Source organism: Cobetia sp. 10Alg 146 (genome assembly GCF_029846385.1).
Taxonomy (GTDB): domain Bacteria; phylum Pseudomonadota; class Gammaproteobacteria; order Pseudomonadales; family Halomonadaceae; genus Cobetia; species Cobetia marina.
Map to the genome: position 1 here is coordinate 57,546 of NZ_JARWKT010000012.1, position 52,017 is coordinate 109,562.

The window sequence follows — 52,017 nt, forward strand, 5'->3', positions numbered from 1 at the left end:
CCTGCCGAGCGTCAGGCGCCGGCCTTGGTGATGTGCGCCAGATAGAAGCCATCGTGGCCATTGACCTGCGGCAGCATCTGACGACCGGCACCGGAGACACGGCCCCAGTCGGCCTTGATGGTCTCGGCCTTGGCATCCGGCGTGGCGGCCAGGAAGCGATCCATCACCCGGGCGTTTTCCTGGGTGATGATGGAGCAGGTGCCGTAGACCAGGGTGCCGCCGGGCTTGAGCATGCCCCACAGGTTCTCCAGCAGCTTGCCCTGCAGGCGCGCCAGGTCCCCGATGTCGTTCGGGCGACGCAGCAGCTTGATGTCCGGGTGACGGCGGATGACGCCACTGCCGGAGCAGGGCGCGTCGAGCAGGATGACATCGAAGGCTTCGCCGTCCCACCAGTCGCGCTCGCTGGCATCGGCGCACACGACGCCGGCGCCCAGTTCCAGACGCTCCAGCGTCTCTTCCACGCGTTCGAGACGCTCGCCGTCGATGTCGATGGCAGTGGCGTCCAGCGCGGGGAAGCGCTCCAGCATGTCCGCCAGCTTGCCACCCGGCGCGGTGCAGGCATCCAGCAGGCGCACGCCTTCCCCTTCGGGGTTGATGGCCGTCACGGCGGGGGCCAGCAGCTGACCGGCCAGCTGGGCGGCCTCATCCTGCACGCTGACCAGGCCTTCCTCGAAGCCCGGCAGGGCGCTGACGTCGCAGGCGCTGGCCAGGGTGATGCCGTGCTCGGCGAAGGGGCAGGCCACGGCGTCGATCTCGGCGTCGGCCAGCTGGGCGAGGTAGTCCTCGCGGCTGATGGCGGCGATATTGACGCGCAATGTCATCGGGGCCTGGGCGTTGTTGGCGGCGGCGATGGCCTCCCAGTCGTCCGGCCAGTTGCGCTGGAAGGTGTCCAGCAGCCACTGCGGGTGGGAAAGCGCCACGGCGGGGTCCTTGTCGACCTCGGCTTCCAGTGCTTCCTGCTCACGCTGGAAACGACGCAGGCAGGCATTGAGCACGCCCGTCGCCCAGCCCTTGCCCAGGCCGCGTGCGGCGCCAGCGGTCTCACCGACGGCCGCATGTGGCGCGATGCGCATGTACAGCAGCTGATAGAGGCCGAGCAGCAGCAGGGCGTGGATATCCTGGTCCTGCGCCTTGAAGGACGATTTCAAAAGCTTGCCCGCGAGTGCGTCCAGACGCGGCAGCTGACGGCAGACACCGAAGCACAGTGCCTTGTAGAGGCCCTGGTCACGCCCGGCGACGCCAGACGGCAGGCCGTCCAGATTCAGAGAGGTCTTTGCCGCCAGTACCGGCGCCAGGGTGCGCGCAGCGGCAACCCGGACGGCAGCGCCCGGTGAGGCCGGGGCATTGTCAGGCTTGCGGCGTGCACCACCGTGCTTCGAACCACCGCCCTTGCTGCGGGCCGGCGGCAGGGAGTTGCGCTTCTTGCCGTTGCCCTTGGAGGACGGGTTGTCTGACTGGCTCATGCGGAAGTCTCGGTCTGTGAATCGGAATCAGGGGCGTGGTCGGCGCCGAGGACAAGGCCCTCGGGGAAGCGCGCGGCACGTGAGTTGAGCAGGTCCTTGACGGACAGCGGCTTGGCACCGGGCAGCTGGGCACGGGTGATCTCCAGCACCTGATGGCCATCACCGCAGGCGATGCGCAGGCAATCATTGCCGGGCGCCAGCAGAGTGCCGGGTGGTACGAAGTCTGCGAGGCGCTGCTCGCCCGTGCGCGACATCCACAGGCGTAGCGGCTCGCCGTCCAGGCGTGTCCAGGCCACCGGCCACGGGTTGAAGGCGCGAATGCGCGCGTCCAGCTCGGCGGCGGGACGGGTGAAGTCGAGTTCCGCCTCGGCCTTGGAGAGCTTGGCGGCGTAGGTGACACCTTCCTCGGGCTGTCGGGTCGCCGGAAGATCGCCATCGGCGATGGCGTCGAGGGCCGTGACGATGGCCTCGCCGCCCTGTGCCGCCAGGGCATCATGCAGCTCGCCGCCAGTGGTGCTGGCGGTGATCGGGGTGCGACGGATCAGCAGCATGTCGCCGGTGTCCAGGCCGGCATCCATCTGCATGATGGTGACACCGGATTCGCTGTCGCCGGCCTCGATGGCGCGCTGGATCGGCGCGGCACCGCGCCAGCGTGGCAGCAGGGAGGCATGGATGTTCAGGCAACCGAGGCGCGGGATGTCGAGCACGGCCTGCGGCAGGATCAGCCCGTAGGCCACCACCACCATGATGTCGGCCTCGAGATCGCGCAGGATCTGGCGATCGGCCTCGTCCTTGAAGTTGAGCGGCTGATGGACGGGAAGGTCGTGCTGGAGTGCCAGCTGCTTGACGGGGCCGGGGGTCAGCTTGCGGCCGCGCCCGGAAGGGCGGTCAGGCTGGGTATGGACACTGACGATCTCATGGCGGCTTTCGAGCAGCGCGGCGAGACATTCGGCGGCGAAATCGGGGGTGCCGGCAAAGGCGATGCGCAGGGCTTTCGACATGCAAGAGCTCTCATATGGGGAGCGCGGCCGAGGGCCAGGCTCAAGGTGCTGACGGTAAAGGAGGGATTCAGGCGGTGCCGGTGAATCACTCATCAACAAGCAGGGAGGCCAGAGGAAATCCTCCGGCCTCCCTGCGATGTGACATGGCGCACCGGAGTCCCCTCCGGCGCGCGGATCACGCTTCCTGCAGCTTGTGGCGCTTCTGCATCTTCTTCATCACCCGATCACGCTTGAGCGGGGAGAGGTAGTCGACGAACAGCTTGCCTTCGAGGTGGTCGTTCTCGTGCTGGATGCAATGTGCCAGCAGGCCTTCGGCCTCGAGTTCGTAGGCCTCACCGTTGCGATCCTGAGCGTTGAGCCGTACTTTCAGATAGCGCGGCACTTCGGCGTAGTATTCCGGGATCGACAGGCAGCCTTCCTGCATCGGCTCCTGCGCTTCGCCGATGGGCGTGTATTCGGGATTGACCAATACCAAGGGCTGGGATTGATCTTCGCTGACGTCGATGACGATCAGACGACGATGCACGTCGACCTGGGTAGCGGCGAGGCCAATGCCACGCGCGTCATACATGGTCTCGATCATGTCGTCGATCAGGGTCTGCAGTTCCGCGTCGAAGGTGTCGATCGGGGCGGCAACATTGCGCAGACGCTCATCGGGGAATTCAAGAATTTCGCGCTTGGCCATGACTGGTGTAATTACCGTTGTGCTGTCAGTGGAGATTTGCCTGATATTGTAGTGTGCACAGCCGAGGAACGGAACCGATGGCCTTCAATGCTGCTACTATCGCGGCAATAGTCATGATTGATCGCGAGTTCCGTCAGGCAGGGGCAAGGCTGGGCGGCACGCGCTCGGCGCGGTTTTGAGACAGGCCATCACCACCGACAACAACAGGTGGCATCAACGCAAGGGACGCAGGAATGGGCATGAAACGACTGGTCGGCAACGCCGTGTTCACGGCACTCCTTGGCATGGCGACGCTGGGGGCAAGCGCAGGGACGTCGCTGGCGCAGGCGGCAACCGTACGTGATGACGTACCCTCCACCTATGTGGTGGTGCGCGGCGACACGCTGTGGGACATCTCGGGACGCTTTCTGCGTGAGCCCTGGCTGTGGCCGGAAGTCTGGCGTGCCAATCCGCAGATCAAGAATCCACACCTGATCTATCCGGGAGATCGCATCTCGCTCTATTACGAGAACGGCGAGCCTCGTCTGCGCCTGGAGCGTGGCCAGGGCGGCGTGGTCAAGCTCTCGCCCAAGATTCGCAAGATTCCCAAGCGCGAGGCCGTGCCACCGATCCCGCTCGAGAAGATCTCCGCCTTCCTCAAGGACCACCGCGTGGTCGATCCTGGCCTGCTCGAGAATGCGCCCTACGTGGTGGCCGGTGACGACACGCGTCTGATCAGTGGTGCCGGGGATACCGTCTATGCGCGTGGTCAGTGGCCGGCCTATGACACCTTCAGCATCTACCGGACGGGGCAGCGTTACCTGGACCCTGTCACCCAGGAATTCCTGGGCCTGGAGATGATCAGTATCGGGGATGTCCAGCTGGAGCGTCGCGAGGGCGACATCGGCGTGATGCATGTGGTCTCGGCCAATCGCGAGATTCTCAACGGTGATCTGCTGTTGCCGGCCGATGGCGGGGCCATCAGCACCAGCTTCCAGCCACAGCCTCCCGTCGAGGTGTCGGGCGGCGAGATCCTCGCGGCACCGGACGGACTGCGCAACATCGGTCGCAATGACATCGTGGCGCTCAACCGCGGGAGCCGGGATGGCGTGGAGCCGGGCTTCGTGTTCGGTGTCGAGCGTCAGGGCGAGACGATCACCGACCCCAAGACAGGGGAGCCGATCACTCTGCCGGGTGAAGAGGGCGGCCTGCTCATGGTCTTCCGTATCTATGACAAGGTCAGCTATGCCCTGGTGATGAAGGCGGAGCGCCCGCTGAGTGTCGGAGACAAGCTGCTGGAGCCGCATGGCTGAGCAGACATGCCCGGTATTTGATCCGCAACTGTGAGCATCCGCTCGGGAGGTGTGGCGTGTCGATCGATGGTGATGTCGAGCAGCGCCGCCCCTCGCGGGCGGATTTCGTCTTTCTGGCGCGTCTTCCGGGTATCGGTACGCACACCGTGGCCAAGCTGCTTGAACGAGCTGACTGGCCACAGGGGTGGCTGGCGGCACTGCCGTCGCGCCTTGCCGCGCCTGTGCGGCTGTGGTGTGAGCGACCGGCATCTTCACCGCTTCATCAGCAGGTGATGACGGATCTTGCCTGGCATGCGCCAGAGCAGGGGCGTCATCTGCTGACCCCCGCCGATGCCGACTGGCCTGCCATGCTGGCGCTGTTGCCAGACCCGCCCATCGCGCTGTGGGCCCTGGGCAGGCGCTCCCTGCTCGAGCAGCCCATGCTGGCCATCGTCGGTGCCCGCAAGGCGAGCCCCGCTGGCATGACGCATGCGCATGACCTGGCCGCCGAGCTGGTCTCCCGGGGCTGGAGCGTTGCCAGTGGCCTGGCGCTGGGCATCGATGCCGCAGCGCATCAGGGGGCCTTGAATGCTGCGCTGCGCCTGGAAGCCGATGCCTATCCCGCGCCACCCTCGACTCTCGCCGTGCTCGGGTGTGGCGTCGACGTGACCTATCCTGCCCAGCACCATCAGTTGCGGCTCCGGCTGCTGGAGAGCGGAGGCCTGCTGCTGTCGGAGCATCCGCCTGGTACCGGGGCGCATGCCCGTCATTTCCCGCGTCGCAATCGTCTGATCACCGGCCTCTCGCATGGCGTGCTGGTGGTGGAGGCCACGCTGCGCAGCGGCTCGTTGGTCAGCGCGCGTCTGGCGATGGAGCAGAACCGCGAGGTCTTCGCATTGCCCGGGCGGATCGATGACATCGCCTCCAGCGGATGTCTGGAGCTGATCCGTCAGGGGGCTACCTTGGTGCGTGATGTCGATGACATGCTCGCCGAGCTGAGCCATCTGATGCCGACGGAGCAGCGTCGCCCCTTGGACAGCCCTCGAGGTGTCGTTGACTCGCCATCCACGCCTCGCGTCTCCTCCTCCCGTTCCGTGCCGACGGGGGCGCGCGGCAATGCGCTACCCGAGAATCTGCCGCTGCTGGAGGGGGACAGGCCTGTCGCGGAGACGTCACCTGTGCCTGCCCCGCTGTGTTATCTGAGTGCGATGCCACTGGCACTGGATCAACTGGTGGAGCTCTCGGGGACGCATGTGAGTGTCCTGAGCATGCAGCTTCTGGAGCTGGAGCTGGAAGGGCGTGTGGTGCAGGCGCCGGGAGGCTGGAAACGCCTGTAAGCCGTTCAGACATCCCGTCATGGCCCGTCGTGTTTCACGCAAGCTTGCGCAGCGAGCCGTCTCTAGACATCAAAACGCCCTTCAGCGCTGCCTCGGCGGCATCTGAAGGGCGTTCCTGTTTTCTGCAACCCTCAGGCGAGTCACGCTCGCCTGAGGGCGTTGCCGGCCATGCATGGCCGGCAACGTGAACTCACTTGCCTTGGCTGACGCTGCCGCTCTCGGGTTGCCAGGCATTCAGTGCCGCCTCGCGCATGGCACGCTTCTCTGCATCGCTTGCCCCCCAGTTGCCGTCATAGACGACACCTTCCCACTCACCGTAGGTCGGGTTGGGCAGCATGATGAAGCGGCGTCCGAATTCACCGGCCTGCTTCTCGACTTCCGCGTGGCGTGCCGCGCTGGTGGCTTGCTGGAAGGCCTGATCGAAGTCCCCCAGGTTGTCACCCATCAGGATGACGATGTCGTGCTCGGCCGTGACGCTGGCGCGGCGTGCGGTCTTGTCGGAGCTGTCGGTACGCGGCATCACGTGCTCGGCATTCGCCTGCGGGAAGCCCAGTGCGGCGAGATTGTCGATGGTGGCCTGCTTGCCGCCTGCCTTGCGATTGGTGATGTAGTAGACATCGACACCGCTGTCGTGGGCGTAGTTGAGGAAGTCGACGGCGCCCGGGGAGGCGGTGGAGACGGCGTCGTCTACCCAGTCCGCCCAGCTCTGGCTGTCGTAGGTACGGCCTTCGCGCAGCGCCCAGCCACCATAGCTGGTGGTGTCGAGCACGGTATCATCGACATCCACGACCACCGCGAGTGGCTTGTCCTCGGCAGTGCGGCGCGCGAGTGCCAGATTCAGACGATCGTGCGCCACATTGAAGGCCTGCAGCGACAGACCATGGAATTCAGCACTGCGTTGTATCCAGAGGGTCGCCAGCATGGCCTGGTCGCTGAGTGGAGCGGCCTGGGCGGCGGCGGGGGCCCCACCTTCGGTGGAATTCAGGGAAGGCGTCTGTTCCACTGTCGGGGCTCCAGAGCTGGCACAGCCGGCCATCGTCAACAGGAGGGCGGCAGACGTACCGAGGGTCGCAAGACGGCGCATGAGGCAGGGTTTCCTTGTTCGGGAGGAGAGGGTGGATTCGTGGTGACCTGCGGTCATCGTGATCCAGGGATGATGCGATTGCGGGATGATGACGTGATGTCGGTGCCATCATAAGTCATGCCTGCGCGACTCAGCGTTGCGTCGGCCTCGCGCTGAGTGGCGTGGTAGAATCCGCCGACTGTCGATGCGGCGACAGGCAAGCCGCCTCGCCGTATCCCCTCTGCCAGTGTCCATTTCCAGGAGTCCGTGCGGATCATGAATGCCAGTGCTGTTTCGTTCGATCTTTCCGCGGTAGCGGCGGCTGCCGAGCATGTGCGTGGTGGCGGCATCGTCGCCTATCCCACCGAGGCCGTGTGGGGGTTGGGATGTGACCCCGACGATGGCGAGGCGCTGTCGCGCCTGATCCGGCTCAAGGAGCGCGATCCGTCCAAGGGACTGATCCTGATCGCCGGCGACGTGACGCAGATCGAGCCCTGGCTTGAAGGGATATCCGAGCAGCAACGTGAACGGTTGATGGCCAGCTGGCCCGGCCCCTTCACCTGGCTGGTGCCTGACAATGGTCGCGCCCATCCGCTGCTCAAGGGAGAGCACGTGAGTCTGGCGGTACGTGTCAGTGATCACCCTCTGGTCCAGGCGCTGTGTGCGGCGCTGGATGGCCCGCTGGTATCCACCTCGGCCAATCGTGCGGGAGACGCTCCGGCGATGACGGCTGCCGAAGTGCAGGCTGCCTTCGGTGAGGCGCTGGCGGATGACGTGATTCTGACGGGGCCGCTGGGCGGCAATCCTCGCCCCAGTACCATTCGTGATCTGGTGACCGGCGAGGTCCTGCGGGCCTGAGCGTTCACTTTCTTGATGCAGGTCAGGCACGCAGACGAGTTCGTCTGCCCGGCCCGCGCGGGAGGGGTATGCTGGCGCTTTCGTTTTCCTCGGCAAGCGCAGCGACGTTATCGTCGCTTTGACATCTTTCATTTTTCGATTCATCGGAGGCATCGTGGCACACGCCAATCTTGAAGACGTGAAGGTCTACCTGCTCGACCTGCAGGACCGCCTGTGTGATGCATTGCAAGCCTGCGATGGCAAGGCTGACTTTCGGGAAGACAGCTGGGAGCGTGCCGAAGGGGGTGGCGGCCGCTCACGAGTCATCGAGAATGGCGGTGTCTTCGAGAAGGGCGGCGTCAATTTCTCGCATGTCTTCGGTCACGAACTGCCGGCCTCGGCGACTGCCGTTCGCCCTGAGCTGGCGGGCCGCAGTTTCCACGCGGTGGGGGTCAGCTGGGTGTTGCATCCCCATAATCCGCATGTCCCGACCAGTCATGGCAACGTGCGCTTCTTCATCGCCGAGAAGGAAGGCGAGGAGCCGGTCTGGTGGTTCGGAGGCGGTTACGACCTGACGCCGTTCTATCCGGTGCTGGAAGATGCCCGTCATTGGCACCAGACCGCGCACGATGCCTGCATCGCCTTCGGCAGCGATGTCTATCCTCGCTTCAAGGCCTGGTGTGACGAGTATTTCTATCTCAAGCATCGCGGTGAGACGCGTGGCATCGGCGGCCTGTTCTTCGATGATCTCAACGAGTGGGGTTTCGAGCGTTGCTTCGCCTTCCAGCAGTCAGTAGGAGACAGCTTCCTCGATGCCTATCTGCCCATCGTCGAGCGCCGTCGTGATACGGCCCATGGCGAGCGTGAACGCAACTTCCAGCTCTATCGTCGCGGGCGCTACGTGGAATTCAATCTGGTCTGGGACCGTGGCACCCTGTTCGGCCTGCAGAGCGGCGGACGCACCGAGTCCATCCTGATGTCGATGCCGCCGGTGGTCCACTGGGAGTATGGTTACCAGCCCGAGGAAGGCAGTCCCGAAGCCGCGCTCTATCGTGACTTCCTGCATGCCCGCGACTGGCTGGGCGAAGAGGCCTGATCGCGTCATTGGCCCTGATGTTTCACTGTGATTGTCACCGGAGTCCTGATGTCCCGCTACGCTGTATTCGGCAACCCGATTGCCCACTCGAAATCCCCGCTGATTCATCGTGCCTTCGCTGAGCAGCTCAAGGACTCCCTGAGCTACGAGGCGCGACTGGCGCCGGTGGATGACTTCGCGGCTGGCTGGGCCGAGTTCGTCGCTGAAGGCGGGCAGGGGGCGAATGTCACCATGCCCTTCAAGGAGCAGGCCTATCGGCTGGTCGAGGTATTGAGTCCGCGAGCTCGTCGCGCCGGTGCCGTGAATACTCTGCTGCTGGGCAAGAATGGCCAGCTGTATGGCGATACCACCGATGGCGTCGGGCTGACCCGTGACCTCGAGCGTCTCGAGGCCCCGCTCACGGACGCGCGTACCCTGATTCTTGGTGCTGGCGGCGCCGTGCGTGGCGTGCTGGAGCCTCTGTTGGCCAAGCAGCCTGCGGCATTGGTGATCGCCAATCGCACCGCTGCCAAGGCCAGCGCGCTGGCCGAGGACTTCGCGGACCTGGCGGGAGATGGCTGTCAGCTCTCCGGTGGCAGCTACGAGGCCATCGAGGGTCAGTTCGACCTGGTCATCAATGGCACCAGCGCATCGCTGGGCGGTGAGTTGCCGCCGTTGCCGGATTCGTTGTTCTCATCGCAGGCGCTGGCCTACGACATGATGTATGCCGCCGAGCCGACCGTCTTCATGCGCTGGGCCAGCGAGCAGGGGGCACGGGGCGAGGATGGTCTCGGCATGCTGGTGGAGCAGGCGGCCGAGTCCTACTTCCTGTGGCGCCACAAGCGCCCGGATACGGCACCCGTGGCGGACATGCTGCGCAAGATGCTGGTCAGCGGCTGACAGGTCGCTGAGGCAGGTCAGTCAGTGACTGCAGCCCGGGTGTCCGGGATGCATGCAGGAGCCGGCACTTCGTTCAACGACGTGCCGGCTCCTTGCGTTGCGGGGCAGAGAAGGAAGTGGATACCGAGGAGGTGGGTACGATTCTCAAGCGCTGGCAGCGGACAGCGCCGATGGCGTGCAGGTTTCCAGACGATAGCCATGTTGATACACGCTCTTCAGGCGCAGGCCACGCCGACCGTCGAGTTCCAGCTTGCGGCGCAGGCGACTGATATGGGTGTCGACGGTGCGGGTGGAGATGTCGCCATTGATCCCCCAGACCATCTCGAGCAGGTAAGCCCGTGAGAACAGCTCGCCAACATGACGCAACAGCAGCACGGCAAGCCGGTATTCGCGCTGCGTCAGATTGACGGGATGTTCGCCGCACCAGATGGTGTGCTCATCCTGTTCGATCCGGTACTGGCCGGGAAGCGCTTCCACTTCCTGCGATCCATTGCTGGCCTTGCTGTTGGCAAGGCGTCGTCCCAGCGCGGACACCCGGGCTGATAGCTCTCTGGGATTGATGGGTTTGCTCAGGAAGTCGTCGGCACCATGCTGCAAGGCATGCACGACATCCTCCTCTCCCTGGCTTGCGGTGATGAACAGGATCAACCCCTGCCAGCCGTGTTCATTGCGCAGCGTACGCGTCAGTTCCATGCCGCAGGCATCCGGCAGCTGCCAGTCGATGATCAGCAGGTCGAAGCTGCGTTCACGCAATGCGCGCAACAGTTGACTCGCGCGTTCGAATCCTGCCACTTCATGCCCCTGGGACTCGAGACACAGGGTCAGATAATCACGTTGATCATGGTCATCTTCGAGAATGCCGATATGCATGTCGTTGCCTCCCTGCGTGGGTATGACCAGCAGTCTACGCGCCCCTTGCGTGAGACCGCGTCACAATGGTTCACGTTTGGCCCGACGATGGCGGCTTATACTCGTTCCCAGCTGCTCTCTTGCTGTCGTGCACCTCTGCTCATGGTGGCTCGTGATTGGCGATGATGCCTCGCGACGGTGAAACACTGGCCGTGATCAATGGCTACCCATGATCCACAGGAGTCTCCCTCATGCCTCTTCTCGAACTCTCACGCCGCTTCATTCTGGCGTCATGTCGCATGCGCCACTGGCTCCTGCTGATGGCGTTGTCGCTCTCACCCTTCGCCATGGCGCTGGAAGCACCGCAAGGGCCGGTCGTGCTGCGCGTCACGGGTGATATCCGTCACGTCAATGCCGGTGATGAGGCACATTTCGATCGCGCGATGTTACAAGCGCTGCCACAGCGGGAAACCGTGACCACCACGCCATGGCATGACGGTGAAGTCAGCTTCAGCGGACCGCTCGGTTCGGCGCTGATGGAGGCGGTGGGCGTTGACAGTGGCACCATGCGCATCGTCGCGCTCAATGACTACGCGGCCAATGCCCCGGTGCAGGATTACTTCGACTACCCGGTGATACTGGCCATGCAGGCCGAGGGCAAGCGTCTTCGGATACGCGACAATGGCCCGATCTTCATCATCTATCCCTTCAGCGAGCAGCCGGATCTCCTCAACGAGGAAATCATGACTCGCTCTGTCTGGCAGGTGAAGCGGATCGTCATCGAACGCTGAGCCCACATTCTCCGCTCCGTCTGATGAGCTCTGGCAGGATGCCTGTGCATGAATCCTCTTCGTTCTCTGCATTTCAGAACCGCCATCGCCATTGCCGCGACGCTGTTTTTCGTCTCGGCACTGGTGACTGGCGTGCTGGTCTACCAACGCCAGCAGGCCCTTGAGCACAAGCTGCGCGAGAATCTGATCTGGGCGGTCTATCAGTTCGACAGGGAGGTACGCGAGCTGCGCATGGTGGTGGCCGAGGAGCAGCAGTCTCCCACGCCACCGGAACTGATGGATGACAGTGAGCTGCTGTTGCGTCTGGACATCCTGTACAGCCGGGTACAGCTGCTGCAGAACGGTCAACTCGGCAGCATGCTGGCGGGGATGCCGGAACTGCATGTCCAGCTGCTGGCGATGCTGCCCAGAATCGAGGTGCTGGACAACGGCATCATGGAGCTTGCGAGTCGTCAGCAGCGTGAAGAGGCACTCTACGCGCAGCTGCTCAGTCGCCTGGTCTCTCTTCAGGAGCAGACAGGCAAGCTGCTGCTGGATATCAACGCGGAGGCTGCCTTGCAGCGCACGAAGGAGCGTACGGAGCTTCTCAATCTGTATGCACTCGCGCTGTCACTGGTCCTGCTGATGACCCTCAGCGGCACTGTCCTGGTGGTCGCTCTGATCGTCGAGAGTCGCGGGCGGGCCTCCAAGACCCGCAAGCTGGAGGAGCGTACTCAGGAGCTGGATGGCATGGTGCAGCTGGCGCAGGCCGCCAGTCGTGCCAAGTCGGAATTCATGGCGATCATGAGTCATGAAATACGCACGCCTCTCAACGGCATGGTCGGCGTATCGGACCTCATCGGTGAGGAAGTCTCGACCCAGCGTGGGCAGCAATATCTGGTGATGCTGCGTCAGAGTGCCGAGAGTCTGCAGGCCGTCATCAATGACGTGCTGGATTACTCCAAGATCGAGGCCGGCAAGCTGGAGCTGGACCGGCGCTGCTTCTCGCTGCCCGACTTTCTCGAGTCATTGTCCGCGCATTACACCCGTCAGGCAGACGGTGCCGGCAAGGGGTGCTCGCGCATCTTCCTGGAGGAGCGTGCCGATGACCTGCCTGTCTGGGTCGAGGGAGACGTCAATCGTCTGCGCCAGGTGCTGACCAACCTGCTCAACAACGCGTTCAAGTTCTGTCCCCAGGGGACCATCCGGTTGCGGGTGTCGTCGCAAGAGGACGAGACCCTTCATTTCGAGGTCCACGACAGCGGTTGCGGTATCGCCTCTGACCAGGTGAGTCAGCTGTTTGCCCCCTTCACCCAGGTGGATACCTCGATGGCACGTCGCCATGAAGGGACCGGGCTGGGGTTGGCCATCTGCAAGCGGCTGGTGGAGGCAATGGGTGGAGAGATCGGCGTGGAGAGTCATCTTGGCCTCGGCAGTCGATTCTGGTGTCGCGTGCCGTTGCCGGTGCTGACAGCCTCCGAGGCCTGCCCCCAGCAGACGGCGAGGGAAGCCCCCTTGCCCGAGGCCCGCGTTCTGGTGGTGGAAGACAACGAGGTCAATCAGTCGCTGGCTCGCGCAATGCTGGAATATCTGGGGCAGCAGGTCACGATCGTCGAGGAGGGGGAGCAGGCGCTGGCCTGGCTGTCGCAGGCGGACCATGAGGTTGATCTGATCTTCATGGACATGCAGATGCCAGTGCTGGATGGTCTGGAGACGACACGACGCTGGCGTCAACGGGAAGCCGAGACGTCCGCGACCCGCCTGCCGATCATCGCGATGACTGCCAACGTGATGCAGGAAGATGCACGCCGTTGCATCGAGGCCGGAATGGACGGTGTCCTGCACAAGCCCTTCACTCGTGATGACCTGCAGCAGGTGCTGCACCAATATCTGACGTCCCGCCAGCGGGAGATCCCCGTGGACGCTGGCGTGGGCTCTGGCGTGGAGTCTGACGCGGAATCTGGCACGGAAGTTCTCGCCATGGCGAGCCTGGCGGAGGAGCCCTCCGCCAGTGGCGTCAACGTGCCGTTGGCGGATGAGCAAGCGGCGCCGCTCGGTACGGAGCCGTCATCTGACGAGACACATGCTGGCGCTGATCCGGCCTCTGATCAGTGTGACCTGCAGGGCAACCCGTCATCGCTGCTTCAGCAGGCGACCTGTCAGGAGCTGCTTGCCACCCTGAGTCGCGAGGCTTACTCACGACTGTTGAGCAATTACCTGACGCGCCTCGAGGGGCGACTCGACGTGATGTTGACCCTGCTACAGCAGAGGGATCTCGGGGAGCTCAAGCGGGAAGCGCATTCCCTGAAAGGGGCCTCTGCTTCGTTGGGATGCAGCGGTATCGCCAGCGGTGCCAGGGCGTTGGAGGAGGCCGCGATCTCCGAAGACATGACCCGGGCCCATCATCATGTCGCCACGCTGCGCGCCTTGAGTGTGCCGACGCGCGACAGTCTTCTCGAGCAGGGATATCTGCTCTCCTGAAGGGCTTTTTCTCCTGAAGTGCCTTTTGCAGGTGTCCTCATGTGAGGGCGATAGGCGAGCGAAGGGAAGTGAAGCGGAAGAGAAAAGAGTGCAGGAAGTGCAGGGAGTGCAGGAAGTGCAGGGCTCGCAAGACAGAAACGCCACCCATGGTGACATGAGTGGCGTTTCTGTCTTGAAGGAGCATTCGCTTGCTCGAGTCGGCTTTCTTGATCCGGGCATGCGTTGATGGGAAGCCTGTCTGTCAGTGAAAGGAAGGCGCATGGCGCTGGATGAGGGCGCTGACGGCAGTGGGTGGGCAGTGGCTCCAGGCATTGAAGTCGGTGACTGTCATGGGCCGCGCGAAGAGATAGCCCTGGCCGAGATTGCAGCGAGTATCGCAGAGGTAGTCGCGTTGCTGTGTCGTCTCGATGCCTTCCCCGACGACAGCGAGATTGAGTCGCTGGCCAAGCTCGACGATGGTGCGCGTGATGGCACGGGCTTCCGGGTGGCTATCGCTGCGTCCGACGAAGCACTGGTCGATCTTCAGCTCGTCAAAGGGCAGATTGTAGAGCTGCATCATCGAGGAGAAGCCGGTACCGAAGTCATCCAGTGCCAGGCGATAACCGCGCTCGCGAATGGCGTTCAGGAGATGGCGGGCGTAGGTCAGACAGTCGATACCGCAACTTTCCGTGAGCTCCAGGGTGATCGTATGGGGGTCGACCTGATGCTGGCTGGCAAGTGCATCAAGCTTCTTCAGCATGTCGCGCGAGCGAAGTAGTTGTGGGGAAAGATTGAGCGCCAGATTCAGCGTGAGGCCCTGTGATTGCCACTCCTGCTGCTGACCGAATCCCTGATTGATGACCTGCCAGGTAAGCGATTCGATGCGATTGCTGCGCTCCGCCAGGGCGATGAACTGGTTGGGCATGACCATGCCGCGCAGAGGGTGCTGCCAACGCACGAGGGCCTCGGCACCACTCAGCTGGCCACTGGCAAGATCGATCTTGGGTTGATAGACGAGATGCAGCTGCTGCTGGGCCAGGGCCTCATCCAGCTCCGCGAGCGTCAGCGGATTATGGTGTTCATCGAGATCATTGAGCATGGACGCCAGATGCTTGAGATCGAACGGCTTGCTGAGCTGTCCCAGCATGTCCAGGCCACTGCGTCGGCCCTGATTGATCATCGCCTGCATGTCGTCATCGTGACAGGCGCTCATCAGAATGATGCCCGCCTCGACATTGCGCTCACGCAGATAGCTGAGAACATCAGCACCGGTGAAGTCCCCCAGTTCATAATCCACCAGGATGAGGTCTGCCTGCAGAGAGGAAGGGTCACAGGCGATGTCCTGCAGTCCCTCACTTTCCATGCAGCTGAATCCGAAGGTGGAAAGCAGTCCGGCGATCAGCTCACGAAAGTCCGGATCATCGTCGATAATGAGTGCATGTCGCGTCATGTGATACATCCTTGGCTGGGGGCGAGAGGACGCTCACGGTGACATTTCTCGGGGGGTAGGTGAGCGCATGTCTGAAGACTAGCAACGTCGCCACTCACAACGCGTATATCGACACATTTGGCGCCACCTTTTTACATTCATGCGCCTGGTGGAGTCGTCCGGATTCAGAGTGGCGCACGGCGGTGAGACGTCGGGACACGAGATCGATGAATGCGCGGCAGAGATGCCAGAGGCGCCCGACAGGCGCCTCTGGAAGACGGGGACGTTCTCCTGCGTAAGCCGGCTCAGCGCAGCCTGTCGCAGTTGGGCTTCTCGCCGGCGGCCCGTGCCTGTTGGTAGGTCGGCAATGCGGTCTCGAGGCGCTCGTTGAGCGCGGTCATGCGCTGCTCGTCACTGGGGTGAGTGGACATCCAGACCGGGGGCTGAGCGCCACCGGAGGCGTTCATGTTGGCCCACAGCTTGATGCTGGCACGTGGGTCAAAGCCGGCTTCGGCCATCAGGTCCAGCCCCAGCAGGTCGGCCTCGGACTCATGTGAACGCGAGAACGGCTTGAGCACGCCATATTCCGCGCCCATGCCCAGCAATCCCATGAGCTGGTCACCGCCGGTGCCTTCCAGTCCGGCCAGTGCCTGGGTCAGGGAAAGACCTGCGGACGTCAGGGATTGGGTCGAGACGCGCTCATTGGCATGGCGGGCCAGCACGTGGGCGATCTCATGGCCGATGACGGTCGCCAGCTGATCCTGATTCTCGGCGACTTCCAGCAGACCGGTGTTGACGCCGATGTAGCCGCCCGGCAGTGCGAAGGCATTGGCAGAGTCATCCTCGAATACCTTGACCTGCCACTCGCTGATGCCATAGCTGGCGGGCACCTTGGCGGTCACGGCATCTGCCACGCAGCTGACATAGGCATCCTGGCGGCCTTCCACCACCGGCAGCTCCTGTTGGTACTTGCTGAAGCTGGCTTCTCCCATCTTCTCCAGCTCCTGATCCGAATAGAGCGTCAATTGGCTTCGGCCCAGAGGAGAACTGGCGCAGGCACTCAAGGTGACGGACGCCGCAAGAGCCGCCAGCGGGAGCAGACGGCGCAGGGCGCGGGGAGATGAGTGATCGAGCAATCCTGGCATTGAGGCCTCCTGGCAATGGTGACGATGACAACCTTCGAGTGCACGGCAAGGCGGTGCTGAACGTGCAAGAAACGTGCAGACAGCATAACCGGATAGGCGCAGTGGTGCAGTCAGCGAAATGATACGTTGCTGAGATCACAGCAACGTCAGGCCAGACGGGCTCGCCGGGCATGAGATACTGGGCGCGATCTCATGGGCCTGCCACGGCCCTTGCCCCATGTACCTGACAGGGAGTCATCATGTCACCAGAGTTTGAACACCGCCTCTCGCAGTTGCTGGACCGTCTGGAGCCGATGCTGCCGCCGACGGCTGTCGAGGTGGACTGGACACGAGACGTCGCCGCCTTGTGGACCCGCCACCCCCTGGGCGGCCGCCTGACCCCGATCGCGCCGCGTGATGCCCTGACGCTCGAGGATCTGCTCGGCATCGCCCGTCAGAAGCGCGAGCTGCTGGCCAATACCCGCGCCTTCCTGGCGGGTCGGCCGGCCAACCACGCGCTGCTGTGGGGCGCGCGTGGCACCGGCAAGTCATCGCTGGTACGTGCGCTGCTCAACACCCTGGGCAGTGAAGGCCTGCGGTTGATCCAGATAGACCGTCACGACCTGCCGGCGCTGCCGGGGCTGGTCGCCGAGCTGGCACAACAGCCGCACCGCTTCATCGTCTATTGTGATGACCTGTCCTTCGAGGGTAGCGATGACGCCTACAAGGCGCTCAAGAGCGTGTTGGATGGCACCCTGACGGGCCCGCCGGAGAACGTGCTGCTGTACGCCACGTCCAACCGTCGTCATCTGCTGCCGGAGCACATGAGCGACAATCACGACACCCATATCGTCGATGGCGAGCTGCATCATGGCGATGCGGTGGAAGAGAAGATCTCGCTGTCGGACCGCTTCGGCCTATGGCTGGCCTTCCATCCCTTCAATCAGGATGCCTACCTGGAGACCTGTCAGCACTGGGTGGAATGGCGTCTCGGCGCGGGCAGCTTCGACGAGGCGGCGCGTGCCGAGGCGTTGCGTTACGCCACTCAGCGCGGGGTGCGCAGCGGGCGTGCTGCCTGGCAGTTCGCCAACCTGTGGGCGGGACAGAAGACGCTGGAAGCCTGATGCCATCATGTGACCGGGGTGTGCAGCACCGGCCACTGGCCTGAGGCAATGCGCCCAGACGAAGACGCCGCCCCTGCAGTCATCTGCGGGGGCGGCGTCGTTCAGGTGCGGAACCTGTTCAGAGCATGCGCGGCGGCTGTGATCAGCGGCGTTGCTTGCGTTCCTTGCGGGCTTCCTTGGTGCGCGCCAGTGAACGCTCTTTCGCGCGCTCGCGGTCATCGCTGCCCTGGGCACCGTCGAAGGGGTTGTCGCCTGAGCGGAACTCAAAGCGCATCGGCGTGCCCTTGACCTTGAGCACCTTGCGGAAGGTGTTGGTCAGATAGCGCTTGTAGGCTTCCGGCAGCTTGTTGGTCTGGTTGCCGTGCACCACGATCAGCGGCGGATTGGCGCCGCCCTGGTGCGCCATGCGCAGCTTGATGCGACGGCCGTTGACCATCGGCGGCTGGTGCGCCTGAGTGGCATCCTGCAGCAGGGTGGTCAGGCGCTTGGTCGACCAGCGGGCCACGGCACTCTCGAAGGCGCGGTCGATGGACGGGTAGAGGTCACCCACCGCCGTACCGTGCAGTGCGGAGATGAAGTGCAGGTCGGCGTAGTCGGCAAAGCCCAGACGACGCTTGATCTCGGAACGCATCTTCTCCTTGGCTTCGCTTTCCAGGCCATCCCACTTGTTGACCACCAGCACCAGAGCGCGACCGCTGGTCAGCACGAAGTCCAGCAGGTGGAGATCCTGCTCGACCAGTCCCTGACGGGCATCGAGCACCATCACGGCGACGTTGCACTTCTTGATCGCTTCCAGGGTCTTGATGATGGAGAACTTCTCCACCACTTCGCGCACGTTCTTGCGGCGACGGATCCCGGCGGTATCGACCAGCAGATACGGCTTGCCACGACGCTCGAAGGGAATCTCCACGGCGTCGGTGGTGGTGCCGGCCTGGTCAAAGACGACCACGCGCTCCTCGCCCAGCAGGCGGTTGACCAGCGTCGACTTGCCGACGTTCGGGCGACCGATGATGCCGATGCGCACGCCGCGGTCATCCAGCTCCGGATGCAGGTCCTCGTCTTCGCCTTCCTCGACTTCCGGGTAGGGCGAGAGTACCTCTTCCAGCAGCGTGGTGACGTTGCGACCATGCTCGGCGGCGATGGCGCGCGGGTCACCCAGACCCAGGGTCCAGAAGTCGGACTTGCCGATTTCCTCGTCCATGCCGTCGGTCTTGTTGACCACCAGCCAGGTCTTCTTCTGGTTGATGCGCAGGTGGTTGGCGATGGCTTCATCGGCCATGTTCAGGCCGGCGCGCGCGTCGACCATGAACAGCACGATGTCGGCCTCATCGATGGCGGCCAGCGACTGGCCCGCCATCATCAGGTCGATACCTTCCTCGTCACCGCTGATGCCGCCGGTGTCGATGACGGTGTAGGGCTTGCCACCGACCTTGCCGGTGCCGTACTTGCGGTCACGGGTCAGGCCCGGGAAGTCGGCGACCAGGGCATCACGGGTCTTGGTGAGGCGATTGAATAGCGTCGACTTGCCGACATTCGGGCGGCCGACCAGGGCGATCACGGGGTTCATGAAATCTCACAGCATTCGCAGGGATAGCATCGATGCCGGCCCCGGGCGGTCTGCTTCGAACCATGACGGCTGGAAAGCACCTTGTGCAGGCAGGGCGATAGCGATGATATCGGACTTGGGTCACTGAAGGGCGTCGTCGGCAGGCGCCTGACGAGGCGTGTCTCCAGTATGGCCCGCAGAGTGGGCCTTGGCACTCTCTGCGGAAATGATCTCGTGGCTGAGTTCAGCGAATCTGCCGACACCTTGGCGCGTCAGCCGACTCGTGTGGTCAGCGGGGGCGGTATTCTAGCACTGCGAGCATGACGCTACCAATGGCGTAGACGGCATTGCGTGCCCACAACGCATCAACGGCAGCACTGGGGCTGCCGTTGATGCGTTGCAGAGGCTTCCCGACCGGACTCAGGGAGCTTCGAGATCCAGTGCGGTCAGCTCGCCATCATTGGTGTAGACGAAGATGCGCTTGCCTTCGGTGAGCGGCGTGATGCTGATGCCGTCGCCACCGACGTCGTAGCGGCCAGCCATTTCCCCACTCTGGGCATCGATCAGGTGCACGTAGCCTTCATAATCTCCCACCACCAGCTTGCCATCGATGAAGGCGGGTGAGGTCAGCCAGCGACCCTCGAGGTCTTCCGATTTCCACAGCACGTTGCCGGTGTTGGCATCCATCGCCAGGATGTGGCTGGCGTTGTCGATGCTGAACAGGTAGTCACCCACGACGATCGGTGTCAGGTAGCTGGAGGAAGGCTTGTCCCACAGCGGCTCGCCATTGCGAGCATCCAGCGCGATCAGGCGGCCGTTGTAGCTGGTGACGTACAGGCGACCGTCACGGGTCAGCACCGGCTGGCCATCCAGATCCACCAGCTGATCCACTTCGGTACGCCCGGAGGGCACCGCGACCCGCAGGTCCCACAGCTCCTGACCCGAGCGGTTGTCCAGGGTCACGAGCTTGCCATTGGCGAAGCCGGCAAAGGTGACCGGCTGGATGACGCGCGGTGCGCCGGTGCCGCGCAGCGTCAACGCGGGGATGGTCGCGGAATAGACCCACTGTTCCTCGCCGGTGAAGCGATCCAGTGCGGTCACGCTGCCATCGACGCTCTGCACCACGATCAGCTCCTCGTTGTACTGAGGTGCGGCCAGCACTTCGCTGGAGACTCGCGTGCTCCATTCGATGCTGCCGTCCTGCTGGTCAATGGCGCTGACCTTGCCATCGCGGGTACCGACATACAGACGAGACGGGTCGGCATTCAGTGCACTGGTGATGCCGGCCGGCAGGGTGATCTGCCAGACCTCGTCGCCGGTCTTGGCATCGAAGGCTTCCAGCTCACCCTCTTCTGCCGCCACGAACAGCCGGTCATTGGCCACGATGGGGGCCAACGGGTAGTGAGCGCGACCCAGGCCGTTGCCGACCGATTCGCTCCAGGCGGAATCCAGCGCCACCGTGGCATCGAAGTCGACGAGTTCCTTGGGGGCATACTCTGGCTGGGCACTGCTGGCGCAACCGGCCAACAGGCTGACGGTCAGCAGCGACACAGGCAGCGACAGGCGGTGATTCAGTTTCATGACGGGCTCTCCACGGCGAGGTCGGCGAGTTTCAGATCCAGCCCGTAGACCGGCTGGCCGCTCTGCTCGGACAGGCGGCTGGCTTCTTGATAGGCCGCGACGGCTTCATCACGCTTGCCTTGTGCCACCAGTGCATCCCCGCGCACGGCGGCGGCCTGTGCCGCGAGGGTCGTGGGCGGGTTCTCCAGCAGGCTCAAGGCCTTGTCCTGCTCGCCGAGCTCCACATGGAGTCGGGCCAGACGCAGGCTGGCCAGCCCCTTGAGATAGCTGTCGGCGTCGCTGTCCACCACGCTCTGCAGTGCCTTGGCGGCAGCGTCGAGGTCATCGGCCTTCACCGACATGCTGGCATCCAGCAGATGGGCCATCTGGGTATAGAGACTGTCGGCGTGCTCGCTTTCCAGCTCACTGATCAGGTTGCGTGCCCGCTGGACACCCGCATCTTCCAGCGTGGGCTGACTGACGAGGCTGATCAGCTGTTGATAGCGCATGGAGGCTGCCTCGGACTGACTGGCCTCGTAATTCTGCCAGGCCTTGAAGGCAAAGATGCCAGCACCGGCCAGCACGACACCGGCGATCAGTGACTTGCCGTTCTCGCTCCACCAGCGCTTGATGGCCTCAAGCTGTTCTTCTTCGCTTCTGAGCTCTTCCGCCACGGGCGGTCTCCTTGACCTGGCCGGTACGCCGGCACATACATTCGGGAGGCGGGGCGCACTGGCCCCGCCGGATATTCACTGGCCGTCTCAGGCGCTGAAGACACTCGCGAGACGCTCGCCGAGGGCGCGCTGATTCAGGGTTTCCTGATCACGCTCCTCGCGCAGGAACTTGAGTCCCACGGTCCCTTCGATGACTTCATTCTCACCGAGAATCAATGCCACGCGTGCGCCGCTCTTGTCGGCCTTCTTCATCTGGCTCTTGAAGCTGCCGCCGCCGCAATGCAGCACGAGGCGCAGGTCGGGCAGGGCGCTGCGCAGATCTTCGGCCAGACGCATGGATTCGGCTTCGGCCTGCTCACCCATCGACATCAGATAGACATCGACGGTCTCACGCACGGCCTCCGGGACCAGTTCCAGTGTCTCGAGCAGTAGGATCAGGCGCTCGACACCCATGGCGAAGCCGACCGCCGGTACCGGCTTGCCGCCCAGCTGTTCGAACAGGCTGTCATAGCGGCCACCGGCACACACGGTGCCCTGGCTGCCCAGTGCGGTGGTGGTCCACTCGAACACGCTGCGCGAATAGTAATCCAGGCCACGTACCAGGCGCGGATTGATGACGTACTGGATGCCCGCCGCATCGAGACGTGCCTTGAGGCCCTCGAAGTGCACGCGGGAGGCTTCATCCAGGTGATCGCCGAGACGCGGCGCGGCATCGACGACGGCGGCCATGTCCGGGTTCTTGGTATCGAGAATGCGCAGCGGATTGCTGTGCAGGCGACGCTTGGCGTCCTCGTCAAGCACATCCAGATGCTGCTCGAAGTATTCGATCAGCAGGTCACGATAGGCAGCACGTGCTTCCAGGCTGCCCAGTGAGTTCAGTTCGAGCGTGACGTGCTCCAGCAGGCCCAGCTGACGCCACAGGCGTGCCGAGATCAGGATCATCTCGGCATCGATGTCCGGGCCATCCATGCCGTAGGCTTCGACACCCACCTGATGGAACTGACGATAACGGCCTTTCTGCGGGCGCTCGTGGCGGAACATGGGGCCGGCATACCACAGGCGCTGGATCTGGTTGTGGACTAGACCGTTCTCCATCGCCATGCGCACGCAGCTGGCCGTGCCTTCCGGACGCAGGGTCAGGCTGTCGCCGTTGCGATCCTCGAAGGTGTACATCTCCTTCTCGACGATGTCGGTCACCTCGCCGATGGAGCGCTTGAACAGCGCCGTCTGCTCGACGATGGGCGTGCGAATCTCGCGATAGCCGTACTGGCCCATCAGGGTCTGCACCTGGTGTTCGAAGTATTGCCATACCGGTGACTGGTCCGGCAGCAGGTCGTTCATGCCACGGATGGCCTGGATCTTGGTGCTCAACGTTCTCTCCTGAATCCTTGCGCATCTCCCCGCGGCAGCGGCATGCAACAGCATGACGTCAGGCGGGGAGACGAAGGCGCATCGTGATGATGCGCAAGCCGACTGAGACGTGCTCAGCCCTGGCGGATGATGGTATCGGCCTCACGGGCCTCTTTTTCGGCGACCTTGTCTCGAATCAGACGTTCCAGGTCATCGACGAGCGTGTCGTTGGTCAGCTTGCTGGCCGGCTTGCCGTCCAGATAGACCAGATTCGCCGGGCTGCCGCCGGTCAGACCGACATCGGTCTCCTTGGCTTCACCGGGGCCGTTGACGACACAGCCGATCACCGAGACGTTCAGCGGTGTCAGCACGTCCTCGAGGCGATTCTCCAGCTCGTTCATGGTCTTGATGACGTCGAAGTTCTGACGTGAGCAGCTGGGGCAGGCAATGAAGTTGATGCCCTTGGCACGCAGCTTGAGACTCTTGAGCATGTCGAAGCCGACCTTGATCTCCTCGACCGGGTCCGCGGCCAGCGAGACACGGATGGTGTCGCCGATGCCGTCCATCAGCAGCATACCGAGGCCGATGGAGGATTTCACGGTACCGGAACGCAGACCGCCGGCTTCGGTGATCCCCAGGTGCAGCGGCTGTTCGATGCGCGTTGCCAGATCACGATAGGCGGCGACGGCCATGAAGATGTCGCTGGCCTTGACGCTGACCTTGTATTCCTGGAAATCGAGGCGATCGAGGTGATCGATGTGGCGCATGGCGGATTCGACCAGCGCGGCCGGCGTCGGTTCGCCGTATTTCTTCTGGAGGTCCTTTTCCAGGGAGCCTGCGTTGACGCCGATGCGGATCGGGATACCGTTGTCACGTGCGGCGCTGACCACGGCACGCACACGGTCTTCACGGCCGATGTTGCCCGGGTTGATGCGCAGGCAATCCACGCCGAGCTCGGCGACGCGCAGGGCGATCTTGTAGTCGAAGTGGATATCGGCCACCAGCGGGATGTTGCTCTGCTGCTTGATGCGACCGAAGGCTTCAGCGGCATCCATGTCCGGCACGCTGACACGCACGATATCGGCACCGGCATCCTCGAGGCGCTTGATCTGCGCGACGGTGGCGGCGACATCGTTGGTGTCGGTATTGGTCATGCTCTGCACGGAAATCGGTGCATCGCCGCCGACGGCGACGTTGCCGACATGAATCTTGCGCGAGACGCGGCGCTTGATGGGGGAGTGACTATGCATGGGATTCCGGATCATTCACCGAGTGTGAGTTTGGCGACGGTGCCGCGTGTGGCGCTTTTCAGATCAACCGGCTCGTTCATGTATTCAAGGACGACGCCCGCGGATTTGCCGATGGTGAGCTTGAACGGCGGCTTGCCTTCCACAGTCTCGCTGCTACCTGCCGGGAAGGTGCCCCAGAGCAGCTTCTTGCCATCTGCATCGCGGATGCCGGTCCAGGAATCATTGTTGAAGGTCAGTGTCAGCTTGCGCGGGTCAGCGGCAGGGGCGGTAGCTTCCTGTACCGCTTGCGGTTCTGTCGTGTCCTCTGCGCCGGCAGCCACGGTGTCGCTTGCGGCGTCCGCCGCGAGGCTGGCATTCGCCGGCGTGGTGCCGGTTTCGCTGACGTCGCCGCCTGTCGTGGCCGGAGTCGCGCCGGGTGTCGTCGCGACGGATTCGCCGGTGCTGGCCTCCCCGGCATCGTCAGCGGCAGGCGCTGCTGCCGTCTGGGAGAGGGTCAGCTCGATCGAGCCATCGGCATTGACGACCGGTGAGCCATCGTCGGTCGCGCCTTCGCTGAGGGGAGCGGCGTCGGACGTCTCTGACGGTGAAGTGCGTCCATAGTCTCCACTCTGCCACCAGACGTAGCTGAGGCCGATCAGTCCGGCGATGACCAGCAGGCTGACGAGTCGAAACAGGTACTTGCCCAGCTTGCCGGGCGGGCGCACCGAGGGGCTCATCGCAGGAGGATGGCGCTCCACCTCGGTGGTGCCGAACTGGGCATTGTACTGGCCGACGACCGCTTTCTCATCCATGCCCAGCAAGCGGGCATAGGCGCGCAGGTAACCGCGGCGGTAGGCCGCGATGGGGATCTGGTCGTAGTGGTCGCGTTCCAGGTCATCGACCAGACTGGGGCGCAGGTTGAGCTGTGTTGCCACTTCATCACGTGACAGCCCCTGATGCTCCCGCTCAGCCTTGAGAAGCTTGCCAGGCAGTGTGTCGCTGACGGACATGTCAGGGGAGGGCTGATGTTCGCTCATGGCGCATCCTTGTAGGGAAGAACGGACGACCGGATACCTGTCCGGGCACTCTTCCGGTATTGCTGTGAACAGTTACTGTAAACAACTGCTGTGAACGATGGTCGTGAAAACGGGTGACTGCCAACAGGAGTGACCATCCGCTCCGGCTGTCGAGCTGACATGCCACGACGGTGACGTGACCTCGTCGGCGATGGCAAGCCGTCATGCCATGTTGACGTCGGCACTATACCAAGGCCGGGCCAGAATTTTCACCGGCATTTCGGTCTTCCGGTGCCTCAACGAAGCAACCTGTCGCCGAGTGACGCCCGGTGAGCCGGGCGCGCAGGGCGTTTCCCGCGTCACGCCACGCCCGAGCCCCGGTTTCATGGTGTGCGGATGACCGCGCGTCCGGCCTCACGTGTTCTGATCTGCTCCAGCTGTCGGCCGTAGAGGTCCGCCAGGCGTGCATCACCGCGTGCCACGGCGACATCCACGGCCAGTTCCAGACTGTCACTGTCGGTGCCGTTCAGTCGGAAATATCGGCTCAGCGCCTGCTGGGCAGCGTCATCGTCACCGGCTTCATGTTCCATGCGCGCCTTGGCGAGCCACGCCTCGGCTTCCCGCGGGTTGATCTTGACGGCACGATCGAAGTTCGCCCGTGCCTCGCTCGTCTTGCCCAGCTGCAGCTGACAGCGCCCCAGGTTGGTGTAGAGCTGGCCGCGGTTATCATAGGTCAGATCCTGCGTGGCTTTTTCCAGCTGCTCGCAGGCGGCGACGTATTCCCCGCGCGAGTACAGGAATGCCGCATAGTTGTTGCGTGCCCGCGTGAACGAGGGGTCACTGGCGATGGACTGCTTGAAGTAGTCATCTGCCAGCACGTTCTCGCCCTGACGCTGATAGATCATCGCCAGCCCGGCCTTGGCTTCGGCATTCCCCTGCTGCAGCTTGAGTGCCTTCTGGAAGGCATTGTCCGCGCGTTGCAACTGATTACGACTCAGATAGGCCTCGCCAAGTTCCACATAGGCCGTCGATGCCTTGTTGTCATCGGGGGCCGCGTAAGGGTCATTGGTTTCCACGCGCGTCGCGCAGCCCGACAGGGTCAGGCCGGCAAGACTCAGGCACAGCAGCATGCCGCGAACTCGCGCCGTGGCGCCGCGGCGGGAAAAGCGATGAAGTGGCAGACGACTCGACATGCAATCCTCGCGAGATAAGGCTCGTGATCTGCCTGCGGGCGAGGATCGCTGCAGGCAACAGAAGCGCCTCCATCAAAGCGCTGCACTCCAGACAAGTCAAGGCGGGGTTGTCAGGCAGGGGGGTGGGGGTCGTCACAGTCGCGCGGCAGGCATCCCCATGGGCCATTTGCGGCTTCCCCGCGCGAAAACGCCAGCCATGAAAAGCTCATGGCTGGCGCTGGGAGTCACCGTGGTGGCCTCAGGTATCTGGCCCCGACAAGTGCTCTGGCTCAGTCGGCGTCGAGCTGGATGGCGTTGATGTAACGCTCGGCGCGACGGGTGCGGTCCTTGACCTGACCGACCAGCTGGCCACAGGCGGCGTCGATGTCATCGCCACGTGTCGCGCGCACCGGGGCGGTGTAGCCCAGCTCATAGAGACGCTGCTGGAAGCGCATCACCTGATTGCGTGACGGCTTCTCGTAACCGGAATGCGGGAACGGGTTGAACGGGATCAGGTTGATCTTGCACGGCAGCTCGTCGAGCAGCGCGGCCAGTTCCTCGGCGTGCTGGATCTGGTCGTTGACGTCCTTGATCAGGGTGTACTCGATGGTGACGATACGCGCGTCGTCACACTTGGCCAGGTAGCGATGGCAGGAGTCGAGCAGCGCGCGGATGTTCCACTTGCGGTTGATCGGCACCAGCACGTTGCGCAGTTCATCGTTGGCCGCGTGCAGCGAGATCGCCAGGCTGACGTCCATCTCGTCGCCGAGCTGGTCCAGCTTGGGCACCACACCGGAGGTGGAGAGGGTGACGCGACGCTTGGACAGGCCGTAGGCGTTGTCGTCCAGCATCAGCTTCATTGCCGGCACGACGTTGTCGTAGTTCATCAGCGGCTCGCCCATGCCCATCATCACCACGTTGGTGACCGGACGCTTGCGGGTGTCCTTGCGGTCTTCGGCGCCACGGGTGGCGACCCACACCTGGCCGATGATCTCGGCGGCGGTCAGGTCACGCTCGAAGCCCTGCTTGCCGGTGGAGCAGAAGCTGCAGTCCAGCGAGCAGCCGACCTGGGAAGACACGCACAGGGTGCGACGATTGCCGTTCTCGGACGGAATCAGCACGGTCTCGACATAGCTGCCGTCGCTGACTTCCAGCACCCACTTGCGGGTACCGTCCTTGGACTCGCCTTCATAGACGATGCCCGGCGCGCGAATCTCGGCGACCTGCTTGAGGCGTTCGCGCAGGGGCTTGGCGAGATTGGTCATCTCGTCGAAGCTGTCGACGCCTTCCTGGTGAATCCATTTCATCACCTGGGTGGCGCGGAATTTCTTCTCGCCGATGCTCTCGAAGAAGGCTTCCATCGCCGGGCGCGGCAGGCCAAGCAGGTTGGTGAGCTTCACGTCGGCAGGTGCCGCGGCATCGGTAGCGGTTGCAGTGGTATCAGTCATGGTCTCGGGCCGGTCGTGTCAGGGATGGGCAGGCGTCAGCCACAAGGATAGACGTCTGCAGGGTGGCGCTGTCAGCGGAGGTGGCGATGAATCGCGGACCTCAATGGACACTCGCAGTCAGGCAATGGGCAGGGAATGGCCGCACGGCACTGGCGGAGGTAGCTGCAGGGCTTCAAGAAAAGCGTATCGGACCTGCTCAAGCGTCGAATCTGCTTCAGGGAATGCAGGTTGGCGCACGACGCTTCAGCACGTCCGATACCACGACGGCCCCGCCACGCAGGCAGGGCCGTCGAGTCATGCACGGCTGGTGATATCACGCCCGCAAGGGACAGACATCATCAGGCGCACAAGGCGAAATCAACCGCGCGGGCAGATTTCGTTGTCGCCGAAGAAGTAGGCGATTTCGCGAGCAGCGGATTCCGGCGCGTCAGAACCGTGAACGGCGTTGGCGTCGATGGAAGTGGCGAAGTCTGCACGGATGGTGCCAGCTTCTGCTTCCTTCGGGTTGGTAGCGCCCATCAGGTCGCGGTTCTTGGTGATGGCGTCTTCGCCTTCCAGCACCTGGATCATGACCGGGCCGGAGGTCATGAAGCCGACCAGCTCACCGAAGAAGCCACGTTCGCTGTGCTCAGCGTAGAAGCCTTCGGCCTGTTCCTTGGACAGGTGAACCATCTTGGAAGCGACGATCTGCAGACCGGCCTTCTCGAAGCGAGAGTAGATCTCGCCGATCACGTTCTTGGCGACGGCGTCCGGCTTGATGATGGACAGAGTACGCTGGGTCATGGTGAATCTCCTGAGACAAGCTTTGAAGAGCCGCACGGCCTGGGGCCTTGCGGCGGAAAAAGGGCTCTGTCGACGCAGGGCTCGACAAAAGTGGGCGGCATTATAGCTGCTCGCGTCATCCACTGCATCCATCATGCGGATACTGGATGACGCGCGGATGGCAGGCGTCTTGTCTGCAATGACGCTCTACGCGCTGAGCCAGCTCTACACGCTGACGCTGGATCTACACGCTGAAGCTGGATCTACACGCTGAAGCTCTCGCCACAACCACACTCGTCCTTGACGTTGGGGTTGTTGAAGCGGAAGTAGCGGTTCAGACCGTCCTTGACGTAGTCCACTTCGGAGCCGTCGAGCACGGCCAGCGCTTCGCTGTCGACATAGACAGTCGCGCCGTGATCGACGAAGACCACATCTTCCTCGTTGGCCTCATCGGCGAAGTCGAGCACGTAGCTGTAGCCGGAGCAGCCGCTGGGCTTGACCGAGACGCGCAGGCCAAGGCCGTGGCCGCGCTCGGCCAGCACGACACGGATCTGGTCGGCGGCGGAGGGGGAAATCGACAGGTGTGCCATGAGCAGTCTCCCGGGTCAGGCGCGCAGCGAGGTCAGGGCATGCCTGAGCTCGCCGAGCGCGGATTCAATGTCGGCGGCGGTGGTGAAGCGTCCGAAGCTGAAGCGCAGTGACGCCAGCGCCAGTGGACGGGGCACCCCGATGCCGGTGAGTACGAAGGACGGTTCGACACTGGCGGAATTGCAGGCCGAACCGGTGGAAATCGCGATGCCGCGCAGTGCCATCAGCATCGCCTCACCGTCCACGCCGTCGAAGGCGAGGTTGAGGATGCCGGGGGCGCTGACGTCTATATCGGTATTGAAATGCACGCCTTCAAGGCCGGATAGTCCGGCGACGAATTGCTGGCGCAGCGCGATCAGGTGCTGGTGGTCGGCATCGAACTGTTCGGCGCACAGGCGGTAGGCCTCGCCCATGCCGACGATCTGATGGGTGGGCAGGGTGCCGGAGCGCATGCCGCGCTCATGCCCGCCGCCGTGGATCAGGGCCTCTAACTTGATCTGCGGCTGACGTCGCACGTACAGCGCGCCAACCCCCTTGGGGCCGTAGGCCTTGTGCGCGGACAGCGATAGCATGTCGATGGGCTGTCGGCTGACATCGAGCTGCACCTTGCCGGGAGCCTGGGCGGCATCGACATGGAAGGCCGCGCCATGCGAGCGGGCGATATCGCCGAGGGCATCGAGATCATTCAGGCTGCCCAGCTCATTGTTCACTGCCATCAGCGATACCAGGATCGTGTCGGCGCGCAGAGCGTCACGCAGGCTCTGGGGGCTGATGCGGCCATCCGGCTGCGGTGCGATACGCGTGACCTCGAAGCCCTCGGCTTCCAGCGCACTGGCGGTATCCAGAATCGCCTTGTGCTCGATGGTCGAGGTGATCAGGTGACGCCCACGCTCGGCATTGGCGCGCATGTAGCCGGTCAGCGCCAGGTTGTCGGCTTCGGTGGCACCGCTGGTCCAGACGATCTCGCGCGGGTCGGCGCCGATGGCGTCGGCTACCTGACGACGCGCGCCCTCGACCGCCTGCTCGGCCAGCCAGCCCGGCATGTGACTGCGCGAGGCCGGGTTGGCGAAGGTGCCGCCCTGCGTCAGGTGACGCATCATCAGCTCGGCGACGCGTGGGTCGACGGGCGTGGTGGCAGCATAGTCAAGGTAGATCGGCTGGGACATGGTGACTTCCTGAAGACATGACGAACGGGTTCAGCTGCCGGGCATGACGGTGATCGGTGTCGGCTCGCAGGCCTTGCGCTGACGACTGGCAATCTGGCGAACCTCCTCACGTGCGACCAGGTCCGCCAGGCTGATGCCATCGAGAAAGCCATGGATCTCATCGGACAGGTCACACCACAGATGGTGCGTGAGGCAGGTGTCGCCTGCCTGACAGTCCGAGAGTCCCTGGCAGCGGGTGGCATCCACCGATTCATTCACGGCATCGATGATGCGCGCCACGGAGGTGCTTTCCAGCTCGACGTCCAGCAAGTAGCCGCCACCCGGGCCGCGTACGCTCTTGACCAGCCCGGCACGGCGCAGGCGAGCGAACAGCTGCTCGAGATAGGACAGGGAAATGCCTTGGCGCACGGAGATGTCGGCAAGGCAGGTCGGACCACAACTGGCATGAAGCGCCAGATCGAGCATCGCGGTGACGGCGTAGCGTCCCTTGGTGGTCAGGCGCATGGCGGAACTCGTGAGCTGGTGGAGCGAATGGCATCGGCGACAGGGCCGCAGTGTCGGCGCCGTCTGCAGGCAGACGGCGCATCAGACTGTCCATTATGGTGAGACGCGGCGAGGGGGTCAATCCCGACTGATTTGGTCAACTTTATCCGTGCTGGCGCTCGGACTCGCCATGACCGGAGGCGCTGGGTGTGGCGTCGGCTTCGCGGGTGACCGGCCGGGCCTGCGGACGCTTGTCCGCGGGCTCACCACCACAGGGCCCCAGCTCATCGATCAGCTGCGCGAAATCGGCGTCGTCCAGCTCGGGAAGGTGGCCGGCGCGATAGCTGGCATCCAGCTTGCGCAGCGTGCCGCACATCTGTTCGATCCGCTTGTCCACCGCATGCATGTGATCGAGCATCGCGTGCATGGAGCGCGCGACCGGGTCGGGCATGTCCTGGCCCATACCGTAGGCATCGAAGCCGAACTTCTCCTTCATGGCTTCGCGGCTTTCCGGATCGACGGGCGGCTCCTCCGCCACGTCCGGTTCGGCGCGCTTGACGATCTTGCCGGGAATCCCGACCACGGTGGCACCGGCCGGGACTTCGCGTGTGACCACGGCGTTGGAGCCGACCTTGGCCCCGGCGCCGACCGTGAACGGGCCGAGAATCTTGGCGCCGGCCCCGACGATGACGCCATCGCCGAGGGTCGGGTGACGCTTGCCGGCATTCCAGGTGGTGCCGCCGAGGGTGACGCCGTGATAGAGCGTCACGTCATCACCGATCAGCGCCGTCTCGCCGATCACGACGCCCATGCCGTGGTCGATGAAGAAGCGGCGTCCGATGGTGGCACCGGGGTGGATCTCGATGCCCGTCAGCCAGCGCATCAGGGTCGAACCGGTGCGCGCCAGCCACTTGGCGTTGTGACGCCACAACCAATGATTGATGCGATGCGCCAGCAGGGCGTGCAGACCCGGATAGTTGGTCAGGACTTCAAAGAAATTGCGTGCCGCCGGGTCGCGAGCAAAGACGCTGTTGATGTCTTCACGCAGTCGAGTGAACATGGCGTGTCCTCAAAGAGTGCGGTTTGCCGCGTCGGTCTGTGCCAGGCGGACCTGCTTGTCGACTGACGAGAGAATCCCGCGCAGGATGTTGATTTCCATGCTGTCGGGGCGGGCGCGCAGGTACAGTCTGCGCAGGCGTGCCATCAGCTGGCGCGGTTGTTCCGGGTCCAGGAAATCGATGCTGATCAGCGTCTTTTCCAGATGCTCGAACAGGCGCTCGAGGTCTGCGTGGCTGGCCAACGGACTGTCCCAGTCGATGCCGAATGGCTGGTCATCCTCGGCCCGCGGGGTCTCGCCGGCGGCTTCCTGATCAGCCAGCCATGCCTGGCGGCACTCGTAGGCCAGCACCTGCACGGCCGCGGCCAGATTCAGCGAGCTGAAGTCCGGATTGGTCGGGATGTGGACGTGACGATGGCAGCGCTGCAGCTCTTCATTGGAGAGCCCGGAATCCTCGCGCCCGAACACGATGGCCACGCGGGCCTCCGGCAGGCGGGTCTCATCGGCCAGGGTGGCGCCGAAGGCGCGCGGCGTGATCATCGGCCATGGGAGGTTGCGTGAGCGTGCGCTGCACCCGACCACCAGACTGCAGTCCGCCACGGCCTCTTCCAGCGTCTCATGCACGTGGGCATTGGCGACCAGAGTATCGGCGCCGGAGGCGCGTGAGGCGGACTCCTGACATTGCACCTGACAGCGCGGCGCGACCAGAGCGAGGTCGGCCAGACCCATGTTGAGCATGGCGCGGGCTGCACCACCGATGTTGCCGGGATGGCTGGTACCGATCAGGACAATGCGCAGACGTTCAAGCATGAGGACTTCCAGGATAGCGATTGAAGGGCGGGGCAATCGACGCGGCCCGGGCACCGGGCAGGGCGGGATGTGCGTCAGGACCCGATATCCTAGCATGAAGCCGGCGCGGGGAGCAGTCAGGCGCTGACCGATCAGGCCGGCTCTCTTCGCCGAAGGTCGGGGATGGCGATGGCAGCCGGGCGTCGCATCTGCTAGACTTCGCCGTCCTGTTGTAGCGTATTCGCTCTCCTGCATTGCCGACCCCCGTGTCCGGCAGGTGTCATGAGCGTGGCCGTTGCACCCGCTGGCAGATTTCCGGGCCAGCCGCCTTACTGCGTTACACACCGTTCTTTAACAGCTTCCGACTCGTCAAGGCCTTGATCATGCATCCGATGGTCCAATTTGCGCTGCGTGCTGCACGCGGCGCCGCAGAGCAGTTCGTCCGTGTTCGTGAACGTATCGAAGTCGCGCGCAACGACAACGATCTCGATACCTTCATCGCTGACACCGCACGCCGCGCCGAAGCGCACATCGTGCGTCAGCTGGAACGCGGCTATCCGCAGCACGGCCTCTCCGGCCGTTACACCGACCATCGTGATGGCGAAGGCCAGGGCGCTGACTACCACTGGCGCATCGAGCCGGTGCACGGGTATTCCAACCTGGCATCCGCCTCTTCCGGCTTCGCGCTGTCCGTGGTCTGCCTGTTCAAGGGGCGTGCCGAGCACGCCGTGGTCATCGCGCCGTTCACCGACGAAGAGTACATCGTCAGCCGTGGTCGTGGCGCCCAGCATTCCGGCCACCGTATCCGCGTGACCAATGCCACCTCCATCGAAGGTGCGCGTCTGGCGATGGGTCTGCCGGAAAGCTGGCAGCGTCCGCGTCACCTGGCCACCTACCTGTCCATCGTCCAGCAGGTCGGCCCGCAGCTCGATACCCTGCGTGCCAATGGCTGTGCACTGCTGGATGTGCTCGAACTGGCCGCCGGCCGTGTCGATGCCGTCTACGTGCTGGGTCTGGAAGCCGGTGACAGCGAGATCGTCAGCCTGTTCCTGAAGGAATGTGGCGCACTGGCCGGCAGCGCCGACGGTACGCCGGTTGTCGTGGCGGAAGGCACGCTGATGGCCGCGGGTGCCCGCCTGTACAAGGCGCTGGCGCAGACCATGCAGCCGCACCTGTAAGATGCCGTGATTCGCAGTCCTGCCAGCCGCAGGGCGACGCGGAGAACGAAAAAAACCCCACCTCATGCGAGGTGGGGTTTTTTTGTGCCTGGCGATCCGTGCCGGGCGGTCGAGCGAGGCGCTTACGGCGCGCCGTCCTCGAACTGCTCCTTGGGCGGGGGAATCAGATCCACGCGCTTCAGGCCGACCACCAGCAACAGCGCCGCTGCCACGTAGATGGACGAGAAGGTCCCCGCGACCACGCCGATGATCAGCGCGATGGCGAAGTTGTGGATCATGTCGCCGCCCAGGAAGAACAGCGCCAGCAGCACCAGCAAGGTGGTGCCGGAGGTGGACAGCGTGCGTGACAGCGTCGCGTTGATCGCGTCATTGAAGATCGACGGCATGTCATCGGTACGTGATTTGCGAATGTTCTCGCGAATGCGGTCGTAGACGATGATGGTGTCGTTCAATGAGTAGCCGATCACGGCCAGCACCGCGGCCAGTACCGTCAGGTCGAAGTCGAGTCCGAACAGGGCGAAGATGCCCAGCAGGATGATGACGTCGTGACCCAGCGAGATGAGGGCGCCGAGGGCGAACTTGTACTGGAAGCGGAAGGCCACGTAGACCATCACCACGGCCAGGGCGAGCAGCATGCCGAGACCGGACTGGTCACGCAGCTGATCACCGACCTGAGCACCGACGAACTCGGCGCGGATCAGGTTCACGCTATCGCCGGTGGCCTGCAGGTGCGCCACGATGTCATTGCCGATGCCGGCCTCGAAGCTCTGCTGCAGACGCACCAGAATCTCGTTGCTGGCACCGAAGGTCTGGACCGAGACGTCCTTGTAGCCGGCGGCTTCCAGTGTCTGGCGTACGCTGTCCAGCGCCGGCGCCGCCTGGTATTGCACTTCCACCAGGGTGCCACCGGTAAAGTCGAGGCCCAGGTTCAGGCCGTGAATCACAAGGGCGCCAATGGCCACGATCGTCAGCACGATGGAGACGATGAAGGCCGCGCGCCGCTTGCTCATGAAGTCAAACTGTCGCATCACGATGGCCCCTCAGATCCAGAGTTTCTTGAGTGTCTTGCCGCCAATGGCAAGATTGATGATGCCGCGCGAGACCATGATCGCCGTGAACATTGACGTCAGGATGCCGATGGACAGCGTGACCGCGAAGCCCTTGACCGGGCCACTGCCGATGGAGAACAGGATCACCGCGACCAGCAGGGTGGTGATGTTCGCATCGACGATGGAGGTGAAGGCGCGTTCGAAGCCGGTATGCACGGCCTGGTGCAGCGGCATCTTGGAGCGCATTTCCTCGCGGATACGCTCGAAGATCAGCACGTTGGCGTCCACCGCCATGCCCAGCGTCAGCACGATACCGGCAATGCCCGGCAGGGTCAGGGTAGCGCCCAGCATCGACATCGCGGCGATCAGGATCGCCAGGTTGGCGGTCAGGGCCACGTTGGCGACGACACCGAAGGCCTTGTAGCGGGCCAGCATGAACAGCACGACCAGCAGCAGGCCCAGCTCGACGGACAGGATGCCGCGCGAGATGTTCTCGGCACCCAGGCTCGGGCCGATGGTGCGTTCCTGAACGAAGTAGATCGGCGCGGCCAGCGAGCCGGAACGCAGCAGCAGCGACAGCTCCTTCGCCTCGGTCGGGGAATCCAGACCGGTGATGCGGAAGCTGTTGCCCAGCGCGCTCTGGATGGTCGCCAGACTGATCAGGCCCTTCTCGGTGTAGGGGATGCGCTTCTCGACTTCCTCGCCATCCTCCATCACGGTGCGCGTGCGGGTCTTGTGCTCGATGAACAGCACCGCCATGTTGCGGCCGATGGCAGCACGCGTGACGCGGTTCATGATCGAGCCACCGGTGCCATCCAGGTTGATGTTGACCTGCGGACGGCCACTTTCATCGAAGCTGGTGCTGGCGCTGGAGACACTGTCACCGCTGATGATCACGTCCTTCATGATGTTGGCGGTGCGCCCCGGCTGGTTGCGGAAGGCGAAGGTTTCCATCTCGCTGGAGGGCGTGTCGCTGGCCGCTTCGAGACGGAACTCGAGGTTGGCGGTGGCACCCAGTACGCGCTTGGCGGCGGCAGTGTCCTGCACGCCCGGCAGCTCGACCACGATGCGGTTCGGGCCCTGACGCTGCACCAGCGGCTCGGAGACGCCCAGCTCGTTGACGCGATTGCGGATCGTGGTCAGGTTCTGATTGACCGCGTAATCCTGAATCTCCTTGATGGCGGCGGTCGTCAGAGTGAGATCCAGTACGGCCCCACGATCGACATCGCGCTCATCGTATTCGAAGTTCTGGAAGTCGCGCGAGACCAGTGAACGTGCCTTCGAGCGGTCTTCGTCGTCGGAGAAGGTCAGGCTCAGCGTGCCATCGTTGACCTCACTGCCGCGGTAGCGGATACGCTCCTCGCGCAGGGTTTCCTTGATGGCGCTGGCGTTGACTTCCAGGCGTTGCTTGACCGCGGCGTCCATGTCGACTTCCAGCTGGAAGTGGACCCCGCCGCGCAGATCAAGCCCCAGCTTCATCGGCGAGGCGCCGAGACTGGAAAGCCAGGACGGCGTGGCATCAGCCAGATTCAGCGCGACGATGGCGTCATCGCCAAGGGTGTCGCTGATCAGTTCCTTGGCACGCAGCTGCTGGTCGTTGCTGGTGAGGCGAATCAGGCCGGTGGAACCATTGAGTTCCTCGGATTTGGGCGTGATGCCGGCGTTTTCGAGGGCGCTGGTGGCGCGATCGAGATCTTGCTGGTCGATGGCATCGGCGCCGCTGGCGGCACTGATCTGCACGGCCGGGTCTTCGGGGTAGAGATTCGGCAATGCGTAGATCACGCCGACGGCAAGTACCAGGCAGATCACCAGGTACTTCCAAAGCGGATAGCGGTTGAGCATGGCAGCCCTGTCCTTGGTGGAGCGGGAGAGAAATAGCATGCTGCCGGCACAGGGGCCGGCAGCAGGAGGGAGATCAGATGGACTTGATGGTGCCCTTCGGCAGGACCGCAGCCACGGCGGACTTCTGCACGTTGACTTCGTTGCCTTCGTTCAGCTCCATGGTGATGAACTGCTCGCTGACCTTGGTGATGCGGCCGACCAAGCCACCACCGATGACGATCTCGTCACCCTTGGCCAGGTTGCTGATCAGGTTCTTGTGTTCCTTGGCGCGCTTGGACTGCGGACGCCAGAGCAGGAAATAGAAAATGACCACGAAGCCGACCAGCATGACGATCTGGCCGATGGCGCCGCCGCCGGCGACAGCCGCTTCGGCTTCCGCGTGTGCGGCAGGAATCAGGAATTCCAGCATGTGTATCTCCAGAGGTTACGAGTGAACTGTTGTTATGCAATGAGCGTGATTCGAGCGCTGCTTCACGCCTGTCTCGAGTCAGATACCAAGGCGACCGGAGCGGGTTGCTCTCCGGTCGCGCTTCGATTCGATCAGTCGGCCAGCGGCGGCACCGGCAGGCCGCGCGCGGCATAGAACTGTTCCACGAAGTCCTGCAATGTACCCGCTTCAATTGCACCGCGCAAACCAGCCATCACGGTCTGGTAGTAGCGCAGATTGTGGATGGTGTTGAGCATGGAACCGAGCATTTCTCCACAGCGATCAAGGTGATGCAGGTAGCCGCGTGAGAAGTTGGTGCAGGTGTAGCAATCGCAGTCCGGGTCCAGCGGTGACGTATCGTGCTTGTGGACGGCATTGCGGATCTTGACCGTACCGGTCGGCGTGAACAGGTGGCCGTTGCGCGCGTTGCGGGTCGGCATCACGCAATCGAACATGTCGACACCACGGCGCACGCCTTCCACGAGATCCTCCGGCTTGCCGACACCCATCAGGTAGCGCGGCTTGTCTTCCGGCATCCACTCGGGAAGGTAGTCGAGCACCTTGATCATCTCGTCCTTGGGTTCGCCCACGGACAGGCCACCGATGGCGTAGCCATCGAAGTCGATCTTCTTCAGGCCCTCGAGGGATTTCTCGCGCAGGTCCGGATACATGCCGCCCTGGATGATGCCGAACAGTGCCGAGGGGGAATCGCCATGGGCATCGCGGGAGCGCTGGGCCCAGCGCAGTGACATCTCCATCGACTTGCGGGCTTCGTCATGTGTGGCCGGATACGGCGTGCACTCATCGAAGATCATCACGATGTCGGACCCCAGCGAGCGCTGGACGGCCATCGACTCTTCCGGGCCCATGAAAACCTTGGAGCCATCCACCGGTGAGCGGAAGTGAACGCCCTGTTCGGTAATCTTGCGCGTCTTGCCCAGCGAGAAGACCTGGAAGCCGCCGGAATCGGTCAGGATCGGCTTGTCCCATTGCGCGAAATCATGCAGGTCACCATGCGCTTCGATGACTTCCGTGCCCGGGCGCAGCCACAGGTGGAAGGTGTTGCCGAGGATGATCTCGGCGCCGATCTCCTTGATGGATTCCGGTGTCATGCCCTTCACGGTGCCGTAGGTGCCGACCGGCATGAAGGCCGGGGTTTCCACCGTGCCGCGCGGGAAGGTCATGCGGCCGCGTCGCGCGCGACCATCGGTGGCGAGCTTCTCAAAGCTCATGAAGCATTCTTTGCGCATGGTTCTCTCTAAGGCTTGGCGGCGAAACAGGCCGCAGCGGGTGTGGGGCTAGCGTAAGCCACGTCGTGTTAACTGCGCATGACGTGGCTCATGTGATGAGGTATCGCTCGGGTCAGGCGCGTTCCAGCAGCATGGCATCGCCATAGCTGAAGAACTGGTAGCGCTCCTGCACGGCAGCCTGGTAGGCGGCCATGGTGTGCTCGTACCCGGCGAAGGCCGAGACCAGCATCAGCAGGGTCGATTCCGGCAGATGGAAGTTGGTGATCAGCAGATCCACCACCTGCCATTCATAACCGGGGTAGATGAAGATGTCGGTGTCACCGGAGTAAGGTGCCAGCTCGCCACCGTGGGCCTTGGCAGCACTTTCAAGGCAGCGCACGCTGGTGGTGCCGACAGCGACCACGCGACGGCCGGCCGCACGAGCACGCGCGATCGTGTCACAGGCTTCCTGACCGACCTCGATCCACTCGCTGTGCATGTGGTGCTCGAGAATGCTGTCGACACGCACCGGCTGGAAGGTGCCGGCACCGACGTGCAGGGTGACGAAGGCGGTCTCGATGCCTTTCTCGGCCATGGCGGCCATGATCGGCTCATCGAAGTGCAGGCCAGCCGTCGGTGCGGCCACGGCGCCATCGCGCCTGGCATAGACCGTCTGGTAGCGCTCGCGGTCCGACAGCTCGTCATCGCGGGTGATATAGGGCGGCAACGGCATGTGGCCATGCTGGTTGAGCAGCTCGATCATCGGCGTCTCGCCGTGGAAGCGCAGCTCGAACAGCGCGTCCTGCCGACCTTCGACCACGGCGGTGATGCCGCCTTCGAAGATCAGCTCGGTGCCCGGCTTCGGCGACTTGCTGGAGCGGATGTGCGCCAGACCACGGTGTGCATCCAGCGGACGCTCCAGCAGCATCTCGATCTTGCCGCCGGAGGCCTTCTGGCCGTGCAGGCGCGCGGGGATCACGCGGGTGTCATTGAAGACCACGACATCGCCGGGTTCCAGCTGCTCGAGCAGGTCAGGAAAGTGGCGATGCACGATCTCGCCGCTCTTGCCGTCCAGGTGCAGCAGACGGCAATCACTGCGCTGCTCGGAAGGGTAGCGGGCAATCAGCTCATCCGGCAGACTGAAATCATAATCACTGCGCTGGAGCGGGCGCTCGGAAGCGGAGGGGGCAACGCCAGAGGCATCGCCGGAATCGATTCGTGACATGGCCAACGGAAACTCTGGTGGCACGGCGCGCAGAAGGCGCTCCGCTGCAATGGAGATACCCTGCTCGCAGGCGTTCATGCCGTTAGCGCGTCTGTCTGTCTGCCCGCTCTCGAGAGGCAGTGGTCAGGGGCGATACGCAGGATGGACTGGCGAGCCTGGGCAGGCGAAAAAGGTGGCTCATGATACCGAATGGCATGGCTCCCGCGAAGTCCCGTTTTCGAACGACCTGTCCCGCTCAGTGCGTGAATCCGTCGCTGGGATGCGCTGCATGTGTCTGATCTGGCGTGAAAACTCGTTGACCTCGGCGTAGGCTTCCGTATAATTTCGCTCCATTGCCGGTGTGGCGGAATTGGTAGACGCAGCGGATTCAAAATCCGCCGCTTAATAGGCGTGTCGGTTCGAGTCCGACCACCGGCACCATCTTGAAAACAGTCGCTCACGAGCGGCTGTTTGCGTTTCTGGCCTTCGCCTCAGATTCATTGCTCTCAACTTCATTGCCTTGTGATCCCAGAGCACTCTTCTTTCTATTTCCTCTCTCCTCTCTGTCCTTTCTTCGCGCTCTTGCCAGATGATGGTCTGGGTGTCTGAGGCATAAAAAAGCCCCGACCGGATGTCGGGGCTTTCTTGTCTCTGGCGCATCTGCCGGCGATTCACGCCTGATGTGGAACGCTCTTGACGCGTCGGTAGATGCTGTTGCTTGCGAGGGAAGGGTCAAGGAGTGCAATGCGCGTGCTCTGTATCGCGAGTTCCTGGCGCAGGGTAGACCACATGCCGATGAACTCGCGGCAATCTTGGCAGTTCACGAGATGGTCGGCGGATGGTGCATGGTATTGATAGTCCATCTTGAGGCCGGAACATACCGGACAACACAGAGCCGCTCGAGCTTTCCCTTTCATTTCTCCTCTCCCTCTCAGCATTCGACTGAATTCGGTGAGGTTCAGCGTAGTGGTCTCATTTCCTTGAGTTCGCGAGCTTGCCAGTCATCAAGATTCGTAAGCCCACCAGCTCAGGCTTACGGATCTTTCTGGCCGCGTGGCATAGCCCCCACACTCGCGAGTCATCCTCTGACAGGGCCTTTCCCTGGCTGCACTTGCCTGTGCACTTAGCCCATCACTACGCTGAACTCGCCGCTCTCCCTGAGCAGCGATTAAGAAATTACTGATTATTGAAAACTTGTACAAGAGTTAATTTGTTGCACAAGTTTTCAGGTATGTAAGATCGTGTACTTCAAGATAGTCTCATATCAAAATGTTCTCATGTAATGTGGCGTTCGATCGTTCTGATTCGCTGGCGACGCTGTCCGGCTCGCTTGATGGTTCACGTCATGTGCAAGACCAATGTCGCCTACATGACATGGTGATGTCGCTGCCGGGCCAGTCTGACGCTTGGTACAATCGGGCGTATCCGCTGGAGCTGCAGAGGGGAAGGCTGAACACGGAAAGCGCTCTCATCCCGTCAGCCGTCGCGGGCAGGGGATTCAGAGCCTGTACTGAACTTGAATGGAACTCGCGTGATGCTCGAGGGGCGCCTGGCGGCGAACCGCTGTTCAAGCATCGCTTTCACGAACTGCCATGGAACATGGAAAGACTGTCATGCATTGGATGCCACTGAATCTGTGGTTGTCACTGGTTGCGCTGTGTGCCATGGGAGCGATGTCGCCCGGGCCGAGTCTGGCGATGGTGCTTCGCCACACGCTGGGAGGTGGCAGAAGTGCGGGAGTCGCCGCCGGTATCAGCCATGCATTGGGGGTCGGGTTGTATGCCGCGCTCACCGCCTGGGGACTTGGTGCCTTGATCGTTCATTATCCGGGCATGTTCCAGGCGATCATGATTCTGGGGGCGGCCTATCTGGCCTGGTTGGGCGTCAAGGCATTGCGGGCGGGCCGTGGCGGGGCGCTTGAGGCTCAGGCCGTCACCACATCCCGTTCCATGGCGATTCGCGATGGTTTCATGGTGGCGCTGGCCAATCCCAAGCTGATCCTGTTCTTCGTGGCGCTGCTCAGTCAGCTGATCACGCCGGAGATGAGCGAGATGGGCAAGTGGCTGGTGGTCGTGACGGCGATGGGCATCGACGGTGCCTGGTATGTGCTGGTGGCGATGGCACTGTCGCACTCTCGGGTGCTGCCCTGGCTTCAGGCGCGGGCGGTATGGATCAATCGCCTGACCGGTATCGTGTTGCTGGCGTTGGCGCTGCGGGTCGTATGGGGTGTCTGACCGGCGCATGTCGGGAGTGACATGCACCGTTGAGGAATGAGATTGCCTGGTAGAAGACGGCCGCCCTGACAGGTGATGTCAGGGCCGCGTTGCGTTGCAGGGGGTGGCTGGTGGAGCCGGAAGATCACGGAGTGAAGATGTCGGAGTAATCCTTCACGGGAACCCTGATCTGCTGGTCTGGACGTGCCTGAAAGTGCAGGGTCACGGGGATTTCATCGCCTGACGAGATGGGCTGAGTCAGCCCTGTCAGCATCAGATGGGGCCCACCTCCCGGCCGCATCTTCAGTGGGGACTTGGGGGAGAGGGGCAGGTGCCCCAGCTGGCGCATGTGCATCCGGCCTTCGTGCATCTGCATCTCGTGCAGCTCGATGCTCTGCGCCACGGGAGAGCTGGCGCCTGTCAGCGTGACCTTGCCTCGGGGGAGCGAGAGCGTGATATAGAGTGCAGCGGTCGTCGCGCCCGGAGGCGTGGGTAGTGCGAAGGCATCTTCCAGTACGGGATTTTCCAGCACGGGATTTTCCAGCATGGGGTCTGTCGCCACGGGGGGCGTCGCGGCGCTTGCATCGGTGCGCATCCACAGGATGCCGCTCATGGCGATTGCCAGCATCAGGCTCGCGCGTGAGAGTCGTGTCACGTGGTGTCGTCTCCTTGGCCTCTCATGGCAGTACCCGTGCCAACAGATGGCGCGGTGACATGCCCGGCGGCAGCCCATGTACGCCAGTGGCGCCGGGGATGTCGGTGCCTGCCAGTCGTGTGGCGCAGAAGGCCTCGGCCACGTCGGCAGGGGTATGGCGAATCAGCAGGGCAGCCTGCCATAGCACGGCCAGTGACTGGACCAGTTGCCGGGCTCGGGCTTCCTCGGCGTGATGAAGGAGGTTGCCGCGTTCGAAGGTGGCCAGTGCGGCGTCATAGCGAGGACTCTGCCCCCGGGCGTCCCTGAGCTCGCTGAGCAGCGCCTCGCCTGCGTCGGGGTGACGGGCCAGAGTGCGCAGGACATCCAGACACAGCACGTTTCCAGAACCTTCCCAGATGGCGTTGACAGGGGCTTCGCGATACAGGCGCGCTGTCAGGTGTTCCTCTATGTAGCCATTGCCGCCCAGGCATTCCATGGCCTCTGCCAGCAGTGCCGGTGCACGACGATTGTGCCAGTACTTGGCGATCGACGGCGCAAGGCGGGCCAGGGGGCGCGCATCTGGTTCCCGTGTGGCGTCATCGAACTGTCGCGCAATGCGCAGACACAGTGCGATGCCGGCTTCGACTTCCAGTGCGATGTCTGCCAGCACCTGCTGCATCAAAGGTTGACTGGCCAGCGGCTTGCCGAAGGCATGACGTTGCTGGCAGTGGTGCAGTGCCTCGACCAGTGCCTGGCGCATCAGTGCCACCGGCGCGGTGGCAGCATCCAGTCGGGTCTGGTGGACCATCTCGAGAATGGTGGTGATGCCACGTCCCGGCTCACCAAGGCGCTGCCCTCGCGCATCGACCAGCCGGACTTCGCTTGAGGCGTTGGCGCGATTGCCGCACTTGTCCTTGAGGCGTTGCAGTTGCAGGCCATTGTGGCTGCCATTCTCCCGTCGCCTCGGTACCACGAAGCAGGTCAGCCCTTCCTCGAGCTGCGCCAGAGTCAGAAAGGCATCTGACATCGGGGCACTCATGAACCACTTGTGACCGTTGAGGCGATAGCCTTCACCCTCAGCGTGTGCCTGTGTCAGGTTGCTACGGACGTCGCTGCCGCCCTGACGTTCCGTCATGGCCATGCCGAAGGTCGCGCAGTGCTTGTCGCGAGGGGCACAGGTTCTCGGGTCGTGGCTGCGGGCCCGCAGGCGAGGGCCCCAGAAGGCGGCCAGAGATTCATCCTGACGCAGCGCGGGCCAGGCGGCATGGGTCATGGTGATCGGGCAGCAGAAACCGGGTTCGGCCTGGGTGAGCAGGTAAAGGGCGGCGACATGGGCCTGATGTCCTCCGCAGCCTTCCGCCTCCCAGGCGACACTGTGCCAGCCACCTTCCAGAGCGATGCGCATCAGCCGGTGATATTCGGGGTGATACTCGACGTCATCCCGCCGCCGCCCTTGTGGGTCATGGGTGTGGAGGACCGGCGGATGCGCATTGACGGCAAACCCCATCGCGCGGGTCTCTAGCGTGCCCACCTGCGCCCCGAGGTCGGCCAGGCGAGTGAGCAGGTCCGCCGAGAGCCCAGGCGCGTGGCAGCGCAGCGCCTCACGCAAGGGGAGGTCATCGACGAAGGCATGGCGCAGCGGTGGTGCCGATTGATTGAGCACCTCATCGCGCCATGGAGCAGGCCGCTCCTCTTCACGAGAGTGCTCAGTCGAGGACGCAGGCAGCGAGTCGGGCATCGTGGGGTCCTGTCATGAGAGGTATGCCTTGAGCGTAGAACACCTGCGGCCTGCTGGCGGAGTGGAAGGCAGCTGCGTCGCATTCTGCTACCGTGGGGGCATCAGTCGGTGCGTGGCATCGCGACGATCAGCACAGGGAAAGGACAGGGTACGGTGATCCAGGACGAAATCATTCAATTGGTTGATGCACGCAATCGCCCATGCGGTACGGCTCCTCGTCGCCAGATGCGACGTTATCGCTACTGGCATCGAGCGACCTATGCCTTCGTGCTCAATGCCAGTGGAGAGCTGTGCATCCAGAAACGCACCATGAGCAAGGAAGTCTTTCCGGGGTATTTCGACCTCGCCAGCGGAGGTGTGGTCGGCGCGGGCGAAGCGGTCCACGTGGCCGCACGACGCGAGCTGGAGGAGGAGATCGGTGCCCGGGGCGTCGCGCTCAGACATTGCTTCGATTTCTGCTATCGCGATGCCACCAATCATGTCTATGGCAGCGCCTACCTCGCACGTTATGACGGTCCCTTGACGCTTCAGGCCGAGGAGGTGGCTGACGCCTTCTGGGTGACACCGCAACAGGCGCTGGAATTGCATCCTTCAACGCCGGACAGCCGTATGGCGCTTGAACGCCTCATTCGTGAGGGCTTTCTCGTCTCTGCCATGGAAGAGTAGGCAATGATGGCCTGTCGGCGGCGCGCCATGTCCCTGCGCGCGCCTGCATGTGCTTTCTCTGTCCCACTCTCCCTACCACTCTCTGTGCTGGAGTCTGCGCATGAATGCCAAGGTATCGCCCCAACAGCTGGAAGAGGTGGAGGTTGCACTGTCGAGCGTGCTGGCGGGCAAGCCGCATCAGATCCGGCTCGCTCTGTGCTGCCTGCTGTGTCAGGGCCACGTGCTGATCGAGGATCTGCCCGGGCTTGGCAAGACGACGCTAGCCCAGGGGCTGGCGCGTCTGATCGGCACCGACATGCAGCGCGTCCAGTTCACCAGTGATCTGCTGCCCGCCGACATTCTCGGCGTGTCGGTCTTCGACCCTCGTGAGAGCGCCTTCCATTTCCATCCGGGCCCCGTCTTCCACTCGCTGGTGCTGGCGGATGAGATCAATCGTGCCACGCCCAAGACCCAGAGTGCGCTGCTGGAGGCCATGGAAGAGCGACAGGTGACCGTGGAGGGCGAGACGCGTCGTCTGCCGGAGCCTTTCTTCGTCATCGCCACTCAGAACCCGCTTCAGCAATCCGGTACCTTCCCGTTGCCTGAGTCCCAGCTGGATCGCTTTCTGATGCGTCTGTCGCTTGGGTATCCAGAGCCTGCGGCTGAGCGAGAGATACTGAGAGGCAATGCCGGTCGCCAGCACATCGAGGCGCTGCGTCCCCTGTTGCCGCTCGAGGTACTGCGTGAGTGGCAGGCATCCGTGACGCACGTGCGTCTCTCTGAACCGCTGCTGGATTACCTGCAGGCACTGGTCGCTGCCACACGGTCGTCGCCGGAAGTGCCTTACGGCCTGTCGACGCGAGGCGTGCTGGCATTGGCCAACGCCTCGCGTGGCTGGGCGTTGCTCGCGGGGCGTGACTACGTGCTGCCAGAGGATGTCCAGGCCGTCTGGGCGCCGGTGGTCGGCCATCGACTGAGCGAGGGCAGTGTCGCGGAGGGAGATGCCGTGGCTCGCCATCTGCTGGGGCAGGTGGCGGTGGTGCCTGCATGACACGAGCGGCCAGTGTCGGACCATGGGGCCGACTCAAGGCGCGCATGTTGCGCAGGATGTCCATCGCCGGCGGTGAGGCGCTCCATCATGCCCGTCTGATGATCCTGCCCACGCCCTTCGGCCTGTTCTGGGCGGTGCTGGTGTGCATGCTGCTGCTGCTGGGGATCAACTACGAGAATTCCCTCGCGCATGCGCTCGCATTCTGGTTGTTCTCGCTGGCGGTGATCAGCATCTTTCGAAGCTGGCGCAATCTTGCCGGTGTGCGCGTCCAGTTGATCGCGGATGGCGAGGCCTACGCAGGCGGTGAGTTGCGCCTGCTGGTCCGGCTGAGCGGGCGGGCGCGGGCGCGCGCCATCGATGTGCGTCTCGGGGATAGTCGTCAGCGTCTCGAGATTCATGCCGGAGAGGGCAGTGCGCCCATGGGGCTGCCGGTCGCTCTTCGTGGGCAGTTCACCTTGCCGCCATTGACGCTGGAGTCTCGCTGGCCGCTGGGGCTGGTGCGTCTGTGGTCTTGGGTCGCGATCGAGATGCCGGTGATGATCCACCCCTGTCCGCAGATGCCGGCCGCACCGCAGGGCAGTCGCAATACGTTGGAACAGGTCGAGCAGGGCGACTTCGCCGGCCTGCGTCGCTATGTGGCCGGTGATCCACCGGCGCATGTGGCCTGGAAGCACTGGGGGCGCAGCGGTGAGCTGGTCACCAAGCGTTTCGAGACGCCGGCACGCCCCTCCTTGTGGCTGGACTACGAGGCTTGCCATGGCGACATGGAACAACGTCTCGGCGAATTGACGGCACGCGTGCTGGCGGCGGAGAAGTCACAGGCGACCTATGGGCTGCGCCTGCCGGGCCAGACGCTGGCCATCGCCAGTGGTGGGGCGCATCGGCGACGCGTACTGGAAGCGCTGGCCTTGTTTGGAGGAGAGACGGTGCTGCCCTGGGAGGTTCAGCAGCAGGCCGTGGCGTCTCGAGAGCTGGCCGGGAGGGCGAAGACATGACGCGAGCACATGGCAATGTCTCTCGCCGCTGGTGGCAACGCAAACCTCTGACGCCTGATCAGGCGCTTGGCTGGCTTGAACTGCGCCACCTGTTCATTGGCCAGTGTCTCGTGCTGGCGCTGCATCTGTTGTGGATGCCGATCTGGCTTGCACTCCCTGCGCTGCTGGCGGCGCTATGGCGGTTTCAGCAATTGCGCGCCCGCGTGCCGCGTGCCGGCATTCTGCTGCGGCTGGCGGCGGTATGTCTGGTGGCAGCAGGGCTGTTTCTGGAATACGGGCAGATGTTGCGTCTGGAGGCGATGATCGGCCTGCTGGTGGGAATCTATCTGCTCAAGCTGCTGGAAACTGACAGCCTGCGTGATGGTCGCGTGGTCTGTGGGCTGGGGTTTGTCGTGCTGGCCTCCGCCTTCCTGCATGATCAGGGGCCGGTGATGGCAGCTGCGGCGATTCTGGCCGCTGGCTGGCTGATCGGTGGTCTGGTCCTGATCGCCGGAGCGCGCCGCAGTGGTGAGGCACTGCGTGAGACTTGCTGGTTGATGGGCTTGTCATTGCCGCTGATGCTGGGATTGTTCGTGCTGTTTCCCCGTCTGCCGCCACTCTGGAACGTTCCTCAGCTGGAAGAGGCCACGACCGGTCTGACGGATAGCGTATCGCCCGGTGATATCGCAGCGCTGGGGCGCAGTGACGAGCTGGCTTTCCGAGCCCGTTTCGACGGTGCCTTGCCGGCAGCTTCAGAGCGCTACTGGCGTGTCTATACCTTGAGTCTGTTTGATGGCGTGCGCTGGTCACGTGCCTCCCCTGATAGGCTGCAGAGTGCGTTGGGTGGGCCAGCGTCGCGCTATGCCGTGCGTGGCAGGGGCGTGGATGGCGGGAGCCCCCGGCACCGTTATGAGCTGTTGCTGGAGCCGGACCCGCGCCCTTGGCGGCCAAGCCTCGGCGCTCCGTTGTCGAGTGATCAGGAGGCGCGTTATCTGGTGGACGGCACTCTGGAAGGGATGTCGTCACTCAACACCCGTGCATTGCTGAAATTGAGTTCCTCCGGTCAGCCTCCCTTGGCGGCACCACAATGGATGCAGCGTCTGGATCTGCTGTTGCCTGAGGATGGCAACCTCCGTGCTCGCGCATTCGCTCGTGATCTGATGCATCAGGCGGGTGGAGACCCCCAGGGCTTCCTTCGCCTCCTGTTCCAGCATTTCCATCGTCAGCCTTACCACTACACCCTCACGCCCCCGCGTCTTGAGGGCATGAATCGTGTGGACGATTTCCTGTTTGATAGCCTGCAGGGGTATTGCACGCATTACGCATCGACTACCGTCTTTCTGGCGCGGGCAGCAGGAATTCCGGCGCGCATGGTGGCGGGCTATCTCGGTGGAGAGGCGCAGGGTGGCGCCGCGAGCGGTGAGCGTGAGTTGAGCATTCGGCAGTATGACGCCCATGCCTGGGTCGAGGTGTTCCATGGGGGGCGCTGGCAACGGTTCGACCCGACGGCGGCGGTGGCTCCCGAGCGTATTGCCCAGGGGGCGCTCAGTCTGCAAGGTCAGCCGGGCTTCATGGCAGATGCCGGTCTGCGCGCCTTCACGCTGAATAATTCCATGCTTCGTGATCTGAGGCGTCAGTGGGAGCGTTTCGAGTACCGCTGGCAGCGAAGTGTCGTGGGGTTCCGCCTGGAACAGCAGCGTAGTCTGTGGCAGCGGATGTTCGGCGAGTTTCGCTGGGAGTGGCTGGTCTGGGGGGTACTCGGATTGCTGGCCTGTGTGGTACTGGTAGGGGCGGTGCTGGTGGTCTGGTCTGGCCGTGAGGTAACGACACATGCCGGTGTCAGAGCCTACCGTCGTCTGGCGAAGCGTCTGGGGCGCTCCGGGCTTGGCCCTGGCCCGGGTGAGGCGCCCGGCAGTCACCTGCGGCGTGTCGCACGGCTGCAGCCGGAAAATGTTAAAGAATTGTTACAGTTGTCGGAAGTCGTTGAACAATGGATTTACAATGATGACGCGCAAGAGGGCGCTTCTCATGCCGGCGGCTCGTCTTCTCGTAGCATGCGTCGCCAGTGGTCAGCGTTATGCCGTAAGTTGACATAGGCCACGTTTTCCATCGTGGTGGTGTGTGATTCCTTGTTTTCTGGGTATTTTTCGAGATTAGGTATCTCAGTCTCGTTGCGTGGCACCACTACGGAAAATTGCTAGGTTGCGGTAAGTGTTTTTGTGTATCAAAATGTAACCATCTGATTTTGTCGATCATGCCATTGCGCCCTTCGCAGCATGATGCAGCACCTTTCCCCAGCAGGAGTAAGTCCCCATGGTTCAGGTCATTCGCACAGAAGGCACAGTACTTGTTGTTTCCGCCACTAACGAGTCGCAGCGTGTCGTCAATGGAATGACGCTTGAACCTACTGCCACCCTGATCGCGCCGCAGGGAGCGATCATCGTGCTGGAAGATGGTTCTCGGTTGGTGGTGCCGCAAGGGGCCCCGATCGGTATCGAGGTACTGCTCGCAGAGTCTCGCGATGACGCACCTGTCGACCCGACGGTAGAAGCATTGCGCGAAGCGATTGCCCGAGGCGAAGACCCGACGGCCATCCAGGAGGCACCGGCAGCGGGGGAAAATGCAGGGTCTCCGGGCAGCAGTCGCAGTGGCTTCCTGGATGCCTCTGGCGTCGGTCGGGATGGCCGTGTCGAGCGCACTTCCTACGAATATGAAGGTGGGTTCACCGATCCCACCTATACCGATGAAGACGAAGATGGCCTCGGGTTGGATCCTGAGTCGACGGAAACCGACCTGGCCTTGACCGTCGATGCGCCGGCGCTGACCTCCGACACCACGCCGACCATCGTCGGCACCACCGATGCCGAAGACGGCAGCACCGTGACTCTGGTCATCACTGACAGTGACGGCAACGAGCAGACCGTTACCGCGACCGTCGAGAACGGCACCTACAGCGTCGACGCCGAGACCCCGCTGAGCGAAGGCGAGTACAGCGTCGAAGCCACCGTCACCGACCCGGCCGGCAACACCGCGACCAGCAATGACGTGGGCGAGATCGATCTGTCCGCTCCGGCTCTGACCGTCGATGCCCCGGCGCTGACCTCCGACACCACGCCGACCATCGTCGGCACCACCGATGCCGAAGACGGCAGCACCGTCACGCTGGTCATCACCGACAGTGAAGGCAACGAGCAGACCGTTACCGCGACCGTCGAGAACGGCACCTACAGCGTCGACGCCGAGACGCCGCTGAGCGAAGGCGAGTACAGCGTCGAAGCCACCGTCACCGACCCGGCCGGCAACACCGCGACCAGCAATGACGTGGGCGAAATCGATCTGTCCGCGCCGAGCCTGACCGTCGATGCGCCGGCGCTGACCTCCGACACCACGCCGACCATCGTCGGCACCACCGATGCCGAAGACGGCAGCACCGTCACGCTGGTCATCACTGACAGTGACGGCAACGAGCAGACCGTCACCGCGACCGTCGAGAACGGCACCTACAGCGTCGACGCCGAGACGCCGCTGAGCGAAGGCGAGTACAGCGTCGAAGCCACCGTCACCGACCCGGCCGGCAACACCGCGACCAGCAATGACGTGGGTGAGATCGACGCAAGCGCGCCGGCTCTGACCGTCGATGCGCCGGCGCTGACCTCCGACACCACGCCGACCATCGTCGGCACCACCGATGCCGAAGACGGCAGCACTGTCACGCTGGTCATCACTGACAGTGACGGCAACGAGCAGACCGTCACCGCCACCGTCGAGAACGGCACCTACAGCGTCGACGCCGAGACCCCGCTGAGCGAAGGCGAGTACAGCGTCGAAGCCACCGTCACCGACCCGGCCGGCAACACCGCGACCAGCAATGACGTGGGTGAGATCGACGCAAGCGCGCCGGCTCTGACCGTCGATGCGCCGGCGCTGACCTCCGACACCACGCCGACCATCGTCGGCACCACCGATGCCGAAGACGGCAGCACTGTCACGCTGGTCATCACTGACAGTGACGGCAACGAGCAGACCGTCACCGCCACCGTCGAGAACGGCACCTACAGCGTCGACGCCGAGACCCCGCTGAGCGAAGGCGAGTACAGCGTCGAAGCCACCGTCACCGACCCGGCCGGCAACACCGCGACCAGCAATGACGTGGGCGAGATCGATCTGTCCGCTCCGGCTCTGACCGTCGATGCCCCGGCGCTGACCTCCGACACCACGCCGACCATCGTCGGCACCACCGACGCCGAAGACGGCAGCACCGTGACCTTGGTCATCACTGACAGTGACGGCAACGAGCAGACCGTCACCGCGACCGTCGAGAATGGCACCTACAGCGTCGATGCCGAGACCCCGCTGAGCGAAGGCGAATACAGCGTCGAGGCCACTGTCACCGACCCGGCCGGCAACACCGCGACCAGCAATGACGTGGGTGAGATCGACGCAAGCGCGCCGGCTCTGACCGTCGATGCGCCGGCGCTGACCTCCGACACCACGCCGACCATCGTCGGCACCACCGATGCCGAAGACGGCAGCACCGTGACCCTGGTCATCACCGACAGTGACGGCAACGAGCAGACCGTCACCGCGACCGTCGAGAATGGCACCTACAGCGTCGACGCCGAGACGCCGCTGAGCGAAGGCGAATATAGCGTCGAAGCCACCGTCACCGACCCGGCCGGCAACACCGCGACCAGCAATGACGTGGGTGAGATCGACGCAAGCGCGCCGGCTCTGACCGTCGATGCGCCGGCGCTGACCTCCGACACCACGCCGACCATCGTCGGCACCACCGATGCCGAAGACGGCAGCACCGTGACCCTGGTCATCACCGACAGTGACGGCAACGAGCAGACCGTCACCGCCACCGTCGAGAATGGCACCTACAGCGTCGATACCGAGACGCCGCTGAGCGAAGGCGAATACAGCGTCGAAGCCACCGTCACCGACCCGGCCGGCAACACCGCGACCAGCAATGACGTGGGCGAGATCGACGCAAGCGCGCCGAGCCTGACCGTCGATGCGCCGGCGCTGACCTCCGACACCACGCCGACCATCGTCGGCACCACCGATGCCGAAGACGGCAGCACCGTGACCCTGGTCATCACCGACAGTGACGGCAACGAGCAGACCGTCACCGCGACCGTCGAGAATGGCACCTACAGCGTCGATGCCGAGACGCCGCTGAGCGAAGGCGAATACAGCGTCGAAGCCACCGTCACCGACCCGGCCGGCAACACCGCGACCAGCAATGATGTGGGCACACTGGTTGGCAGTGATTCTGGCGCGGTAACAGAGGATGGTGTTACCGAAGCTTCCGGCACGCTTGTTGATGTTGAAAGCACCGATGTGGTCGCTGGCTCCCAAAGCGATGATTACGGCACTTTCAGCGTCAATGAGTCAGGTGAGTGGACCTACACGCTCGATAACGAAGCCGCTGCCGTCCAGGGGCTGGATGAAGGCGATACTGTCAGCCAGTCATTTGTGGTCGAGCTGAGCGATGGGACGACCACCACGGTCGACATCGTTATCACTGGTGTGGATGACTCAGCACCGACCATCACCGACATCAGCGCGACGAGCGACAACAGCGTCACCGAAGCCACCG

The 52,017-nt window shown here is 63.5% G+C and carries 43 protein-coding genes and 1 tRNA gene; 16 read left to right on the forward strand and 28 right to left on the reverse strand.

What is annotated here, in order from left to right; all coding sequences use genetic code 11:
• Positions 1 to 11: 11 nt before the first annotated feature.
• The 3 genes from rsmB to def form a co-directional block, all read right to left on the reverse strand.
• Entirely contained in the window at positions 12 to 1,463 is a 1,452-nt protein-coding gene (rsmB, locus tag QD172_RS16625; protein ID WP_279856316.1) for a 16S rRNA (cytosine(967)-C(5))-methyltransferase RsmB, read from the reverse strand.
• A complete protein-coding gene (fmt, locus tag QD172_RS16630; RefSeq protein ID WP_176494307.1) occupies positions 1,460 to 2,464 on the reverse strand; it encodes a methionyl-tRNA formyltransferase in 1,005 nt (334 codons plus the stop codon). Before fmt ends, rsmB begins: the two co-directional genes overlap by 4 nt.
• 175 nt (positions 2,465 to 2,639) lie before the next feature.
• Entirely contained in the window at positions 2,640 to 3,149 is a 510-nt protein-coding gene (def, locus tag QD172_RS16635) for a peptide deformylase (RefSeq protein ID WP_077380095.1), read from the reverse strand.
• A 239-nt stretch (positions 3,150 to 3,388) separates the two neighbouring features.
• On the opposite strand from def, the gene QD172_RS16640 reads away from it, so the two are divergent.
• Complete coding sequence (locus QD172_RS16640; RefSeq protein ID WP_205632725.1) at positions 3,389 to 4,441, forward strand: LysM domain-containing protein; 1,053 nt, start codon at positions 3,389 to 3,391, stop codon at positions 4,439 to 4,441.
• Positions 4,442 to 4,497: 56 nt separating this feature from the next.
• Positions 4,498 to 5,757 (forward strand): DNA-processing protein DprA, encoded by a 1,260-nt coding sequence (dprA, locus tag QD172_RS16645; protein ID WP_279856317.1) that lies wholly within the window; start codon positions 4,498 to 4,500, stop codon positions 5,755 to 5,757.
• Between the two features lie 190 nt (positions 5,758 to 5,947).
• On the opposite strand, the gene QD172_RS16650 is transcribed toward dprA, so the two are convergent.
• The gene (locus QD172_RS16650) at positions 5,948 to 6,841 is read right to left on the reverse strand and encodes a 5'-nucleotidase, lipoprotein e(P4) family (protein WP_279856318.1); all 894 of its coding nucleotides are present in this window, start codon (positions 6,839 to 6,841) and stop codon (positions 5,948 to 5,950) included.
• Between the two features lie 255 nt (positions 6,842 to 7,096).
• Between QD172_RS16650 and QD172_RS16655 the strand changes: the two genes are divergently transcribed.
• The 3 genes from QD172_RS16655 to aroE all read left to right on the forward strand — a co-directional run bounded on the left by QD172_RS16655 (position 7,097) and on the right by aroE (position 9,632).
• Positions 7,097 to 7,678 (forward strand): Sua5/YciO/YrdC/YwlC family protein, encoded by a 582-nt coding sequence (locus QD172_RS16655; protein WP_077380089.1) that lies wholly within the window; start codon positions 7,097 to 7,099, stop codon positions 7,676 to 7,678.
• A gap of 154 nt (positions 7,679 to 7,832) precedes the next feature.
• The gene (hemF, locus tag QD172_RS16660) at positions 7,833 to 8,753 is read left to right on the forward strand and encodes an oxygen-dependent coproporphyrinogen oxidase (RefSeq protein ID WP_279856319.1); all 921 of its coding nucleotides are present in this window, start codon (positions 7,833 to 7,835) and stop codon (positions 8,751 to 8,753) included.
• A gap of 45 nt (positions 8,754 to 8,798) precedes the next feature.
• The gene (gene aroE, locus QD172_RS16665; RefSeq protein WP_279856330.1) at positions 8,799 to 9,632 is read left to right on the forward strand and encodes a shikimate dehydrogenase; all 834 of its coding nucleotides are present in this window, start codon (positions 8,799 to 8,801) and stop codon (positions 9,630 to 9,632) included.
• 144 nt (positions 9,633 to 9,776) lie between these two features.
• Here aroE and QD172_RS16670 read toward each other — a convergent pair whose 3' ends face one another.
• Positions 9,777 to 10,502, reverse strand: coding sequence for a response regulator transcription factor (locus QD172_RS16670; RefSeq protein ID WP_077380082.1), 726 nt, complete (start codon positions 10,500 to 10,502; stop codon positions 9,777 to 9,779).
• Between the two features lie 230 nt (positions 10,503 to 10,732).
• Here QD172_RS16670 and QD172_RS16675 point away from each other — a divergent pair, with 230 nt between their 5' ends.
• Both QD172_RS16675 and QD172_RS16680 read left to right on the forward strand, forming a co-directional pair.
• Positions 10,733 to 11,272, forward strand: coding sequence for a hypothetical protein (locus QD172_RS16675; RefSeq protein ID WP_279856320.1), 540 nt, complete (start codon positions 10,733 to 10,735; stop codon positions 11,270 to 11,272).
• Between the two features lie 48 nt (positions 11,273 to 11,320).
• Positions 11,321 to 13,732: an ATP-binding protein gene (locus tag QD172_RS16680; protein WP_279856321.1), complete on the forward strand. Its 2,412-nt coding sequence runs from the start codon at positions 11,321 to 11,323 to the stop codon at positions 13,730 to 13,732.
• Positions 13,733 to 13,973: 241 nt separating this feature from the next.
• Here QD172_RS16680 and QD172_RS16685 read toward each other — a convergent pair whose 3' ends face one another.
• Positions 13,974 to 15,161 carry an EAL domain-containing response regulator gene (locus QD172_RS16685; RefSeq protein ID WP_279856322.1) on the reverse strand — a complete coding sequence of 396 codons (1,188 nt, stop codon included), beginning with the start codon at positions 15,159 to 15,161 and terminating at the stop codon, positions 13,974 to 13,976.
• Between the two features lie 284 nt (positions 15,162 to 15,445).
• Complete coding sequence (locus QD172_RS16690) at positions 15,446 to 16,285, reverse strand: M48 family metallopeptidase (protein WP_170877501.1); 840 nt, start codon at positions 16,283 to 16,285, stop codon at positions 15,446 to 15,448.
• Positions 16,286 to 16,524: 239 nt separating this feature from the next.
• Here QD172_RS16690 and QD172_RS16695 point away from each other — a divergent pair, with 239 nt between their 5' ends.
• On the forward strand, positions 16,525 to 17,388 hold the full coding sequence (locus QD172_RS16695) for an ATP-binding protein (RefSeq protein ID WP_077380076.1): 864 nt from the start codon (positions 16,525 to 16,527) through the stop codon (positions 17,386 to 17,388).
• Between the two features lie 142 nt (positions 17,389 to 17,530).
• On the opposite strand, the gene der is transcribed toward QD172_RS16695, so the two are convergent.
• From der to trmJ, 14 genes are all read right to left on the reverse strand, one after another.
• Entirely contained in the window at positions 17,531 to 18,955 is a 1,425-nt protein-coding gene (der, locus tag QD172_RS16700) for a ribosome biogenesis GTPase Der (RefSeq protein ID WP_077380074.1), read from the reverse strand.
• A gap of 399 nt (positions 18,956 to 19,354) precedes the next feature.
• Positions 19,355 to 20,515, reverse strand: coding sequence for an outer membrane protein assembly factor BamB (bamB, locus tag QD172_RS16705; protein ID WP_077380072.1), 1,161 nt, complete (start codon positions 20,513 to 20,515; stop codon positions 19,355 to 19,357).
• Entirely contained in the window at positions 20,512 to 21,168 is a 657-nt protein-coding gene (locus tag QD172_RS16710) for a tetratricopeptide repeat protein (protein WP_084207900.1), read from the reverse strand. Before QD172_RS16710 ends, bamB begins: the two co-directional genes overlap by 4 nt.
• 87 nt (positions 21,169 to 21,255) lie before the next feature.
• Entirely contained in the window at positions 21,256 to 22,539 is a 1,284-nt protein-coding gene (hisS, locus tag QD172_RS16715) for a histidine--tRNA ligase (protein ID WP_255303288.1), read from the reverse strand.
• A 113-nt stretch (positions 22,540 to 22,652) separates the two neighbouring features.
• Positions 22,653 to 23,768, reverse strand: coding sequence for a flavodoxin-dependent (E)-4-hydroxy-3-methylbut-2-enyl-diphosphate synthase (ispG, locus tag QD172_RS16720; protein WP_077380065.1), 1,116 nt, complete (start codon positions 23,766 to 23,768; stop codon positions 22,653 to 22,655).
• 11 nt (positions 23,769 to 23,779) lie between these two features.
• The gene (locus QD172_RS16725) at positions 23,780 to 24,784 is read right to left on the reverse strand and encodes a RodZ domain-containing protein (RefSeq protein WP_279856323.1); all 1,005 of its coding nucleotides are present in this window, start codon (positions 24,782 to 24,784) and stop codon (positions 23,780 to 23,782) included.
• A 362-nt stretch (positions 24,785 to 25,146) separates the two neighbouring features.
• Entirely contained in the window at positions 25,147 to 25,956 is an 810-nt protein-coding gene (pilW, locus tag QD172_RS16730) for a type IV pilus biogenesis/stability protein PilW (protein WP_077380061.1), read from the reverse strand.
• A gap of 269 nt (positions 25,957 to 26,225) precedes the next feature.
• Entirely contained in the window at positions 26,226 to 27,383 is a 1,158-nt protein-coding gene (gene rlmN, locus QD172_RS16735) for a 23S rRNA (adenine(2503)-C(2))-methyltransferase RlmN (RefSeq protein WP_077380059.1), read from the reverse strand.
• A gap of 357 nt (positions 27,384 to 27,740) precedes the next feature.
• Positions 27,741 to 28,166, reverse strand: coding sequence for a nucleoside-diphosphate kinase (ndk, locus tag QD172_RS16740; RefSeq protein ID WP_043333812.1), 426 nt, complete (start codon positions 28,164 to 28,166; stop codon positions 27,741 to 27,743).
• 242 nt (positions 28,167 to 28,408) lie between these two features.
• Entirely contained in the window at positions 28,409 to 28,735 is a 327-nt protein-coding gene (locus QD172_RS16745; protein ID WP_077380057.1) for an iron-sulfur cluster assembly accessory protein, read from the reverse strand.
• A 15-nt stretch (positions 28,736 to 28,750) separates the two neighbouring features.
• Positions 28,751 to 29,899: an aminotransferase class V-fold PLP-dependent enzyme gene (locus tag QD172_RS16750; protein ID WP_279856324.1), complete on the reverse strand. Its 1,149-nt coding sequence runs from the start codon at positions 29,897 to 29,899 to the stop codon at positions 28,751 to 28,753.
• A gap of 30 nt (positions 29,900 to 29,929) precedes the next feature.
• Positions 29,930 to 30,403, reverse strand: coding sequence for a Fe-S cluster assembly transcriptional regulator IscR (gene iscR / locus QD172_RS16755; protein WP_077380053.1), 474 nt, complete (start codon positions 30,401 to 30,403; stop codon positions 29,930 to 29,932).
• Between the two features lie 142 nt (positions 30,404 to 30,545).
• The gene (gene cysE / locus QD172_RS16760) at positions 30,546 to 31,442 is read right to left on the reverse strand and encodes a serine O-acetyltransferase (RefSeq protein WP_077380051.1); all 897 of its coding nucleotides are present in this window, start codon (positions 31,440 to 31,442) and stop codon (positions 30,546 to 30,548) included.
• 9 nt (positions 31,443 to 31,451) lie between these two features.
• Positions 31,452 to 32,249 (reverse strand): tRNA (cytosine(32)/uridine(32)-2'-O)-methyltransferase TrmJ, encoded by a 798-nt coding sequence (trmJ, locus tag QD172_RS16765; protein ID WP_077380049.1) that lies wholly within the window; start codon positions 32,247 to 32,249, stop codon positions 31,452 to 31,454.
• A 362-nt stretch (positions 32,250 to 32,611) separates the two neighbouring features.
• Between trmJ and QD172_RS16770 the strand changes: the two genes are divergently transcribed.
• Positions 32,612 to 33,406, forward strand: coding sequence for an inositol monophosphatase family protein (locus tag QD172_RS16770; protein ID WP_077380047.1), 795 nt, complete (start codon positions 32,612 to 32,614; stop codon positions 33,404 to 33,406).
• A gap of 122 nt (positions 33,407 to 33,528) precedes the next feature.
• Here QD172_RS16770 and secF read toward each other — a convergent pair whose 3' ends face one another.
• The 5 genes from secF to queA form a co-directional block, all read right to left on the reverse strand.
• Positions 33,529 to 34,434, reverse strand: a complete 906-nt coding sequence (gene secF / locus QD172_RS16775; RefSeq protein WP_077380045.1) for a protein translocase subunit SecF — start codon at positions 34,432 to 34,434, stop codon at positions 33,529 to 33,531.
• Between the two features lie 12 nt (positions 34,435 to 34,446).
• Positions 34,447 to 36,297 (reverse strand): protein translocase subunit SecD, encoded by a 1,851-nt coding sequence (gene secD, locus QD172_RS16780; protein WP_077380043.1) that lies wholly within the window; start codon positions 36,295 to 36,297, stop codon positions 34,447 to 34,449.
• Between the two features lie 73 nt (positions 36,298 to 36,370).
• Positions 36,371 to 36,706, reverse strand: coding sequence for a preprotein translocase subunit YajC (gene yajC / locus QD172_RS16785; protein WP_077380041.1), 336 nt, complete (start codon positions 36,704 to 36,706; stop codon positions 36,371 to 36,373).
• Positions 36,707 to 36,837: 131 nt separating this feature from the next.
• Positions 36,838 to 37,974 carry a tRNA guanosine(34) transglycosylase Tgt gene (gene tgt / locus QD172_RS16790; RefSeq protein WP_084207905.1) on the reverse strand — a complete coding sequence of 379 codons (1,137 nt, stop codon included), beginning with the start codon at positions 37,972 to 37,974 and terminating at the stop codon, positions 36,838 to 36,840.
• Between the two features lie 112 nt (positions 37,975 to 38,086).
• Positions 38,087 to 39,178: a tRNA preQ1(34) S-adenosylmethionine ribosyltransferase-isomerase QueA gene (queA, locus tag QD172_RS16795; protein ID WP_077380204.1), complete on the reverse strand. Its 1,092-nt coding sequence runs from the start codon at positions 39,176 to 39,178 to the stop codon at positions 38,087 to 38,089.
• Positions 39,179 to 39,512: 334 nt separating this feature from the next.
• Here queA and QD172_RS16800 point away from each other — a divergent pair.
• Both QD172_RS16800 and QD172_RS16805 read left to right on the forward strand, forming a co-directional pair.
• A tRNA-Leu gene (locus QD172_RS16800) sits at positions 39,513 to 39,598 on the forward strand.
• A 1,181-nt stretch (positions 39,599 to 40,779) separates the two neighbouring features.
• Entirely contained in the window at positions 40,780 to 41,391 is a 612-nt protein-coding gene (locus QD172_RS16805; protein ID WP_084209598.1) for a LysE family transporter, read from the forward strand.
• 124 nt (positions 41,392 to 41,515) lie between these two features.
• Here QD172_RS16805 and QD172_RS16810 read toward each other — a convergent pair whose 3' ends face one another.
• Positions 41,516 to 42,025, reverse strand: a complete 510-nt coding sequence (locus tag QD172_RS16810) for a copper chaperone PCu(A)C (RefSeq protein ID WP_167592965.1) — start codon at positions 42,023 to 42,025, stop codon at positions 41,516 to 41,518.
• A 22-nt stretch (positions 42,026 to 42,047) separates the two neighbouring features.
• Positions 42,048 to 43,742 carry an acyl-CoA dehydrogenase family protein gene (locus tag QD172_RS16815; RefSeq protein WP_279856325.1) on the reverse strand — a complete coding sequence of 565 codons (1,695 nt, stop codon included), beginning with the start codon at positions 43,740 to 43,742 and terminating at the stop codon, positions 42,048 to 42,050.
• Between the two features lie 153 nt (positions 43,743 to 43,895).
• On the opposite strand from QD172_RS16815, the gene QD172_RS16820 reads away from it, so the two are divergent.
• The 5 genes from QD172_RS16820 to QD172_RS16840 form a co-directional block, all read left to right on the forward strand.
• A complete protein-coding gene (locus tag QD172_RS16820; RefSeq protein ID WP_254696562.1) occupies positions 43,896 to 44,408 on the forward strand; it encodes an NUDIX domain-containing protein in 513 nt (170 codons plus the stop codon).
• Between the two features lie 100 nt (positions 44,409 to 44,508).
• Positions 44,509 to 45,438, forward strand: coding sequence for a MoxR family ATPase (locus tag QD172_RS16825; protein ID WP_279856326.1), 930 nt, complete (start codon positions 44,509 to 44,511; stop codon positions 45,436 to 45,438).
• Positions 45,435 to 46,433, forward strand: a complete 999-nt coding sequence (locus QD172_RS16830) for a DUF58 domain-containing protein (protein ID WP_176494317.1) — start codon at positions 45,435 to 45,437, stop codon at positions 46,431 to 46,433. The genes QD172_RS16825 and QD172_RS16830 overlap by 4 nt, the downstream gene beginning before the upstream one ends.
• On the forward strand, positions 46,430 to 48,508 hold the full coding sequence (locus QD172_RS16835) for a DUF3488 and transglutaminase-like domain-containing protein (protein WP_279856327.1): 2,079 nt from the start codon (positions 46,430 to 46,432) through the stop codon (positions 48,506 to 48,508). The genes QD172_RS16830 and QD172_RS16835 overlap by 4 nt, the downstream gene beginning before the upstream one ends.
• Before the next feature lie 217 nt (positions 48,509 to 48,725).
• On the forward strand, positions 48,726 to 52,017 hold a 3,292-nt coding region (locus QD172_RS16840), incomplete at its 3' end, for a retention module-containing protein (protein ID WP_279856328.1).

Bases quoted from the DNA above. Each gene is read 5' to 3' on its own strand.
- fmt (WP_176494307.1), bottom strand. From the start codon at position 2,464: ATGTCGAAAGCCCTGCGCATCGCCTTTGCCGGCACCCCCGATTTCGCC.
- QD172_RS16805 (WP_084209598.1), top strand. From the start codon at position 40,780: ATGCCACTGAATCTGTGGTTGTCACTGGTTGCGCTGTGTGCCATGGGA.
- bamB (WP_077380072.1), bottom strand. From the start codon at position 20,515: ATGAAACTGAATCACCGCCTGTCGCTGCCTGTGTCGCTGCTGACCGTC.
- der (WP_077380074.1), bottom strand. From the start codon at position 18,955: ATGAACCCCGTGATCGCCCTGGTCGGCCGCCCGAATGTCGGCAAGTCG.
- pilW (WP_077380061.1), bottom strand. From the start codon at position 25,956: ATGTCGAGTCGTCTGCCACTTCATCGCTTTTCCCGCCGCGGCGCCACG.
- QD172_RS16675 (WP_279856320.1), top strand. From the start codon at position 10,733: ATGCCTCTTCTCGAACTCTCACGCCGCTTCATTCTGGCGTCATGTCGC.
- QD172_RS16655 (WP_077380089.1), top strand. From the start codon at position 7,097: ATGAATGCCAGTGCTGTTTCGTTCGATCTTTCCGCGGTAGCGGCGGCT.
- ispG (WP_077380065.1), bottom strand. From the start codon at position 23,768: ATGCATAGTCACTCCCCCATCAAGCGCCGCGTCTCGCGCAAGATTCAT.
- iscR (WP_077380053.1), bottom strand. From the start codon at position 30,403: ATGCGCCTGACCACCAAGGGACGCTACGCCGTCACCGCGATGCTCGAT.
- queA (WP_077380204.1), bottom strand. From the start codon at position 39,178: ATGTCACGAATCGATTCCGGCGATGCCTCTGGCGTTGCCCCCTCCGCT.
- QD172_RS16680 (WP_279856321.1), top strand. From the start codon at position 11,321: ATGAATCCTCTTCGTTCTCTGCATTTCAGAACCGCCATCGCCATTGCC.
- rsmB (WP_279856316.1), bottom strand. From the start codon at position 1,463: ATGAGCCAGTCAGACAACCCGTCCTCCAAGGGCAACGGCAAGAAGCGC.
- QD172_RS16650 (WP_279856318.1), bottom strand. From the start codon at position 6,841: ATGCGCCGTCTTGCGACCCTCGGTACGTCTGCCGCCCTCCTGTTGACG.
- QD172_RS16690 (WP_170877501.1), bottom strand. From the start codon at position 16,285: ATGCCAGGATTGCTCGATCACTCATCTCCCCGCGCCCTGCGCCGTCTG.
- yajC (WP_077380041.1), bottom strand. From the start codon at position 36,706: ATGCTGGAATTCCTGATTCCTGCCGCACACGCGGAAGCCGAAGCGGCT.
- QD172_RS16835 (WP_279856327.1), top strand. From the start codon at position 46,430: ATGACGCGAGCACATGGCAATGTCTCTCGCCGCTGGTGGCAACGCAAA.
- trmJ (WP_077380049.1), bottom strand. From the start codon at position 32,249: ATGCTTGAACGTCTGCGCATTGTCCTGATCGGTACCAGCCATCCCGGC.
- QD172_RS16685 (WP_279856322.1), bottom strand. From the start codon at position 15,161: ATGACGCGACATGCACTCATTATCGACGATGATCCGGACTTTCGTGAG.
- cysE (WP_077380051.1), bottom strand. From the start codon at position 31,442: ATGTTCACTCGACTGCGTGAAGACATCAACAGCGTCTTTGCTCGCGAC.
- QD172_RS16670 (WP_077380082.1), bottom strand. From the start codon at position 10,502: ATGCATATCGGCATTCTCGAAGATGACCATGATCAACGTGATTATCTG.
- QD172_RS16695 (WP_077380076.1), top strand. From the start codon at position 16,525: ATGTCACCAGAGTTTGAACACCGCCTCTCGCAGTTGCTGGACCGTCTG.
- ndk (WP_043333812.1), bottom strand. From the start codon at position 28,166: ATGACCCAGCGTACTCTGTCCATCATCAAGCCGGACGCCGTCGCCAAG.
- QD172_RS16770 (WP_077380047.1), top strand. From the start codon at position 32,612: ATGCATCCGATGGTCCAATTTGCGCTGCGTGCTGCACGCGGCGCCGCA.
- QD172_RS16750 (WP_279856324.1), bottom strand. From the start codon at position 29,899: ATGTCCCAGCCGATCTACCTTGACTATGCTGCCACCACGCCCGTCGAC.
- QD172_RS16640 (WP_205632725.1), top strand. From the start codon at position 3,389: ATGAAACGACTGGTCGGCAACGCCGTGTTCACGGCACTCCTTGGCATG.
- QD172_RS16725 (WP_279856323.1), bottom strand. From the start codon at position 24,784: ATGAGCGAACATCAGCCCTCCCCTGACATGTCCGTCAGCGACACACTG.
- secD (WP_077380043.1), bottom strand. From the start codon at position 36,297: ATGCTCAACCGCTATCCGCTTTGGAAGTACCTGGTGATCTGCCTGGTA.
- rlmN (WP_077380059.1), bottom strand. From the start codon at position 27,383: ATGACTGATACCACTGCAACCGCTACCGATGCCGCGGCACCTGCCGAC.
- QD172_RS16825 (WP_279856326.1), top strand. From the start codon at position 44,509: ATGAATGCCAAGGTATCGCCCCAACAGCTGGAAGAGGTGGAGGTTGCA.
- QD172_RS16815 (WP_279856325.1), bottom strand. From the start codon at position 43,742: ATGCCCGACTCGCTGCCTGCGTCCTCGACTGAGCACTCTCGTGAAGAG.
- def (WP_077380095.1), bottom strand. From the start codon at position 3,149: ATGGCCAAGCGCGAAATTCTTGAATTCCCCGATGAGCGTCTGCGCAAT.
- secF (WP_077380045.1), bottom strand. From the start codon at position 34,434: ATGCGACAGTTTGACTTCATGAGCAAGCGGCGCGCGGCCTTCATCGTC.
- QD172_RS16745 (WP_077380057.1), bottom strand. From the start codon at position 28,735: ATGGCACACCTGTCGATTTCCCCCTCCGCCGCCGACCAGATCCGTGTC.
- QD172_RS16830 (WP_176494317.1), top strand. From the start codon at position 45,435: ATGACACGAGCGGCCAGTGTCGGACCATGGGGCCGACTCAAGGCGCGC.
- tgt (WP_084207905.1), bottom strand. From the start codon at position 37,974: ATGCGCAAAGAATGCTTCATGAGCTTTGAGAAGCTCGCCACCGATGGT.